Source organism: Paeniroseomonas aquatica (assembly GCF_030409335.1).
Lineage (GTDB): Bacteria > Pseudomonadota > Alphaproteobacteria > Acetobacterales > Acetobacteraceae > Belnapia > Belnapia aquatica.
In genome coordinates this window covers 1-56,731 of sequence record NZ_JAUFPN010000038.1, presented here as the reverse complement: position 1 = coordinate 56,731, position 56,731 = coordinate 1, and the positions used below count along the sequence as shown (strand labels likewise).

Annotated in this window: 51 protein-coding genes (1 of these 51 cut by a window edge); 25 read left to right on the top strand and 26 right to left on the bottom strand. The window is 72.7% G+C overall.

Annotated features, from left to right (window positions below; translation table 11 throughout):
• The 10 genes from QWZ14_RS04605 to aliA all read left to right on the top strand — a co-directional run.
• On the top strand, positions 1–772 hold the 3' portion of the coding sequence (locus QWZ14_RS04605) for a branched-chain amino acid ABC transporter permease (RefSeq protein WP_187830007.1). It extends 191 nt beyond the left edge of the window; the window shows 772 of its 963 coding nt (coding positions 192–963); the start codon falls outside the window, past its left edge; the stop codon is at positions 770–772.
• The gene (locus tag QWZ14_RS04600) at positions 769–1,479 is read left to right on the top strand and encodes an ABC transporter ATP-binding protein (RefSeq protein WP_290315394.1); all 711 of its coding nucleotides are present in this window, start codon (positions 769–771) and stop codon (positions 1,477–1,479) included. The genes QWZ14_RS04605 and QWZ14_RS04600 overlap by 4 nt, the downstream gene beginning before the upstream one ends.
• The gene (locus tag QWZ14_RS04595) at positions 1,476–2,174 is read left to right on the top strand and encodes an ABC transporter ATP-binding protein (protein WP_290315393.1); all 699 of its coding nucleotides are present in this window, start codon (positions 1,476–1,478) and stop codon (positions 2,172–2,174) included. Before QWZ14_RS04600 ends, QWZ14_RS04595 begins: the two co-directional genes overlap by 4 nt.
• 27 nt (positions 2,175–2,201) lie before the next feature.
• Positions 2,202–3,404 carry an ABC transporter substrate-binding protein gene (locus tag QWZ14_RS04590; protein ID WP_290315392.1) on the top strand — a complete coding sequence of 401 codons (1,203 nt, stop codon included), beginning with the start codon at positions 2,202–2,204 and terminating at the stop codon, positions 3,402–3,404.
• A 32-nt stretch (positions 3,405–3,436) separates the two neighbouring features.
• Positions 3,437–4,198, top strand: a complete 762-nt coding sequence (locus QWZ14_RS04585) for an enoyl-CoA hydratase/isomerase family protein (protein WP_290315471.1) — start codon at positions 3,437–3,439, stop codon at positions 4,196–4,198.
• Between the two features lie 9 nt (positions 4,199–4,207).
• A complete protein-coding gene (locus QWZ14_RS04580) occupies positions 4,208–4,951 on the top strand; it encodes an SDR family NAD(P)-dependent oxidoreductase (protein WP_211847640.1) in 744 nt (247 codons plus the stop codon).
• Between the two features lie 62 nt (positions 4,952–5,013).
• Entirely contained in the window at positions 5,014–5,799 is a 786-nt protein-coding gene (locus tag QWZ14_RS04575) for an enoyl-CoA hydratase-related protein (protein ID WP_290315391.1), read from the top strand.
• An 82-nt stretch (positions 5,800–5,881) separates the two neighbouring features.
• Positions 5,882–6,868, top strand: coding sequence for a tripartite tricarboxylate transporter substrate binding protein (locus tag QWZ14_RS04570; RefSeq protein ID WP_290315390.1), 987 nt, complete (start codon positions 5,882–5,884; stop codon positions 6,866–6,868).
• A 34-nt stretch (positions 6,869–6,902) separates the two neighbouring features.
• Positions 6,903–8,078, top strand: a complete 1,176-nt coding sequence (locus QWZ14_RS04565) for an acyl-CoA dehydrogenase family protein (RefSeq protein WP_290315389.1) — start codon at positions 6,903–6,905, stop codon at positions 8,076–8,078.
• Positions 8,079–8,112: 34 nt separating this feature from the next.
• A complete protein-coding gene (gene aliA / locus QWZ14_RS04560) occupies positions 8,113–9,765 on the top strand; it encodes a cyclohexanecarboxylate-CoA ligase (protein WP_290315388.1) in 1,653 nt (550 codons plus the stop codon).
• A 30-nt stretch (positions 9,766–9,795) separates the two neighbouring features.
• On the opposite strand, the gene aliB is transcribed toward aliA, so the two are convergent.
• Positions 9,796–10,962, bottom strand: coding sequence for a cyclohexanecarboxyl-CoA dehydrogenase (gene aliB, locus QWZ14_RS04555; protein ID WP_090571625.1), 1,167 nt, complete (start codon positions 10,960–10,962; stop codon positions 9,796–9,798).
• A 38-nt stretch (positions 10,963–11,000) separates the two neighbouring features.
• A complete protein-coding gene (locus tag QWZ14_RS04550; protein ID WP_290315386.1) occupies positions 11,001–11,981 on the bottom strand; it encodes a hydroxymethylglutaryl-CoA lyase in 981 nt (326 codons plus the stop codon).
• 284 nt (positions 11,982–12,265) lie between these two features.
• On the opposite strand from QWZ14_RS04550, the gene QWZ14_RS04545 reads away from it, so the two are divergent.
• From QWZ14_RS04545 to QWZ14_RS04510, 8 genes are all read left to right on the top strand, one after another.
• On the top strand, positions 12,266–14,380 hold the full coding sequence (locus QWZ14_RS04545) for an acetate--CoA ligase family protein (RefSeq protein WP_290315385.1): 2,115 nt from the start codon (positions 12,266–12,268) through the stop codon (positions 14,378–14,380).
• Between the two features lie 22 nt (positions 14,381–14,402).
• Positions 14,403–15,569 carry an acyl-CoA dehydrogenase family protein gene (locus tag QWZ14_RS04540; protein WP_290315384.1) on the top strand — a complete coding sequence of 389 codons (1,167 nt, stop codon included), beginning with the start codon at positions 14,403–14,405 and terminating at the stop codon, positions 15,567–15,569.
• 19 nt (positions 15,570–15,588) lie between these two features.
• A complete protein-coding gene (locus QWZ14_RS04535) occupies positions 15,589–17,208 on the top strand; it encodes an acyl-CoA carboxylase subunit beta (RefSeq protein ID WP_290315382.1) in 1,620 nt (539 codons plus the stop codon).
• Positions 17,209–17,225: 17 nt separating this feature from the next.
• A complete protein-coding gene (locus QWZ14_RS04530; protein WP_290315381.1) occupies positions 17,226–18,044 on the top strand; it encodes an enoyl-CoA hydratase-related protein in 819 nt (272 codons plus the stop codon).
• 10 nt (positions 18,045–18,054) lie between these two features.
• Complete coding sequence (locus QWZ14_RS04525) at positions 18,055–20,034, top strand: acetyl/propionyl/methylcrotonyl-CoA carboxylase subunit alpha (RefSeq protein WP_290315380.1); 1,980 nt, start codon at positions 18,055–18,057, stop codon at positions 20,032–20,034.
• A 120-nt stretch (positions 20,035–20,154) separates the two neighbouring features.
• The gene (locus QWZ14_RS04520) at positions 20,155–21,141 is read left to right on the top strand and encodes a Bug family tripartite tricarboxylate transporter substrate binding protein (RefSeq protein ID WP_290315379.1); all 987 of its coding nucleotides are present in this window, start codon (positions 20,155–20,157) and stop codon (positions 21,139–21,141) included.
• 55 nt (positions 21,142–21,196) lie between these two features.
• Positions 21,197–22,177 carry a Bug family tripartite tricarboxylate transporter substrate binding protein gene (locus QWZ14_RS04515; protein WP_290315378.1) on the top strand — a complete coding sequence of 327 codons (981 nt, stop codon included), beginning with the start codon at positions 21,197–21,199 and terminating at the stop codon, positions 22,175–22,177.
• A 61-nt stretch (positions 22,178–22,238) separates the two neighbouring features.
• Positions 22,239–23,225 (top strand): Bug family tripartite tricarboxylate transporter substrate binding protein, encoded by a 987-nt coding sequence (locus QWZ14_RS04510; protein ID WP_290315377.1) that lies wholly within the window; start codon positions 22,239–22,241, stop codon positions 23,223–23,225.
• Positions 23,226–23,274: 49 nt separating this feature from the next.
• On the opposite strand, the gene QWZ14_RS04505 is transcribed toward QWZ14_RS04510, so the two are convergent.
• The 12 genes from QWZ14_RS04505 to QWZ14_RS04450 all read right to left on the bottom strand — a co-directional run bounded on the left by QWZ14_RS04505 (position 23,275) and on the right by QWZ14_RS04450 (position 37,831).
• Positions 23,275–24,918 (bottom strand): flavin-containing monooxygenase, encoded by a 1,644-nt coding sequence (locus QWZ14_RS04505; protein WP_290315376.1) that lies wholly within the window; start codon positions 24,916–24,918, stop codon positions 23,275–23,277.
• Positions 24,919–25,040: 122 nt separating this feature from the next.
• Entirely contained in the window at positions 25,041–26,270 is a 1,230-nt protein-coding gene (locus QWZ14_RS04500; RefSeq protein WP_211847656.1) for an ABC transporter substrate-binding protein, read from the bottom strand.
• A gap of 90 nt (positions 26,271–26,360) precedes the next feature.
• Positions 26,361–27,998: an AMP-binding protein gene (locus tag QWZ14_RS04495; RefSeq protein WP_290315375.1), complete on the bottom strand. Its 1,638-nt coding sequence runs from the start codon at positions 27,996–27,998 to the stop codon at positions 26,361–26,363.
• Positions 27,995–30,178: an acetate--CoA ligase family protein gene (locus QWZ14_RS04490; RefSeq protein ID WP_290315374.1), complete on the bottom strand. Its 2,184-nt coding sequence runs from the start codon at positions 30,176–30,178 to the stop codon at positions 27,995–27,997. The genes QWZ14_RS04495 and QWZ14_RS04490 overlap by 4 nt, the downstream gene beginning before the upstream one ends.
• 6 nt (positions 30,179–30,184) lie before the next feature.
• The gene (locus tag QWZ14_RS04485; RefSeq protein WP_290315372.1) at positions 30,185–30,994 is read right to left on the bottom strand and encodes an enoyl-CoA hydratase/isomerase family protein; all 810 of its coding nucleotides are present in this window, start codon (positions 30,992–30,994) and stop codon (positions 30,185–30,187) included.
• Between the two features lie 37 nt (positions 30,995–31,031).
• Complete coding sequence (locus tag QWZ14_RS04480) at positions 31,032–32,015, bottom strand: tripartite tricarboxylate transporter substrate binding protein (protein WP_290315371.1); 984 nt, start codon at positions 32,013–32,015, stop codon at positions 31,032–31,034.
• A 63-nt stretch (positions 32,016–32,078) separates the two neighbouring features.
• Positions 32,079–33,206 (bottom strand): NAD(P)H-dependent flavin oxidoreductase, encoded by a 1,128-nt coding sequence (locus QWZ14_RS04475; protein WP_290315370.1) that lies wholly within the window; start codon positions 33,204–33,206, stop codon positions 32,079–32,081.
• Positions 33,203–34,381 carry a CaiB/BaiF CoA transferase family protein gene (locus QWZ14_RS04470; protein ID WP_290315369.1) on the bottom strand — a complete coding sequence of 393 codons (1,179 nt, stop codon included), beginning with the start codon at positions 34,379–34,381 and terminating at the stop codon, positions 33,203–33,205. The genes QWZ14_RS04475 and QWZ14_RS04470 overlap by 4 nt, the downstream gene beginning before the upstream one ends.
• Before the next feature lie 19 nt (positions 34,382–34,400).
• A complete protein-coding gene (locus QWZ14_RS04465) occupies positions 34,401–34,796 on the bottom strand; it encodes a PaaI family thioesterase (RefSeq protein ID WP_290315368.1) in 396 nt (131 codons plus the stop codon).
• Between the two features lie 5 nt (positions 34,797–34,801).
• On the bottom strand, positions 34,802–36,007 hold the full coding sequence (locus QWZ14_RS04460) for a CaiB/BaiF CoA transferase family protein (RefSeq protein ID WP_290315367.1): 1,206 nt from the start codon (positions 36,005–36,007) through the stop codon (positions 34,802–34,804).
• Positions 36,004–36,741, bottom strand: a complete 738-nt coding sequence (locus QWZ14_RS04455; protein ID WP_290315365.1) for a FadR/GntR family transcriptional regulator — start codon at positions 36,739–36,741, stop codon at positions 36,004–36,006. The genes QWZ14_RS04460 and QWZ14_RS04455 overlap by 4 nt, the downstream gene beginning before the upstream one ends.
• 106 nt (positions 36,742–36,847) lie before the next feature.
• Positions 36,848–37,831: a Bug family tripartite tricarboxylate transporter substrate binding protein gene (locus QWZ14_RS04450; RefSeq protein ID WP_149536402.1), complete on the bottom strand. Its 984-nt coding sequence runs from the start codon at positions 37,829–37,831 to the stop codon at positions 36,848–36,850.
• Between the two features lie 116 nt (positions 37,832–37,947).
• Between QWZ14_RS04450 and QWZ14_RS04445 the strand changes: the two genes are divergently transcribed.
• The gene (locus QWZ14_RS04445) at positions 37,948–39,171 is read left to right on the top strand and encodes a CaiB/BaiF CoA transferase family protein (protein ID WP_290315363.1); all 1,224 of its coding nucleotides are present in this window, start codon (positions 37,948–37,950) and stop codon (positions 39,169–39,171) included.
• Here the strand turns inward: QWZ14_RS04445 and QWZ14_RS04440 are convergent.
• Genes QWZ14_RS04440 through QWZ14_RS04390 form a run of 11 tightly spaced genes read right to left on the bottom strand, consistent with a single transcriptional unit; the run spans position 39,137 to position 49,607 of the window.
• Positions 39,137–39,934 carry an enoyl-CoA hydratase/isomerase family protein gene (locus tag QWZ14_RS04440; RefSeq protein ID WP_211847668.1) on the bottom strand — a complete coding sequence of 266 codons (798 nt, stop codon included), beginning with the start codon at positions 39,932–39,934 and terminating at the stop codon, positions 39,137–39,139. The genes QWZ14_RS04445 and QWZ14_RS04440 overlap by 35 nt on opposite strands.
• Before the next feature lie 4 nt (positions 39,935–39,938).
• Positions 39,939–40,832: an SDR family oxidoreductase gene (locus QWZ14_RS04435; protein ID WP_290315361.1), complete on the bottom strand. Its 894-nt coding sequence runs from the start codon at positions 40,830–40,832 to the stop codon at positions 39,939–39,941.
• A gap of 11 nt (positions 40,833–40,843) precedes the next feature.
• Positions 40,844–41,821, bottom strand: coding sequence for a Bug family tripartite tricarboxylate transporter substrate binding protein (locus tag QWZ14_RS04430; protein ID WP_290315360.1), 978 nt, complete (start codon positions 41,819–41,821; stop codon positions 40,844–40,846).
• The gene (locus QWZ14_RS04425; protein ID WP_290315359.1) at positions 41,818–42,675 is read right to left on the bottom strand and encodes an IclR family transcriptional regulator; all 858 of its coding nucleotides are present in this window, start codon (positions 42,673–42,675) and stop codon (positions 41,818–41,820) included. The genes QWZ14_RS04430 and QWZ14_RS04425 overlap by 4 nt, the downstream gene beginning before the upstream one ends.
• A gap of 5 nt (positions 42,676–42,680) precedes the next feature.
• Positions 42,681–43,664, bottom strand: coding sequence for a Bug family tripartite tricarboxylate transporter substrate binding protein (locus tag QWZ14_RS04420; RefSeq protein ID WP_290315358.1), 984 nt, complete (start codon positions 43,662–43,664; stop codon positions 42,681–42,683).
• Between the two features lie 32 nt (positions 43,665–43,696).
• A complete protein-coding gene (locus QWZ14_RS04415) occupies positions 43,697–44,704 on the bottom strand; it encodes a Bug family tripartite tricarboxylate transporter substrate binding protein (protein ID WP_211847673.1) in 1,008 nt (335 codons plus the stop codon).
• Positions 44,704–45,720, bottom strand: coding sequence for a Bug family tripartite tricarboxylate transporter substrate binding protein (locus tag QWZ14_RS04410; protein ID WP_290315357.1), 1,017 nt, complete (start codon positions 45,718–45,720; stop codon positions 44,704–44,706). Before QWZ14_RS04410 ends, QWZ14_RS04415 begins: the two co-directional genes overlap by 1 nt.
• Positions 45,720–46,697, bottom strand: a complete 978-nt coding sequence (locus QWZ14_RS04405) for a Bug family tripartite tricarboxylate transporter substrate binding protein (RefSeq protein ID WP_290315356.1) — start codon at positions 46,695–46,697, stop codon at positions 45,720–45,722. The genes QWZ14_RS04410 and QWZ14_RS04405 overlap by 1 nt, the downstream gene beginning before the upstream one ends.
• Before the next feature lie 50 nt (positions 46,698–46,747).
• Positions 46,748–47,956 (bottom strand): CaiB/BaiF CoA transferase family protein, encoded by a 1,209-nt coding sequence (locus QWZ14_RS04400; RefSeq protein WP_211847676.1) that lies wholly within the window; start codon positions 47,954–47,956, stop codon positions 46,748–46,750.
• Positions 47,953–48,450 (bottom strand): MaoC family dehydratase, encoded by a 498-nt coding sequence (locus QWZ14_RS04395; RefSeq protein ID WP_290315355.1) that lies wholly within the window; start codon positions 48,448–48,450, stop codon positions 47,953–47,955. Before QWZ14_RS04395 ends, QWZ14_RS04400 begins: the two co-directional genes overlap by 4 nt.
• Positions 48,451–48,455: 5 nt before the next feature.
• Positions 48,456–49,607: an acyl-CoA dehydrogenase family protein gene (locus tag QWZ14_RS04390; protein WP_290315354.1), complete on the bottom strand. Its 1,152-nt coding sequence runs from the start codon at positions 49,605–49,607 to the stop codon at positions 48,456–48,458.
• Positions 49,608–49,824: 217 nt separating this feature from the next.
• Here QWZ14_RS04390 and QWZ14_RS04385 point away from each other — a divergent pair, with 217 nt between their 5' ends.
• Together QWZ14_RS04385 and QWZ14_RS04380 are read left to right on the top strand one after the other, a co-directional pair.
• Positions 49,825–50,976: a CaiB/BaiF CoA transferase family protein gene (locus QWZ14_RS04385; RefSeq protein WP_290315353.1), complete on the top strand. Its 1,152-nt coding sequence runs from the start codon at positions 49,825–49,827 to the stop codon at positions 50,974–50,976.
• 97 nt (positions 50,977–51,073) lie between these two features.
• Positions 51,074–52,024 carry an alpha/beta hydrolase gene (locus tag QWZ14_RS04380; protein WP_290315352.1) on the top strand — a complete coding sequence of 317 codons (951 nt, stop codon included), beginning with the start codon at positions 51,074–51,076 and terminating at the stop codon, positions 52,022–52,024.
• A gap of 41 nt (positions 52,025–52,065) precedes the next feature.
• Here the strand turns inward: QWZ14_RS04380 and QWZ14_RS04375 are convergent, their stop codons facing one another.
• A complete protein-coding gene (locus tag QWZ14_RS04375) occupies positions 52,066–53,007 on the bottom strand; it encodes a LysR family transcriptional regulator (RefSeq protein ID WP_290315351.1) in 942 nt (313 codons plus the stop codon).
• Between the two features lie 249 nt (positions 53,008–53,256).
• Between QWZ14_RS04375 and QWZ14_RS04370 the strand changes: the two genes are divergently transcribed.
• The 4 genes from QWZ14_RS04370 to QWZ14_RS04355 all read left to right on the top strand — a co-directional run.
• A complete protein-coding gene (locus QWZ14_RS04370) occupies positions 53,257–54,429 on the top strand; it encodes an acyl-CoA dehydrogenase family protein (RefSeq protein WP_099096071.1) in 1,173 nt (390 codons plus the stop codon).
• Entirely contained in the window at positions 54,429–55,205 is a 777-nt protein-coding gene (locus QWZ14_RS04365) for an enoyl-CoA hydratase/isomerase family protein (protein ID WP_290315350.1), read from the top strand. The genes QWZ14_RS04370 and QWZ14_RS04365 overlap by 1 nt, the downstream gene beginning before the upstream one ends.
• Positions 55,206–56,393 (top strand): CaiB/BaiF CoA transferase family protein, encoded by a 1,188-nt coding sequence (locus tag QWZ14_RS04360; RefSeq protein ID WP_290315349.1) that lies wholly within the window; start codon positions 55,206–55,208, stop codon positions 56,391–56,393. It abuts the gene before it with no gap.
• Positions 56,390–56,731 (top strand): Bug family tripartite tricarboxylate transporter substrate binding protein (locus QWZ14_RS04355; RefSeq protein WP_290315348.1); only part of this gene is annotated, 342 nt, incomplete at its 3' end. The genes QWZ14_RS04360 and QWZ14_RS04355, both read left to right, overlap by 4 nt.

Here is a 56,731-nt window from a genome sequence, read left to right as displayed (position 1 = left end):
GTTCGGCGCCGGCGCCTATCTCGCCGGCATCGGCCTCGGCGCGCCCGGGCTGCTGCCGGCGGAAGCGGCGCTGCCGCTGGCCGTGCTGGCGGTGGCGGCGGTCTGCTTCGGCCTCGGGCTGATCGTCGTGCGGGTGCACGGCATCGCCTTCGCCATGCTGACGCTCGCCCTCGGCCAGGCCTGCTTCGAGGCGGCGAACAAGGCGCGCGGCGTGACCGGCGGCGCCGACGGGCTGACCGTGGCCCTGCCGCGCGAGATCTTCGGCCTGCCCGCCGCCACCTTCCAGCGGGCCGAGGGAATGTTCCTCATCGCCTGGCTGGCGATGGTGGCGCTGGCCGCGCTCGCCGCGCTGCTCGCGCGCAGCCGCTTCGGCCTGCTGACCGAGGCGATCCGGGAGAACGAGGAACGCGCCCGCTTCCTCGGCTATGGCACGGTGCTGCCGCGCGCGGCGGTGTTCGCGCTGTCGGGCGGCATCGCCGCGGCGGGCGGCGTGCTCTACGTGCTCTACAACGGCTTCGTCTCCCCTGAGACGGTGCATTGGAGCGTCTCGGGCTCGGCGCTGATCATGGCGCTGCTCGGCGGCACGCGCACGGTATGGGGGCCGCTCGCCGGCGCGGCGGTCTATTTCCTGCTGCGCGAGCAGCTGGTCGAGGTGACCGAGCGCTGGCTCGGCCTGCTTGGCATCCTGCTGGTGCTGGTCATGGTGTTCCTGCCGGACGGGCTGTCGGGCCTGCCGCGGCGGCTGCGCCGGCGGCACGGGGCCGAGGCATGAGCGCGCCGGCGCTCTTGGCGCGGGGTCTCGCGCGCCATTACGGCGGCGTCGCGGCGCTGCGCGGCGTCGATCTCGACCTCGTGCCCGGCGAGATCCGCGGCCTGATCGGCCCCAACGGGGCGGGCAAGTCCACGCTGGTGGACGTGCTGTCGGGCCGCGCGCCGGGCAGCGGCGGCAGCGTGCGGCTGTTCGGCCAGGACATCACCGGCCTGGGGCCGGCGGCGCGGCGCCATGCCGGGCTGGCGCGGTCCTTCCAGCGCACCAGCATCTTCCCCGCCCTGCCGGTGGGCGCGCAGCTCGACCTCGCGGCGCGGCGCGTCGGCGCGACCGACGCGCCGCGCCTGCTCGATGAGCTGGACCTCGCGCGGCTCGCCGCGGTGCCGGCCGAGCAGACCGCCTATGGCGACCAGCGGCGGCTCGATCTCGCCCTCGCGCTGGTCGGCCCGCCGCGCGTGCTGCTGCTCGATGAACCGGCGGCGGGGCTGACGGCCGAGGAATCCCTCGCGCTGGCGGACCGGCTGCGCGAGCTCGCCCGCGCGCGGGGCGTGACGGTGCTGCTGGTCGAGCACGACATGGAGGTGGTGTTCCGCATCTGCGAGCGCATCACCGTGCTCGAACTCGGGGCCATCCTCGCCGAGGGCACGCCGCAGGAGATCCGCCGCCACCCCGAGGTGGTGCGCGCCTATCTCGGGAGCGCGGCGGCATGATCCTCGAACTCGACGGCGTGCACGCCTTCTACGGCGAGGCGCATATCCTGCACGGCGTCAGCCTGGCGGTGGCCGAGGGGGAGCGCGTGGCGCTGGTCGGGCGCAACGGCGTGGGCAAGACCACCACGGTCAATGCCGTGCTCGGGCTGGCGCGGGTGCGGGCTGGCGCGGTGCGCTTCCACGGGGCGGCGCAGACGCTGCCGCTGCGGCCCTACCGGGCGGCGCGGGCGGGCATCGCGGTGGTGGTGCAGGGCCGGCGCATCCTGCCCAACCTGACGGTGCGCGAGAACCTCCTGCTCGGCGCCGCGGTGCGGCGGCCGGGGCCATGGACGCTCGCCTCGGTGTGCGCGATGTTCCCCATCCTCGCCGAGCGCGCGGCGACGCCGGGCACCGCGCTGTCGGGCGGGCAGCAGCAGATGCTCGCCATCGGGCGCGCGCTGATGGCCAACCCGGACCTGCTCATCCTCGACGAGCCTAGCGAGGGGCTCGCGCCGGTGGTGGTGGACGAGCTCGGCGAGGCGCTCGACCGCCTGGCGACGCGCGAAGGCACCGCGCTGCTGCTGATCGAGCAGCATCTCGGGCTGATCCGCCGCGCCGCGCGGCAGTTTCATGCGATGGCGAAGGGCAGGATCGTCGCCTCGGGGCCGGTTGCCGGCCTCGACGAGACGGTGCTGCACGAGCATCTCGGCGTCTAGCGTCAACCAGGGAAGAGAAGGAACGTCATGCGCACCAGGAGAGAAGCGATCATCGGCGCCGCCGCCTTCGGCGCATTCGCCGCCGGGCTCGCCGGGGCGGCGCGCGCCCAGGCGCGGCGCGAGCCGATCCGCGTCGGCGTGCCCACCTCGCAAACCGGCGCCTATGCCGTGCTGGGCGAGGAGGTGATCCGCGGCGTGCAGTTCGCGGTGGACGAGGCCAATGCCGCCGGCGGCATCGACGGGCGGCAGGTGGAGTTCCGCATCGGCGACGAGCAGAGCAACCCCGACGCCGCGCGCCGCGCCGCCGAGCGCCTGGCCCTCGGCGGCCACGGCCTGCTGATCGGCGCGATCTCCTCGGCGAGCGGCCTTGCCATCGCGGGCCAGCTCGAGCGGTGGAACGCGCTCTATGTCTCGACGGTCAACAAGGCCGACCGGCTGACGGGCGAGGCCTGCGGGCGGCGGCTGTTCCGCGCCAACCATTCCGATGCGATGGACCTGATGGTGGTGGGGCCGTGGCTGCGCGGCCGGCCGGAGCGCAAATGGGGCATCTGCGCGGCGGACTACGTCTGGGGCCGCGATTCGGCGGCCGGCTTCACCCGCGCGGCGCAGGACGCCGGCAAGGAGGTCGCGCTCAGCGTCTTCCCGCCGCTCGGCACGCGCGACTACGCGCCCTACATCTCGCAGCTCAAGGCGGCCGGGCTGCAGGGGGTGTGGGTGGTGCTCTCGGGCGGGGACGCGATCAACTTCGCCAAGCAGGCGCGGCAGTTCGGGCTGTCGGCGGAGCTGACGATCGTCGGGCACGCCTACATCGTGCCGACGACGCTGCGCGCGGCGGGCGAGGACGTGGTCGGCTCCTATGGCGTCATCAACTACGACGCCTCCCTCGACACGCCGCAGAACCGCCGCTTCGTCGAGGCCTGGCGCCGCCGCTTCAACCAGGACCCCGGCGAATACGAGGCCGAGACCTATACCGGCATGCGCCTGATCTTCGAGGGGGTCCGCAAGGCCGAGAGCACCGATCCGGACAAGGTGGCGCGGGCGATGAACGGCCTCGAATTCGAATCGCCCTTCGGCATGGTGCGCATGCGCGCCGAGGACCATCAGCTGGTGATGCCGAACCTGATGGGCCGCGTGGTGCGCGACGGCGGTCGCGTGCACCGGGCGATCGAGATGACGCTGCCGGCCGCCGAGGCGACGCCGCCGCCCTCGGCGGCCTGCCGGATGGGCTGAGGCGCCCGCAGGAAGGAAGGAAAGGGATCGTGATGTTCGAGGTCGAGCGGCGCGAGGGCGTCGTCGTGGTGACGATGAACCGGGCGCCCGCCAATGCCATCAGCGAGGAGTTCCTCGCCGGCTTCAACCGCTTGCTCGACGGGATCGAGCGCGAGGGCCTGCCGCGCGCGCTGCACATCCGCAGCGCGCTGCGGTTCTTCTCGGCCGGCGCCGATCTCAAGGAGATCGGCGGGCGGTTCGGCGCCGAGGACGGGGTGCGCGACATGCTGCGCCATGTCGCGGCCTTCCATCACCTCTATGACCGCATCGAGCGGCTGCCGCTCGTCACCATCGCCGAGATCAACGGCCCGGCGCTCGGCGGCGGGCTGGAACTGGCGCTGTCGTGCGACCTGCGGATCGCCGCGCAGGAGGCGCGGATCGGGCTGCCGGAAGCCGGCATCGGCCTGATCCCCGGCGCCGGCGGCACGCAGCGGCTGACCCGGCTGTGCGGGCCCGGCGTCGCGGCGCGCATCATCCTCGCCAACGACATGGTGGACGGCGCCACCGCCGAACGCCTGGGCATCGTCCAGTGGGCGGTGCCGGGCGCCGAATTGCCGGCGCGCGCGCGCGCGCTGGCCGACCAGGTGGCCGGCCTCGCGGGGCCGGCGCTGGCCGCCTGCAAGGCGTGCATCCGCGCCTCGACCGACCGCGCCCCGGACGGCTACGCGATGGAGCACGACGCGACGCGGCGGCTGATGACCACGGAGGAGGCGCGCAAGCGCGTCTCGGCCTTCCTTGAAAGCAGACGGAAGTAGGAGCGAGAGATGAAACTCAACGACAAGGTTGCCGTAGTGAGCGGCGGCGCCTCCGGCATCGGGCGCGCCACCTGCCTCGCCCTGGCCGAGGTCGGGGCGCGCGTCTTCATCGGCGACCTCAACCTCGAGGGCGCGCGCGAGACGGCCGCGCGCATCGCCGCCGCCGGCGGCCAGGCCGAGGCGCTGCCGCTCGATGTCACCAAGCCCGAGGCGGTCGCCGCCTTCGCCACCGGCGTGCACGCGAAGGTCAAGCGCGCCGATGCGGTGATCAGCACCGCCGGGTGGGACCGCATCGAGCCCTTCGTGAAGAATCCGCCCGAGTTCTGGGAACAGATCGTGCAGATCAACTACCTCGGCTGCGTGCGCTTCGTGCGCGCCTTCCTCGACCCGATGATGGAGGGCGGCGGCGGCAGGGTGGTGACGGTGGCGAGCGACGCCGGGCGCGTCGGCAGCATGGGCGAGACGGTCTATGCCGGCGCCAAGGGCGGCGTCATCGCCTTCACCAAGTCGCTGGCGCGCGAGATGGCGCGCCACGAGATCACCTGCAACGTGGTCTGCCCGGGGCCGACCGACACGCCGCTCTTTGCCGCCCAGCCCGAGCGGATGCGCGAGGCGCTGGCCCGCGTCATCCCGCTGAAGCGCGTGGCGAAGCCCGAGGAGATCGCCGATGCGATCGTGTTCTTCGCCTCCGACCGCTCGCGCTACATCACCGGCCAGACGCTCAGCGTCTCGGGCGGGCTGACCATGTCGTGACGGGTGCGGGGCCGCCGCGCCCCGCGCCTTCCCTTCTCGCCCATCTCCAGGAGAATACACCGATGGACTACACCGACATCCTCTATGCCGTGGAGGATTCCACGGCGATCATCACCATCAACCGGCCCGACCGCTACAATTCCTTCCGCGGCCGCACGGTGGAGGAGCTCATCAATGCCCTCCAGCGCGCCTGGGTGGACCAGAAGGTCGCCTGCGTGATCCTGACCGGCGCGGGCAGCAAGGCCTTCTGCACCGGCGGCGACCAGAAGGAATACGTCGAGACCGGCGGCTACGGCACCAGCGCCAACGGACTGTGGGAGGTCGAGACGCTGCAGAACACCATCCGCGACATCCCCAAGCCGGTGATCGCGGCGGTGAACGGCTTCGCCATCGGCGGCGGCCATGTGCTGCATGTGCTGTGCGACCTGACCATCGCATCCGACAATGCCCGCTTCGGCCAGGCCGGGCCGCGCGTCGGCTCCTTCGACGCCGGCTGGGGCACGGCGCTGCTGACGCGCATCGTCGGCGAGAAGAAGGCGCGCGAGATCTGGTTCCTCTGCCGCCAGTACACGGCGGAGGAAGCGAAGGAGATGGGCCTCGTCAACAAGATCGTGCCGCAGGCCCAGCTGATGACCGAGGCCAAGGGCTGGGCGGCGGAGATCGCGGCGCTGAGCCCGACCGCCATCAAGTTCCTGAAGTATTCCTTCAACGCCGATTCGGCCCATGCCTACGGCACCACCAAGATGGCGATGTCCGCGCTTGACGGCTTCGGCCATACCGAGGAAGCGATGGAAGGCAAGCGCGCCTTCGTCGAGAAGCGCAAGCCGGACTTCTCGCCCTTCCGCTGAGGCGCGACGGCGGGAAACCGGACCATCACGGGCGCGGGCGGACCACCGCCCGCGCCCGCCACAAGGCAGGGAGGAGGCGGCGATGAACAACAAGCACAATCCTGGCATCTCGCGCCGGTCGCTGATGGCCGGGATGGGCGGCGTGGCGCTGGCGGCGCCCGCATCGGCGGCGTTTCCCGACCGTCCGGTGCGTCTTGTCGTGCCCTATGCCGCGGGCGGGGGCACCGATGTCGTCTCCCGCCTCGTGGCGCAGGCGATCACCGCCCGGCTCGGCCAGCCCGTGGTGGTCGAGAACCGCACCGGCGGCGGGGTCGTCGGCGGCTCGGAATTCGTCGCGCGCGCGGCGCCCGACGGCTACACGCTGCTGGTGGCGACCACCAGCCACACGGTCAACCCGACGCTGCTGCCCTCCCTGCCCTACGACACCGAGCGCGACTTCGCCCCGGTGGCCATGTTCAGCGAGGTGCCGATGGCGCTGATCGTCCACCCGGCGGTGCCGGCGGCGGATGCGCGCGCCTTCCTGGCGCTGCTGCGCGCGCGGCCGGGCGCCTTCACCTATGGCTCGGCCGGGGTGGGCAGCACGCCGCACCTGGCGGGCGAGCTGCTGCGGCTGCTGGCCGGGGTGGACATCCTGCACGTCGCCTATCGCGGCAACGGCCCGGCGCTGCAGGATCTGGTGGCGGGACAGATCCAGTTCATGTTCGACCCGGTCTCCACCGCCTCGGCGCTGGTGCGTTCGGGCAGCGTGCGGGCCCTCGCGATCAGCACCCGCACCCCTTCGCCGGTCTTCCTCGGCGTGCCCACGCTCGAGGAAGCGGGCGTCGCGGGCTTCGACTGCCGCACCTGGAACGCGGCGCTCGCGCCCGCGCGCACGCCGCCCGAGGCGGTGGCGCGGCTGAACGAGGCCATCATCGCCGCGCTGGCCGAACCGGCGCTGCGCGCGCGCTTCGCCGAACTCGGCGCCAATCCGGGCGAGCCCATGTCGCCGCCGGAGATCGCAGCCTTCATCACCCGCGAGATCGAGCGCTGGGGCGATGTCGTCCGCCGTTCCGGCATGCGGCCGGCATGACCGGGCGGCGCCAGCGCAGGAAAGGCAGGAACCCATGAACCCCATCTTCGAACGCATCGAACGCCGCCGCGGCTGGACCGCGGAGGAGACGCTGCTGCTCGACCAGGTCCGTCGGCTCTGCGCCGAGCAGATCGCCCCGCGCGCGGCCCATCACGACCGCAGCGGCGAATTCCCCTGGGACAACATCCGCCGCATCAACGAGCTCGGCCTCAACCGCATCTTCCTGCCCGAGGCCCATGGCGGGGTGGGGCTGCGCTTCCGCGCCTATCTCGAGGTGGTCAAGCTCCTCGCCGAGGCCTGCGCCGCCACCGCCATCATCTATGCGACCAACTACCATGCGCTCGGCCCGCTGATGGATTTCGGCTCCGAGGCGCTGAAGGCGCGCGTGCTGCCGCGCATCGCCGAGGGCGCGCTCGGCGCGCTCGCCATCACCGAGGCGGTCGGCGGCTCGGACGCCACCGCCATGACCACGCGCTTCCGCCCCGAGGGCGACGAGATCGTGGTCGATGGCGGCAAGGTCTTCATCACCAGCGGCGACGTGGCCGATTTCCTGCTTCTTTTCGGCAAGTGGGAGGGCATCGCCGACCCCAAGGGCGCGATCAGCCTGCTGGTGATCGAGCGGCAGGCGGTGCAGGGCTACAAGGTGCTGCGGCTGGAGGAGAAGCTCGGCCACCGCGCATCCTCCACCGCCGCGCTCGCCTTCGAGGGCTGCCGCGTGCCGCGCGCCAACCTGATCGGCGCGCCGGGGGAGGGGCTGAAGCTGCTGTTCGCCGCGCTCAACCGCTCGCGCCCCTCGGTGGCGGCGCATGCGCTCGGCATCGCGCGGGCGGCCTTCCGCGACATGGTCTCCTATGCCAATGACCGCCGCTCCTCCGGCCGGCGGATCGTGGATTTCCAGGCCAACCAGTTCACCATCGCCGATGCCGCGACCGACCTCGCCATGGCCGAGGCGTGGCTCGACTACCTGTGCGGCGTGATGGAGGACGGCGAGGAGGGCTACGGCCTCGAATCCTCGATGGCGAAGATGCGCGCCTCCGACCTCGCCATGCGGATCGCCACCGACGCGATCCAGATGCATGGCGGCTACGGCTACATCCAGGACTACCGGGTCGAGCGCCTTTTCCGTGACGCCAAGATCACCCAGATATGGGAAGGTACGAACCAGGTGCACCGCCAGCTGATCGGCCGGAGTTTCGCCCGGCGCGACTGACAGGGCGGGCCCCCAATCAACGGAGGCAACGTCCATGCAGTTCGACCCGATCCTGCCCGAATCCCGCATCCGCGCCATGCGCGCGGCGGGGCTGTGGGGCGACCATCTGCTGACCGACAGCCTGGATGCGGCGGTCGCCGCGCAACCGGGCGCGACCGCCATCGTCGGCCGCAACAGCCTGACCGGCGAGCGCGCCTCGCTGACCTATGCCGAGCTCGCCGCGCGGGCGGAACGCATCGCGCTCGGCCTGTCGCGGATGGGGGTGGGGCGCGGCGACGTGGTCTCCTTCCAGCTGCCCAACTGGTGGCAGTTCACCGCCCTGCACCTGGCGTGCCTGAGGATCGGCGCGGTGACCAACCCGCTGATGCCGATCTTCCGCGAGCGCGAGCTCGGCTTCATGCTCGCCCTGGCCGAGAGCAAGGTGTTCATCGTGCCGCGGCTGTATCGCGGCTTCGATCACGCGGCGATGGCGCGGACGCTGCGCCCGCGCCTGCCGCGGCTCGCCCGGCTGCTGGTGGTCGGCGGCGAGGGCGAGGAGGATTTCGACCAGCTCCTGGCGCCGCAGCCCGGGGCCGATGCGCGCGCGATCTTCGCCGCCGGCCGGCCGGCGGCCGACGATGTGGTGCAGATCCTCTTCACCTCCGGCACCACCGGGGAACCGAAGGGGGTGATGCACACCTCCAACACGCTGTTCAGCAATGTCCGCGGCTATATCGGGCGCATCGGCCTCGGGGCGGCGGATGTGCTGATGATGTCCTCGCCCATGGCGCACCAGACCGGCTTCATGTACGGGCTGATGGCGCCGATCCTGCTCGGCGCCAAGGTGGTGCTGCAGGACATCTGGCAGCCGGAGGAGGCGGCCGACCTGATCGAGGCCGAGGGCGTCACCTTCACCATGGCCTCGACGCCCTTCCTGTCGGATCTCGCGGAGGTGGGCGCGCGCCGGCCCGCCTCGGTCCGCAGCCTGCGGATGTTCCTTTCGGCCGGGGCGCCGATCCCGCGCGTGCTGGCGCGGCGCGCCGCCGAGTCGCTCGGCGCCACCATCATCTCCGCCTGGGGCATGACCGAGAACGGCGCCGCCACCACCACCCGGCCGGACGACCCGCCCGAGAAGGCCTTCGAGACCGATGGCTGCCCGCTGCCCGGCGTCGAGCTGCGGGTGGTGGATGCGGAAGGCCAGCCGCTGTCGGCCGATCAGGAGGGCCGGCTGCAGATCCGCAGCGCCAGCAATTTCGTCGGCTATCTGCGCCGGCCGGAATGGTTCGCCACGGACGCCGAGGGCTGGTTCGAGACCGGCGACCTCGCGCGCTTGGATGCCGACGGCTATGTCCGCATCACCGGCCGCGCCAAGGACATCATCATCCGCGGCGGCGAGAACATTCCCGTCGTCGAGGTGGAGGGCCTGATCTACCGCCACCCCGCGGTGCAGGAGGCGGCGGTGGTTGCCATGCCGGATGCGCGGCTCGGCGAGCGGGCCTGCGCCTTCGTCGTGCCGCGGCCCGGCGCCGGCGCGCCGAGCCTGGCGGAACTCAACGCCTTCCTGCTGCGCGAGCAGATCGCCAAGCAGTATCTGCCCGAACGGCTCGAAGTGGTGGAGCAGATGCCCAAGACGCCCTCGGGCAAGATCCAGAAGTTCCAGCTGCGCGAGCAGGCCAAGAGCCTGACGCCCGAGCAGCGGCAGGGCTGAACGGAGGCCCCGCGCCGGCGCGGCGGGGCATCAGCCCTGCCGCGCGTATTGCACCGCGACGCGCCCGATCCTCTCGCGCGCGATCACCAGCTTCATGATCTGCGCCGTGCCGTCGCCGATCTCGAGGCCCATGACGTCGCGCAGCCGCTGCTGGTGCGGCAGGTCCTTCGAATAGCCGGCATGGCCGTGGGTCAGCAGGCATTGGTGGATCACCTCCACCGCCGTCTTGGGGGCGAGCCACTTGCACATCGCCGCTTCCGAGGTGTGCGGCAGGCCGTGGTCGCGCAGCGCCAGGGTCTGGTAGCAGAGCATCCGCGCCGCGGCGAGCATGGTCTCCCCCTCGGCGAGGGGGAAGGTCACGCCCTGGTATTGCGCCAGCGGCGCGCCGAAGGTCCGGCGTTCCTGGATGTAGGCCCAGCTCTCGTCGAGCGAGGCCTGCGCGGCGGCGATGCATTGCAGCCCGATCAGCGCGCGGCTGTAGTCGAAGCCCTGCATGACCTGCACGAAGCCGCGGTTCTCCTCGCCGAGCATGTGGTCGGCCGGCACCTTCACGCCGTCGAAGAAGACCGAGCCGCGGCCCACCGCGCAGGTGCCGAAATCGTCGAAGCGCGAGCGCGAGATGCCCGGCGCGTCGAGCGGCACGAGGAAGGCGCTGATGCCGCGCGCGCCGTCCTCGGGGCGGCCGCTGCGGGCGAAGACGACGATCCCCTCGGCCTGGTCGGCGCAGCTGATCGAGGTCTTCTCGCCCGACAGCACCCAGCCATTGCCGGCGCGCTCGGCGCGCAGCGCGAGGTTGGCCGCATCCGACCCGCCGCGCGGCTCGGTCAGGCCGATGGCGACGATCGCCTCCCCGCCGACGATGCGCCGCACCCAGTCCTGCGCCAGCGGCGGCGCCGCGTGGCGCAGGATGATGCTGCCCATCAGCGAGCCGAGCAGCTGGACGTAGCTGACATTGATGTCGGCATGGGCCACCGCCTCGACCACCAGCCCCGCGGTCACGCAGGACTGGCCGAGGCCGCCATGGCTCTCGGGCATCTCGGGCGCGATCAGGCCGAGGCCGCCCATCTCGCGCAGCAGCGCGCGATCGAGCGCGCCGGCCTGTTCGCGCGCGCGGTAGCCGGGCGCGAGCCGGCTGGCGGCGAAGCGGCGCGCGGCGTCGGAGATCGCCTGCTGCTCCTCGGTCGGTATGAAGCTCATTCGTGGTTCCCTCGCGGATGTCCCGCCCCTGGTTGCGATCAGCCGTGGCCGGCGGCGGCACCCGCCCGCGCGCGGTATGCCGCGAGCGAGCCGGCATGCATGACATGCCCGCCGAGCGGACGGCCGATGATGCGTTCGGCGAGGCGCGCCGCCTCGATCAGCTTCTCGAGGTCGAGGCCGGTCTCGATGCCCATCTCGTGGCAGAGGAACACCATGTCCTCGGTGCAGATGTTGCCCGCGCCCCTGCTGTCGCCATGCCCGGCGAAGGGGCAGCCGCCGAGCCCGGCGATCGAGCTGTCGAACAGATCGACGCCCATCTCGAGCGCCGCCAGCACGTTCGCCGCGCCGAGCCCGCGCGTGTCATGCAGGTGCAGGCCGATGCGCGTGGCGGGCAGCGCCTCGCGCAGCATGCCCACCAGCTGGCGGACCGATTGCGGATTGGCCCAGCCCATGGTGTCGGCGAGATAGACCTTCGGCAGCACGATGCCGCGCTCGGCGCAGATGCGGTGCGCCCAGACCAGCTCGTCCACCGCGCGGCGCGGCGGGATCTCGCCCTCGAAATTGCAGCCGAAGGCGGCCATGACCAGCGCGCGCTCGACCGTCAGCCCCGCCTCGGCATAGAGGTCGAGCCAGCGCAGCACGCGCCCGCGCATCTCCTCGGCCGAGCAGTTGTTGTTGCGCCGCGCGAAGGCGTCGGAGGCATAGAGGCTGATCTTGCCGGCGAGATCGACGCCGGGCGTGGCGCGCGCGCGCTCGAAGCCCTGCTCGTTTAGCCAGACCGCCTCGTAGCGCACGCCGGGGCGGCGGCGGATGGCGGCGAAGAGCGCCTCGGAATCCGCCATCTGCGGCACCGCCCTGGGCGAGACGAAGGAGGCGACCTGCACCGCCTTGAGGCCGGTCTCGGCCAGCGCCTCGACCAGCGCCGCGCGCTGTTCGAGCGGATAGATCCGCGGCTCGATCTGGAAGCCCTCGCGCGGGCCTTCCTCGTGGAACTCGACGCGCTTCGGCAGATCGGACATGCGTCCTGGCCTCCTCCCCATATGCGCCGGCGCGTTGCGCCCGCCGCGCCATCTTGCGGCATGAGGGCGCTGTCGCGCCAGCCGTCCCGGCGTCCTTGACAACCCTGTTCCGGCCCTCAATGATTGGACCACAAGAATGAGGCACGCGGCGCGACGCAGCCGCGGCCATGGGTGGGGAAGTTCAGGATGACGACTCGCTTGCGGGCCGCGGCGCGGCATGCCGGCGCGGGCTGCGGATCGCGGCGCGCGATGCGGAGCGGTTGCCGCTGCCGGGCGCGGCGTCCGTGACCGTCGGCTGCTGGCCCGCGACCGGCACGGTCGCGCCCTTCTTCGATGCGCGCTCGGTGGCGGTGATCGGCGCCTCGGCCGACCCGCTCAAGATCGGCGGCCGCCCCGTCGCCGGCCTGATCGAGGCCGGCTTCGAGGGCCGCATCCTGCCCGTCAACCCGAACTACCCGACGGTGCAGGGCCTGCCCGCCTATCGCTCCATCGTGGATGTGCCGGGCGAGGTCGATCTCGCCATCGTCTCGGTGCCGACGCGCGACGTGCATGGCGCCATCGAGGCCTGCGCGGCCAAGGGCGTGCGCGCCACGGTGGTGTTCAGCGCCGGCTTCGCCGAGGTGGACGAGGCGGGGCGGCAGGCGCAGGAGAGCCTCGTCGCGCTGGCGCGCCGGCACGGCATGCGCCTGATGGGGCCGAACTGCATGGGCACGATCAACGTGCGCCGGCGGCTCATCGCCTCCTTCACCTACATCGTCTCGGGCAACTGGCCGAAGCCGGGCGGGGTCAGCATCGTCAGCCAGTCCGGCGCCTTCGGCTCCTATTGCCTCGGCCTCGCGCGCGACCAGGGGATCGGGATCAACCTCTGGGCCACCACGGGCAACCAGGCGGATGTGGATTTCACCGACACCCTGACCTATGCGCTCGAGGATCCCGAGACGCGCGTCGTGCTCGCCTATATCGAGGGCTGCGGCCGGCCGCAGGCGCTGGTGGTCGCGCTGGAACGCGCCCGCGCGCTGGGCAAGCCGGTGGTGATGATGAAGGTCGGCGCCTCGGATGTCGGCGCCGCGGCGGCCGCCTCGCACACCGCCTCGCTGGCCGGCGCGGACGAGGTCTATGACGCGCTGTTCCGCCAGTACGACGTGCACCGCGCCCGCTCGCTCGAGGAGTTCCTCTCGATCGGCTACGCCTGCAACCTCGGGCGCTTCCCGACCACGCCGGCGCTCGGCGTGCTGACCATCTCGGGCGGGGCGGGCGTGCTCACCGCCGACACCGCGCGGCGCGAGGGGCTCGACGTGCCGGAGCTGCCGGCCCCGGCGCAGGAGGAGCTGCGCGCGCTGGTGCCGGCGGGCGGGCTGCGCAACCCGGTGGACCTGACCGGCGCGGCGCTGCACGACTTCTCGCTGTGGCCGAAGTCGCTGCGGATCCTGATGCAGCAGGGCGGCTGCCCGACGGCGGTGCTGTTCATGGCCCATCTCGGCCGCAACCCCGTTTTCGTCGAGCGGCTGCGCCCGATCTTCGAGGCGCTGTCGGCCGAGTTCGCGGACCGCGTCTTCGCGCTGGCCATGGATGCCGCGCCGGAGGTCCGGCGCAGCCTCGAGGAGCGCGGCATGCTGGTCTATCGCGACCCGGTCGAGGCGACGCGCGCCATCGCCGCGCTGGTGCGCTTCGGGCGCGCCTTCGCCGAACGCGGCGCGGCCGGGCCGCCGCCGGTCCTGCCGCCGCAGCCGGATCTGCCGGCGGGCCCGCTCGACGAGCGCGCGGCCAAGGCGATCCTCGCCGGCGCCGGAATCCCGATGGTCCCCGACCGCCTCGCCCGCTCGGCGGAGGAGGCGGCGGCGGCGGCCGAGACGCTGGGCTTCCCGGTGGCGATGAAGATTCTCTCCCCCGACATCGCCCACAAGACCGAGGTGGGCGGCGTGGCGCTCGGACTCGCCTCGGCCGCGGCGGTGCGCGACGCCTTCGCGCGCGTCAGCGCCTCGGCGCGGGAGAAGGCGCCCGGCGCGCGCATCGAGGGCGTTATCGTCTCCCCGATGGTCGGGCGGGGCACCGAGATGATCCTCGGCGTCCACCGCGACCCGGTCTTCGGCCCGGTGGTGATGGCCGGGCTCGGCGGCATCCATGTCGAAGCGCTCGGCGATGTCAGCTTCCGCGTCGCGCCTTTCGGCGAGGCCGAGGCGATGCGGATGCTGCGCGAGCTGCGCGCCTGGCCGCTGCTCGAAGGCGCGCGCGGGGCGCCGCCGGCCGATGTCGAGGCGCTGGCCGCCGCACTCGCGCGGCTGTCGGTCTTCGCCGACCGCCACCGCGACCGGCTGCTCGGCGTGGACGTCAACCCCTTCATCCTGCACCCGCGCGGGCGCGGCGGCGTCGCCGTGGACGCCCTGATCCAGACGCTCTGAGCGACACAACGAGGAGACGCGCATGCTGTTCACCGAGGAACACGAGGCCATCCGCCGCACGATCGCCCGGATCGTGAAGGAGGAGATCAATCCCCATGTCGATGAGTGGGAGAAGGCCGGCCGCTACCCCGCCCACCAGGTGATGAAGATCCTGGGCAAGGCCGGGCTGCTCGGCATCACCCGCCCGCCGTCCTTCGGCGGCCTCGGCCTCGACTATTCCTACGAGACGGTGATGGCCGAGGAGCTCGGCCATGTCGCGGCGCAGGGCGTGTCCACCTCGATCGGGGTGCAGACCAACATGTGCTGCCCGGCGCTCGCGAAGCACGGCTCGGACGAGCTGCGGCGGGAATTCCTCGCGCCGCTGATCGCCGGCGACATGGTCGGCGCGATCGGCGTCAGCGAGGAGGGCGCGGGCTCCGACGTGGCGAGCATCCGCACCCATGCGCGGCGCGACGGCGACGACTACGTCATCAACGGCGGCAAGATGTGGATCACCAACGGCGCCCAGGCCGACTGGATCTGCCTGCTGTGCAACACCGGCGAGGAGGGCGCGCCGCACCGCAACAAGTCGCTCATCGTCGTGCCGATGAAGACCAAGGGCGTGACCGTGGCGCGCGTGCTGGACAAGCTCGGCCTGCGCTGCTCGGACACCGCGCAGATCTTCTTCGACGAGGTGCGCGTGCCGGTCCGCAACCGCATCGGGGAGGAAGGCAAGGGCTTCATCTACCAGATGGAGCAGTTCCAGGAGGAACGCCTCTACGGGGCCACGCGCAGCATCACGCAGCTCGAGGACGCGGTGGCGATGACGGCCGAATACACCGGCCAGCGCCAGGCCTTCGGGCGCGCCCTGCTCGACAACCAGTGGATCCAGTTCAAGCTCGCCGAATGGCAGACCGAGATCGAGGCGCTGCGCGCGCTGATCTACCGCGCGGTCGAGATCTACGTGAATGGCGGCAACGTCACGCGGCTGGCCTCGATGGCGAAGCTCAAGGCGGGCCAGCTGCTGCAGGTGATCCCGAGCGGCTGCCTGCAGTTCTGGGGCGGCCAGGGCTTCATGTGGGAGAACCCTGTCTCGCGCATCTACCGCGATTCGCGCATCAGCTCGATCGGCGGCGGGGCCAATGAGGTGATGATGCAGATCATCGCCAAGGACATGGGCCTGTCGCACCGGCAGCGGCAGCGGCATTGAGGCGGCGGGAGGTCCGGCGATGCCGGTGATCGAATCGCGGCTCGACACCGCAGCGCCCGCCTTCCACGACAACCGTGAGCGGATGCTGGCGGAGATCGCCCGCTTCCGCGCGCTCGAGGACAAGGTGCGGCAGCGTTCGGAGCGCGAGCGCGAACGCTTCCGCCGCCGCGGCCAGCTGCTCCCGCGCGAGAGGGTCGAGCTGCTGCTCGACCCCGGCGCGCCCTTTCTCGCCCTCTCCTCCCTTGCCGGGCTCGGCATGCATGACGATGACGGGGTGGAGGAGGTGCTCGGCGGCGGGCTGATCGTGGGCATCGGCCAGGTCGCGGGCACGCGCGTGATGGTCATCGCCAATGACAGCGCCATCAAGGGCGGCACCACGGTGCCGATGGGCACCGAGAAGGCGCTGCGCGCGCAGGACATCGCCCTGCGCGAGAAGCTGCCGCTGATCCAGCTGGTCGAGAGCGGCGGCGGCAACCTGTTCCGCCAGGAGGAGACCTTCGTCCGCGGCGGCCGCAAGTTCTTCAACCAGGCGCGGCTGTCGGCCGCCGGCATTCCGCAGGTGACGGTGGTGCATGGCAGCTCGACCGCCGGCGGCGCCTATGTGCCCGGCATGTCGGACCATGTCATCATGGTGCGGCGGCGCGCCCGCGTCTTCCTCGCCGGCCCGCCGCTGCTGCGCGCCGCCACCGGCGAGATCGCCGACGACGAGGAGCTCGGCGGCGCCGACATGCACGCGACCGGGCCGGGCACCACCGAATACCTCGCGGAGGACGACGCCGACGCGATCGCCCTGGCGCGCGAGGTGGTGGAGAAGCTGTACTGGAACGACCGCCGGCCGGCGCTCGCGGTGCCGCCGGCCCGCCCGCCGCGCCACGCGGCCGAGGAGCTGCTCGGCCTGGTGCCGCCCCACCACCAGACGCCCTACGACATGCGCGAGATCCTCGCGCGCATCCTCGACGATTCCGACTACCTGGAGTTCAAGGCCGCCTTCGATCCCTACACCATCTGCGGCCGCGGCCGGATCGAGGGCCACCCTTGCGGGCTGATCGGCAACAACGGCCCGATCACGCAGCGCGGCGCGGTCAAGGCGGCGCAGTTCATCCAGCTGTGCTGCCAGTCGGGCATCCCGATCATCTACCTGCAGAACACCACCGGCTACATGGTGGGGCGGGAGGCCGAGACCGAGGGCATCGTCAAGCACGGCTCGAAGATGATCCAGGCGGTCACCAACGCCACCGTGCCGCAGATCACCGTCATCGTCGGCGGCAGTTTCGGCGCCGGCAACTACGGCATGTGCGGGCGCAGCTTCGACCCGCGCTTCCTGTTCTCCTGGCCCAATTCGCGCATCGCGGTGATGGGCGGCGAGCAGGCGGCCGGCGTGCTGTGCACCGTGACCGAGGCGAAGCTGCAGCGCGCCGGCAAGCCGGTGGAGGAGGAGCGGATCGCCACCCTGCGCCGCGAGATAATCGAGAAATACGACCGCGTCTCCACCGCGCTCTACGCCACGGCGCGGCTGTGGGACGACGGCATCATCGATCCGCGCGACACGCGCCGGGTGCTCGGGCTCTGCCTGTCGATCTGCCGCGAGGGCGCGCTGCGGCCGCTGAGCCCGATCACCTTCGGCGCGGCGCGCATGTGACGGCGGGGAGCAGGAAGATGGAAATCACCATCGGCCAGCATGAGGCGCTGGCGCTTGCCCGCCGCGGCATGCGGCTCGACGTGCTGTTCACCCGGCCGGAACGCCGCAACGCCATGAGCGCCGCGTTGAACCGGGAGATGCGCGCGCTGTTCGCGGCGCTGGTCGATGACCGCTCGGTCCGGCTGGTGGTGCTGCGCGGCGCCGGCGGCTGGTTCTGTTCGGGCGGCGACATGCGCGAGCGCGACCAGAGCCTGCACGACCCGAACGCGGATCCACGCGTCGCGGCGCGCGAGCGCAACCGCCTGGGCGGGGAGCTGTTCCGCGCCGTCAACCACGCGCCGCAGGTGGTCGTCGCGGTGGTCGAGGGGGCGGCGATGGGCGGGGGCTTCGGCCTCGCCTGTGCGGCCGACATCACCCTCACCCGGCCCGACGCGCGATTCGCCATGCCGGAGGCGAGCATCGGCGTCGCCCCGGCGCAGATCGCCCCCTATGTGGTGCGGCGGCTTGGCCTGTCGCAGGCGCGCCGGCTTGCGCTGACCGCCGCGCGGATCGACGGGCGGGAGGCGGCGGCACTCGGCCTCGCGCATCACCTGTGCGAGGACGATGCGGCGATCGAGGCGCGCCTCGCCGAGATCGAGCGCGCCGTGCGGCGCTGCGGGCCGGGCGCGCTGGCGGGCACCAAGCGGGTGCTCAACGCCGCATCGCTGCTCGACGACGCGGCGATGATCGAATTCGCCGCCGAGGTCTTCGCCGATTGCGTCACCACCGAGGAAGGCATCGAGGGCACAAGGTCCTTCCTGGAAAAACGCCGCCCGGCCTGGGCCGGCGAGGCATAGGGGGGCGCCGGTGGCGGGTTTCTCCAAGATCCTGGTGGCCAATCGCGGCGAGATCGCCGCGCGCATCATCCGCAGCGCGCGCGCGCTGGGCTATCGCACGGTGGCGGTGCACAGCGCCGCCGATGCCGGCGCGCCGCATGTCGCCCTGGCCGACGAGGCGGTGGAGATCGGCCCGGCCCCGGTGGGCGAATCCTACCTCTCGGTGCCGCGGCTGCTCGACGCGGCGGCGCTGACCGGCGCCGACGCGCTGCATCCGGGCTACGGCTTCCTGGCCGAGAACGCGGAATTCGCCGCCGCCTGCATCGCCGCGGGGCTGACCTTCATCGGCCCGCCGCCGGCCGCGATCCAGGCCATGGGCAACAAGCGCGAGGCCAAGGAACGGGCGGCGGCGGCGGGCGTGCCCTGCCTGCCCGGGCTCGAATGCCGCGGCCTCGACCAGGCAGGCATCCTCGCGGTCGCGCGCGGCCTCGGCCTGCCGCTGATGGTCAAGGCGGCGGCGGGCGGCGGCGGGCGCGGGCTGCGCTTCGTCGAGCGCGAGGCCGACCTCGCCCCCGCCCTCACCCTCGCCGCGGCCGAGGCGCAATCCGCCTTCGGCGACGGCGAGCTGATCCTCGAGCGCGCCGTGCTCTCGGGCCGCCATGTCGAGGTGCAGGTCTTCGCCGACACCCACGGCAACTGCCTGCATCTGGGCGAGCGCGACTGCTCGGTGCAGCGGCGCCACCAGAAGATCATCGAGGAGGCGCCCTCCCCGGCGGTGGACCCGGCGCTGCGCGCGGCGATGGGCGAGGCGGCGGTGCGCCTCGCCCGCGCGGTGGGCTATGTCGGGGCCGGCACGGTGGAGTTCCTGCTCGACGCCGAGGGCGCCTTCTGGTTCCTCGAGATGAACACGCGGCTGCAGGTCGAGCACCCGGTCACCGAATGCGTCACCGGCCTCGACCTCGTGGCGCTGCAGATCGAGGTCGCCGCCGGCGCGCCGCTACCGCTCGGGCAGCAGGAGGTGGCGCTGCGCGGCCACGCCATCGAGGCGCGGCTCTATGCCGAGGATCCGCGCCAGGGCTTCCTGCCGCAGACCGGCCGGGTGCTGGTCTTCGACCCGCCCGCGGGGCCGGGGCTGCGCGTGGATGCCGGTATCCTGCCCGGGCAGGAGGTGACAGCCTTCTACGACCCGATGCTCGCCAAGATCATCGCCCATGGCCGCGACCGGGAGGAGGCGCGGCGGCGGCTGGTGCGCGCGCTCGAGGAACTGGCGCTACTGGGGCCGATCACCAACCGCGACTTCCTGCTCAGCATCCTGCGCGACCCGGTCTTCGCCGGGGGGGCGACCACCGACTGGGTGGACCATCGCCTCGCGATGCCGCCGGCGGCTGCCCCGGACGACGCGGCCTGGGCGCTGGCGGCGGTGCTGCTGGAAGGGCGCGAGGGCGCCGGACAGGGCTGGTGGAGCGCCGGGCGGATGCGCCGCCCGCTGCGGCTGCGGCATGGCGAGACGCTGCGCCATGCCCGCATCGCGCGCGCCGAGGGCCATCTCGCGGTCAGCCTGGGCGATGGTGCCACCCCGCCGGCCGATGACGCGCCGGCACTGGCGGTGGCGCTGCTGGCGCGCGAGGGCGACCGGCTGCGCTTCCGCCTCGGCCCCCTGCAGGCGACGGCCCGCCATGCCTTCGACGGCGAGGCGCTGCTGCTCGACCTCGGCGGCCGGGTGCTGCGCTTCGAGCCGGCGCCGCTCTCCGATGCGCGCCTACAGGACGGGGCGGCGGGCGGCGAGGTGCTCGCGCCGATGAGCGGGCGCGTCGTCGCCGTGAAGGTCACAGCGGGCGAGCAGGTGGACAAGGGCGCGCCGCTGCTGGTGCTTGAGGCGATGAAGATGCATCTCGCGATAACCGCCGCGGCGGCCGGCAAGGTCGTGGAGTTGCGCGTTGCGGAGGGCGAGCAGGTGCGGCCGCGGCAGTTGCTCGCGCGGCTGGAGCTCGCGGCCCCGGCCGGCGCCTAGCTTGCTGCGCGCTGGCCGTCGACCGCCGGGCGCGCGATGTTGGTACGCGGGGCCGGCCGATGGCGGCACGGCCGGACCCGCGCCGAAGAAACGAAGAACTAAGGGATGGGGAGAAGGCAAATGGATTCATTTTCCCTTACGCGCCGACGGCTTGCCACCGGCATGGGCGGCCTGGCAGCGAGCCCGGGCCTGTGCCGCCCGGCGCTGGCCCAGCAGGGCGGCGCGCCGCGGCCGGTCACCATCGTCGTGCCCTTCGCCGCCGGCGGCAGCACCGATGTCGTCACGAGGCTGCTGGCCGAGCGCATGGGCCAGTTGCTCGGCCAGACCGTGCTGGTCGAGAACCGTCCAGGCGGCAATACCGTGATCGGCGCCGAATCGGTCGCCCGCGCCAGGCCGGACGGCCAGATGCTGCTGATGGCCGCCGGCACCACGCTGACCATCAATCCCGCGATCGTGCCGAACCTGCCCTATGCGGTGGCGGATTTCGCGCCGATCTCGCTCATCTCGACCTTCCCCTTCGCGATCATCGCCCAGCATGACGGGCCGGCCGACATCGCCGCCATGGTGGCGGCGGCGCGGGCGCGGCCGGGGCAGATCACCTACGGCACCAACGGCCCGACCACGCTGACCAACATGGCGATGCTGATGGTGCTCGAACGGCTCGGCCTGCAGATGCAGGACGTGACCTATCGCGGCGATGCCGGGCAGCTCAACGACTTCCTTGCGCGCAACCTCGACCTGATGGTGGTCGCCGGCAGCACCGCGCTGCCGGTCTATCGCAACCGGCAGGGGCGGCTGCTCGGCTGGACCAGCGAGCGGCGCGTGCCCACGACGCCGGAGATCCCGACCTTCGGCGAGGTGACGCCGGGCCTGGTGGCGCAGAGCTGGTTCGGCCTGGTGGCGCCGGCGCGCACGCCGCAGCCGGTGATCGACCGCCTGCACGGCGCCACGGTGGAGGCGCTGCGCGACCAGAGGATCGAGCGGCGCCTGACCGACGAGGCGCAATTCCTCGCCGGCAGCACGCCGGCTGAATTCAGCGCGTTCATGCAGGTCGAGGCGGAACGCTGGCGGCCGATCCTCGCCCGCATCGCCGCCCGCCAGGGCTGAGGCCGGCGTCAAGGGGTTCGGCGCTCTCGCGCCGCAAGCAAGGGAGGAAGCGTAAATGGCTTATGGGACCATCACCCGCCGCCGCGCGGTTCTCGCCGCCGGCGCAAGCCTCGCCGCCCCGTCGGTGCGCGCGCAGGCGCCCTATCCAGCCGGCCAGTCCGTCGCCCTGGTGGTGGCGCTGGCGCCGGGCGGCGCCTCGGACGTGATCGGGCGGATCGTCACCCAGGGGCTGCAGGCGCGGCTCGGCGGCACCTTCTTCCTTGAGCACCGGACCGGCGGCTCGACCTCGATCGCGGCGCGCCATGTCGCGCGCGCCCGGCCGGACGGCACCACGCTGTTCCTCGGCAGCATCTCGACCTTCACCCTGACGCCGCTGACCATGCAGAACCCGGGCTATGACCCGATCAACGACTTCACCCACATCACCCAGGCCTGCGAGAGCCTGTTCCTGCTCGCGGCCAATCCGCGCTGGCCGAGCCTCGAGGCGCTGCTCGACGCGGCGCGGGCGCGGCCGGAATCGATCTCCTACGCGACCTGGGGGATCGGCACCACGTCGCATCTGTGGATGGAGGATCTGTGCCGGCGGGCGGGCGTGCGGATGCTGCACGTCCCCTATGCCGGCTCGCCGCCGGCGATGACCGACACCATCGCCGGGCGCACCGACTGCCTGCCGGCGCTGCTGGCCGCCTGCAAGGGGCATATGGAGGCCGGGCGGCTGCGCGGCCTTGCCGTGCCCACCGCGACGCGGCCGCCCCAACTGCCGGACGTGCCGACCTTCATCGAGAAGGGCTTTCCGGATTTCGTCTCGACGGTCTGGTATTCGGTGCAGGGGCCGCCGGGCATGCCGGCGCCGATCGCGGCGCGGATCCGCGACGCGCTCGCCGAGCACTTCGCCGATCCCGCGGTGCAGGCCTTCATGGCGACCCAGGGGATGCTGCCGCCCGAGATCGGCGAGGGGCCGCTGCTCGCCCGCATCCGGCGCGAACTGGCCCTGCACCGGGAGCTGATGGCCCGCTCGGGTGTCGAGCCATCATGAGCCGCGGGCACCGCTGAGCGGGCCGCCGGGGCCCCGAGCGACCGCCTGAGGAAGGGAGAGGATGACCATGCGACAGATGAACATCACGCGCCGCGGCGCGCTGGGGGCAGCCGCGGCAAGCCTTGCCGCCCCGGCTGCCCGGGCGCAGGCGCCCTATCCAGCGGGGCAGTCGGTCGCGCTGGTGGTGCCCTATGCGGCGGGCGGCGCCTCCGACGTGATCGGCCGCATCGTGACCGACGGGCTGCAATCGCGCCTGGGCGGCAGTTTCATCATGGACCACAAGCCCGGCGCCTCGACCTCGATCGGGGCGCGCCATGTCGCCCGGGCGCGGCCGGACGGGCTGACGCTGCTGCTCGGCACCATCTCGACCTTCACGCTGACGCCGCTGGCGCTGCGCAACCCGGGCTACGACCCGATCACCGACTTCACGCACATCACCCAGGTCTGCGACAGCCTCTATCTGCTGGTTGCCAATCCGCGCTGGAACAGCCTTGAGGAATTGCTGGCGGCGGCGCGCGCGCGGCCCGAGGCGATCTCCTATGCCACCTGGGGCGTCGGCACCACGGCGCACATGGCGATGCTCGACCTCAACAACCGCGCCGGCATCGAGATGCTGCACGTTCCCTATGCGGGCTCGCCGCCGGCGATGACCGACACCATCGCCGGGCGCACCGACTGCATGTTCGCCCTGCTCAGCGCCTGCAAGGGGCATCTCGAGGCCGGGCGGCTGCGCCCCCTGGCGGTGCCCACAGCGTCGCGGGCCACGCAACTGCCCGATGTGCCGACCTTCATCGAGAAGGGCTTCCCCGGCTTCATCTCGACCACCTGGTATTCGGTGGAGGCCCCGGCGCGCACCCCGGCGCCGATCATCGAGCGCATCCGCGGCGCCCTGACGGAGCATTTCGCCGATCCGGCGGTGCGGGCCTTCATGGCCACCCAGGGCATGGCGCCGCCCGAGATCGGCGAGGCGCCGCTGATCGAGCGAATCCGCCGCGAACTGGCGGTGAACCGGGAACTGATGGCCAAGGCCGGGATGGAGCCGACCTGACGCGCGGGCGCGGGCGGCGGGCAGCACGCGCCCGCCGCCCGGCCGGCCATCAAGCGGAGACGGCGAAGCCCTCGTAGTCCTTGCGCGCGACCTCGTCGCAGATCGCGCGGTAATGCGCCATGCCGCCCGCATAGGGCATGAAGACGCGCGGCTTGCCCGGCACGTTGGCGCCGAGATACCAGGAACTGCCGGCCTCGGGGAGCAGCGTCGATTCGGCCGCGGCGTTCACGTCGCGCACCCATCTCTCCGCCGCCTCGGGCCGCGCCTCGATCCGCTTCAGCCCCTTCGCGCGCATCCGCGTGATGCAATCCGCGATCCAGTTGGCGTGCTGCTCGATCGCCACCGGCATGTTGCACAGCACCGAGGGGCTGCCCGGCCCGGTCATGGTGAACATGTTGGGGAAGCCCGGCACCTGCAGGCCAAGGTAGTTGACCGGCCCGGCCTCCCACGCCTCGCGCAGGGACCGGCCGTCGCGGCCGCGGATGTCGATCCGCAGCAGCGGCCCGGTCAGCGCGTCGAAGCCGGTGGCGAAGACGATGATGTCGAGCGGATATTCGGCATCCTTCGTCTTGATGCCGCGCGGCGTGATGCGTTCGATCGGCGCGGCGCGCAGATCGACCAGGGTGACGTTGTCGCGGTTGAAGGCCTCGAAGTAGCCGCTGTCGATCGGCGGGCGCTTGGTCGCATAGGGGTGGTCGATGTTCGACAGAATGGTCGCCGTCCTCGGGTCCTTCACGATCGAGCGGATCTTGGCGCGCAGGAACTCCGAGGCGGTGTCGTTCGCCGTCTTGTCCGTCAGCAGGTCGCGGAAGGTGGCGCGGAACTGCAGCCCGCCCTTGGCCCACGCCTGCTCATAGAGGCGCTGGCGCTCCTCCTCGCTCACCTCGAGCGCCGAGCGGTCCTCGATGTTGAAGGGATGACCGTTGGTGTTGCTGGTCATCACGCGATGGATCTCGTCGCGGTGCTCGCGGATCCAGCGCTTGGTCTCGGGCGACAGCGGGGCGTTGTGGGCGGGCACGCTGTAGTTGGCGGTGCGCTGGAACACCCACAGATGCCCCGCCGTCTCGGCGATCACGGGCACCGCCTGGATGCCGGTGGAGCCGGTGCCGATCTGGCCCACGCGCTTGCCGGTGAAGTCCACGCCTTCCTGCGGCCATTCGCCGGTGTGGTACCATTGGCCGGCGAAATCCTCGAGGCCCGGGATCTTCGGCACATTGGCGGCGGACAGGCAGCCGACGGCGGTGACGAGGAAGGGCGCGCTGAGCGTCCGGCCCTCGGCGGTCGTCACCTGCCACAGGTTCGCCGCCTCGTCGAAGCGGGCCGAGCCGACGCGGGTGTTGAGCGCGATGTCGCGCCGCAGGTCGAAACGGTCGGCGACGTGGTTGAGGTAGCGCAGGATCTCGGGCTGGGTGGGATAGCGTTCCGACCACTCCCATTCCTCGAGCAGATCCTTCGAGAAGTAGTAGCAGTAGGAATGGCTCTCGGAATCGCAGCGCGCGCCGGGGTAGCGGTTCCAGTGCCAGGTGCCGCCGACGCCGTCCGCGGCCTCCAGCACGCGCACCGACAGCCCGAGCTGGTCGCGCAGGCGGTGCAGCAGATACATCCCCGAGAAGCCGGCGCCGACGACGATGGCGTCGAAATCGCCGCCATGGGCCGGCGTTCCGGCGCCTGAACCGGGCGCAATGTGATTCATGGCAGTCAGTCCTTCTTGTTTCCGCTCTCAGTGCCTGCCCCGGGGGCGTGCCCGTCCCGGGGGCTTGCGGCGCGGCGGCCGGGGCTGTCGGCCGCCGCGCCGCGATTCTCCCGGCCGGCGGGCTAGGCCAGCGTGCAGCCGCCCTCGGCCAGCGGCCGGAACGCCTGGTCCGCCGCGGTGGTCTGCAGCAGCTTGTAGTAGTCCCAGGCGCCGCGGCTCTCCTCCGGCTTCTTCACCTCGAACAGATAGGCCGGGTGCAGCTTCCGCCCGTCGGCGCGGATCGAGCCCGGGCCGAAGCAGTCGTCGTCGGTCGGCATCGCCTTCATCCGCGCCACCGCCGCCGCGCCGCTCGCCTTGGCCGCCGCCACGCCCATGTCGGACACCGCCTTGAGGTAGTGGGTCGCGGCGGAATAGCAGCCCGCATGACCCATGCCGGGGAGGTTGGCGGGGGTGATCGCGCGCACCTTCTCGGCGAAGCGGCGCGTGCGGTCGTTGAGATCCCAGTAGTAGGTCTCGGTCAGCACCAGGCCCTGCGCCGCCTGCAGGCCGAGCGCATGGACATCGGAGATGAACATCAGCAGCGAGGCGAGCTTGGTGCCGCGGCGGGTGATGCCGAACTCGGCCGCCTGCTTGATGCAGTTGATCGTGTCCGCGCCGGCGTTCGCCAGCCCGATCACCTTGGCGCGCGAGGCCTGCGCCTGCACCAGGAAGGAGGAGAAATCCGTGGTGCCGGGGAAGGGCGTGCGGACCGAACCGACGACGCGTCCGCCGGCGCCGCGCACGAACCCGCCGGTCTGCTGCTCCAGCGTATGGCCAAAGGTGTAGTCGGCGGTGATGAAGAACCAGCTGTCGCCGCCCGCGCGCACCATGGCCCCGCCGGTGGAATTGGCGAGCATCCAGGTATCGTAGGTCCAGTGCACGGTGTTGGGCGAGCAGCGCGCCCCGGTGAGGTCGGTGGTCGCCGCCGAGCTGTTGAGATGGACCTTGTTGCGCTCGCGGCAGACCTCGTTGACCGCCAGCGCCACCGAGGAGGTGCCGACATCGATCAGCGCGTCCACGCCGTCGCGGTCCAGCCACTGCCGCGCCATGGCCACGCCGACATCGGGCTTGTTCTGGTGGTCGCCGAAGACCAGCTCGACATTGATGCCGCGGCCGGCGAATTCCTGGATGGCGAGCCGCGTGGCGGCGACCGAGGTCGGCCCGGTGATGTCGCGATAAGTGCCCGACATGTCGATGATGAGGCCGAGCTTGATGGTGTTCGCCGCCTGCGCCTTGGCGCTGCGCCACGGCAGGGCGCCCGCGGTGCTGGCCGCCGCCGCGGTCTTGAGAAGGCTGCGCCGGTCAATGGTCATGGGTGGTTCCTGTCCGTTCCTCTGGTTGCGGTCTTTCCGCGCCGGTCCCGCGCCTCCGCCTCGCGCCTGTTGCGCGGCGCCCAGCGGGGATCACCCCGATCCGCCCGCCTGCCCATGCTCGCGCGTGAAACTCTCGCGCAGCACGAACTTCTGCACCTTGCCGCTCGGCGTCATCGGCAGTTCCGGAACCAGCCTCATATACTCGGGCAGCTTGTATCTTGCCACCCCGCGCGCCTCCAGGTGGCGTACCAGCTCCGCGAGGTCGGGCGCGGCATCGCCGCGCGGCACCACGAAGGCGCAGCCCTTCTCCCCGAGCCGGGCATCGGGCACGCCGACCACCGCCACCTCGCGCACCGCAGGGTGCAGCAGCAGCAGTTCCTCCACCTCGCTGGCGCTGACCTTCAGCCCGCCGCGGTTGATGATGTCCTTGCGCCGCCCGGCGATGCGGATGCAGCCCGCCGCGTCGAGCGTCGCGAGGTCGCCGGTGAACAGCCAGCCGCCGGGGGTGAAGGTCTGGCGCGTCCGCTCGGGGTCGTTGAGGTAGCCGAGCGCGACATGCGGGCCGCGGGTCGCCAGTTCCCCCACCTCGCCCGGCGGCAGGATGCGCTGGCGGTCCTCGTCGAAGATGGCGACCTCGGTGCCTGGCATCGCCCGCCCATCGGTGCCCCACAGCCGCTCATCCGGGTCATCGGGGGGGGAGGCGGTGCCGACGAAGCATTCGGTCATGCCCCACATGCCGATCAGCGTGCAGCCGATGCGCTCTCGCGCCAGCGGCCCGAGGTGGCGCGGGATCGGCGCCCCGGCGGTGGCGAAGATGCGGAAGCAGGCAAGGTCGCGGCTGGCCGCCGAGGGCTGCTCGACCAGCATCGCCGCGAAGGGCGTGGCGCAGAGGGTGAAGGTGCCGCGATGCGTCTCGATCAGGCGCAGCGCCTCCTCCGGGTCCCAGGCGTCCTGCAGCACCAGCGTGCCGCCGATGGTCAGCGCCTGGCGCATGCCCCACAGGAAGCCGTTGCCATGCGCGATCGGCGAGGGCATCCAGACCACGTCATCGGCGCCGAGCCCGACCACCCGCGCCATGGTGCGGGTGGCGTACATCGTCGTGTCGTGGCTGTGCATCACGCCCTTGGGCGTGGATTCGGTGCCAGAGGTGAAGATCAGCGCGGTGATCTCGCCGCTGTCCACCCGCGCCGGGGGCGGGGCCGCCGCCGCCCCGGCGCGCAGATCGGCGAAGCCGACCATGCCCGGCGCCTCGCCGCCCATCACCACGACCGCGCGCAGCCCCGGCAGGCCGGCCGCCAGCGCGGCATACATCGGCGGATAGTCGAAGCCGCGGTGCCGTGCCGGGATCACCGCCACCTTCGCCCCGCCATGGCGCAGGATGTAGTCCAGCTCCTTCGCCCGGTAGTTCGGCAGCAGCGGGTTGGTCACCGCGCCCAGCCGGCTGATGGCGAGGTGCAGGCAGACGAACTCGGCGCAATTGGGCAGCTGCAGCGCCACCACGTCGCCCGGCCCCACCCCCAGCGCCGCCAGCCCCGCCGCGAGGCGCCCCGCCTCGGCGTCGAGCTCGGCATAGGTCATGCTTACCCCGCCGGGGGCGACCACGGCGGTCTTGCCCGGCGTCCGGCGCACCGCCTCGGCCAGCGCGTCGAGGATGGTGACCCCCGCCCACCAGCCGGCCTCGCGCCAGCCCCGCGCGGTGGCCTCGTCGGGCAGCGCGGCGCCGATCATGGCGCGCCCGCCGCGGCGCGGCGCACCACCAGCGCGTCCACCGCCAGCGCCCCGCCGGGGCCGAGGATGACAGGGTTCACGTCGATCTCCTCGATCTCGTCCGCGAGGTCGCAAGCGAGCCGCGACAGCCGCCCGACGATCTCCGCCAGCGCCCCGGTATCGGCGGTGGGCAGGTTGCGGTAGCCGGTCAGCAGCCGGTGGCCGCGCAGCGAGGCGATCATCGCCCCCGCCTCGCGCGCGCCGACCGGGGCGAGGGCGGTGGCGACGTCGCGCGTCACCTCCACCGCCACGCCGCCGAAGCCGCAGGTGATCAGCGGGCCGAACTGCGCGTCGAGCCGCGCGCCGACCATCATCTCCGCCCCCGGCCGCGCCATCTGCTGCACCAGCACGCCATCGACCCGCGCCCCGGGCACGCGCGCCGCCGCCGCCAGGATCGCCGCATGGGCGGCCCTCAGCGCGGCCTCGTCGGCGATGCCCAGGCGGATCACGCCGGCCTCGGTCTTGTGCGGGATGTCGGGCGAATCGGCCTTGAGCGCGACCGGGAAGCCGATCCCGCGCGCCGCGGCGACCGCCGCCTCGACATCGCGCGCCAGCACCTCGCGCGTCACCGGGATGCCGTAGGCCGCGAGCACCTCCTTCGACAGGCGCTCGCCCAGGGTCCGCCCCGGCGGAGCGGCGGCCAGCACGGCGCGGGCCGCCGCCGCGGCGCCGGGCGGGGCGGCGGCCGGCGCGTCCTCGCGCAGCAATTCCGCCCGCCCGGCATGATAGGCATTCCAGCGCGCCAGCGCCGTGATGCAGCGGGCCATGGTCCGGAAGGTCGGCAGGTTCTCGCAGCCATCGTAGATCTCGCTGCCCGGCCCCTGCAGCCACTCGTTCAGCCACACCACGCACAGCGGCACCGGCAGTTCCGGCGCCAGCTTCGCCATGTAGTGCGCGCGCTCCACCGCGCCGGGCAGGTGCACCGACATCATCGGCACCACCACCGCGCCATAGCCGGGATCCTCGGCGAAGGCGCGGATGCAGGTGCCGTACATCGTCACGTCCTTGACCGATTCGGCGGTGATGTCGCTCGGGTTGGCGCTCGATCCGAATTCCGGGATCACCGCCTCGAGCTTCGCCGAGGTCTGCGGCTGCGGCGGCGGCAGCGACAGGCCGACGCGCTCGGCCTCGTCGGCCGCCATCACCGCCGCCCCGCCCGAAGGCGCCATGACGCCCACGCCCGGGCAGCGCGGGGCGCCGGCGCGGGCGAACAGGGTGGCGGTCTCCAGCACCTCCTCCCAATGGTCCACGATCACCGCCCCGGCGCGGCGCAGCGCGGCGCGATAGGCCTCGTCGGCGCCGACCAGCGTGCCGGTGTGCGACATCGCGGTCTGCCGGCTGATCTCGCTGCCGCCGAGCTTGTAGACCACCAGCGGCTTGCCCGCCCGCAGCGCCGCCTGCGCCGCGCCGAGCAGCCGCGCCCCGTCGCGCACGCCTTCGAGCATGCAGGCGATGACCCGCGTCTGCTCCTCCTCGACCAGGTAGTTCACCAGGTCGCAGACATCGACGTCACAGGAATTGCCGGCGGTGAGGTAGTGCGAGAAGCCGATGCCGCGCTCCATCGCCTGCAGCACGACATAGCCGAGCGCGCCGCTCTGCGAGACCAGCCCGACCGGGCCGCAGACCCGCCGCATCTCGAAGAATTTCGGCATGAAGGTCAGGCCGGCCGGCAGCGTCAGGTTGGCGATGCCGGCGCAATTGGGACCGAGGATCCGCAGGCCGGTGCGCGCGGCGATCTCGGCCAGGCGGCGCTGCGCGGCGACGCGCTCCGGCCGCCCGACCTCGGCATAGCCCGAGCTGTAGAGCATCACGCCGCCGGCGCCGATCGCCGCGGCGCGCTCGACCAGCGGCTCGACATGCTCGCGCGGGACGGTGAGGATGACGCAGTCCGGCGGCTCGGGCAGGTCCTCGAGCGAGGCGTAGCAGGGCCGGCCGAACATCTCTCGGTAGCGCGGGTTGACCGGCAGGATGCGGCCGGGGAAGCCGATGTCGAGATTCTCGATGGTGCGCCGCCCGAACGACCCCGGGGTCTCCGAGGCGCCGACCACGGCGACCGAGCGCGGGTGCATCATGCGGCGCAGCTCGGCCTGGCCGAACAGCGCGCGGGGGCCGGGCACGTAGCCCACCTCGGTGTCGTCCATGCTGGCTCAGCCCCCCTGCGCCGCGCCGGGGAAATCGGGCTTGCGCTTGTCGATCATCGCGCCGATGCCCTCGCGGAACTCGGGATGCGTCATGGCGAGGATCTGGCCGAGCCCCTCATAGCCGAACATGTCCACCATGCTGGTCTCGAAGCTGCGGGCCATGAATTGCTTGCCGAGGCCCATCGCCGCAGTCGGCCCGGCGGCCAGGCGCTTGGCGCGGGCGAAAGCCTCCTCCTGCAATTGCGCGTCGGGCACGACATGGGCGACGAGGCCGATCTCATGCGCCTCGCGCGCCGTCATGGTGGCGTTCTCGAACAGGAAGCGCTTGGCGCGCGCCATGCCGATCAGCCGCGGCAGGTGGTACATCACCCCGATGTCGGGAATGACGCCGAGGCGGAAGAAGCCGGCCATGAACACCGCGCTCTCGCCGGCCACCAGCAGGTCGGCGGTCAGCGCGAGGCCGAGGCCGCCGCCCACGGCCTGGCCCTGCACCGCCATCACCACCGGGCGGTCGAGCCAGATCAGCGGGAACAGCCATTGGGTGAAGCGGCGGAAGCGCTGGTGCACATTCCATGGCGCGCTGTCGTCGCGGATGGATTCGAGGTTGCCGCCAGCGCAGAAGGTCGGGCCGGTGGCGTTGACCAGCACCGCGCGCACCGAGCGGTCCGCCTCGGCCTCGGCCACCGCCGCGCCGAGCTGCGCGCGCAGCGGGTTGGTCAGCGAATTGCGCGTCGGCGGATCGTCGAGGGTGATGATCATCACCCCGCCGCGCCGCTCGGTCCGCACCAGGGTTGGGGTGGCTTCGGCTGCGTTCATCTCGTTGTTTCCTCCTGTGGCGGGGCGGGGGCGGGTCTCAGCCGGCACGGATGCCGGCGCGCGTCACCACCTCCCGCCAGCGGGCGGTCTCCTCGGCGATGAAGCGGCCGAAGGCGGCGGGCGATTCCGATCCCCGCGGCTCGACGCCGAGGGCGAGCAGCCGCTCGCGGCTCTGCGGTTCGGCGAGGACGGCGAGGAATTCGCCGTGCAGCCGCTCCACCACGGCCGGGGGCGTGCCCGCGGGCGCCAGCATGCCGAACCAGCCGGTGACGGAGAAATCCGCGAGGCCGGTCTCGGCCAGGGTCGGGATGTCCGGCGCCAGCGCCGAGCGCCGGCGCGAGGCGATGCCGATCGCGCGCACCTGCCCGCCGCGCACCGCCGGCATGCCGACGGCGAAGGTCGCGAGCAGGGCCGAGACGCGCCCGGCGATCACCTCCTGCAGCGGCGGCGCCTCGCCGTTGAAGGGCACATGGGTAAGATCGACATTGGCCCGCGCCTTCAGCAGTTCCATCCCGAGATGGGAGATGGTGCCGATGCCGGCCGACCCGAAGGTCAGCGCGCCGGGCTGCGCCCGCGCCATCGCCAGGAAGGCGTTGATGTCGGCGGCCGGGAAGTCCGGCTTGACCACCAGCATCACCGGGAACTCGACCACCTGGGTGATCGGCGCGAAGTCGCGCAGCGTGTCGTAGGGCAGGCGGGCGAAGAGCGAGGCATTCACCGCCATCGCGCCCTGGCTGGCGATGATGATGGTGTAGCCGTCCGGCGCCGAGCGCGCGACATGCTCCATGCCGATGATCAGACCGGCGCCGGGCCTGTTCTCGACCACCACCGGCACGCCCATGCGCTCGGTCAGCCGCAGCGCGAACAGCCGTGCGAGGATGTCGGTCACCCCGCCCGGCAGGATCGGCGCGATCAGGCGCACCGGGCGCGCCGGATAGGCCTGGGCAAGGGCCGCCGGCGCCAATGCCGGGGCGATCGCCGCGCCAGCGCCCGCGATCAGGGCGCGCCTGTTGATGGTCATCTTCCTTCCTCCCGTTTGGCCCGATGTCCGGGGGCCGGCGCGCCATGCGCCGGCCTGCCGTCGTCAGGCTGATTCCGTCTGCCGCCCCATGCGCTCCAAGGTCTCGAGATACTCGTTCTGCATCCGCAGCATCACCTCGCGCACCGTGGTCTCCTCCCGCACCATGCCGATCACCTGGCCGACCGGGTAGGAATAGAGGTCGTCGCGCTGGGCGCGGTCGATGCGACTGCGGGCGTATTCGTAGAGCACCTTCTGCATCGGCGGCGCCAGCGTCGCCGGAGCGCCGGCGGCCGACCAGGCGTCGGTGTAGCGGCTTCGGTTCATCCGCACCGGCTTGCCGGTCATGCTGCGGCTCTGGATGGTGTCCTGGCTGCGGTAGTTCAGCAGCACCGCCTTCTGGTTGGGCAGCAGGTCGCTCTCCCGCGTCACCAGCCAGACCGAGCCGCACCACACCCCATCCGCGCCGAGCGCCATCGCCGCCGCCATCTGGCTGCCGCGGGCGATGCCGCCGGCGGCGAGCACCGCGGCGCGGCCCTTCGCCACATCCACCACCTGCGGCACCAGCACCATGGTCGAGATCGTGCCGGTATGCCCGCCCGCCTCGCTGCCCTGCGCGACCAGCACGTCCACGCCCGCCGCGCATTGCCGCTCGGCGTGCTCGGGCGCGCCGCAGACGCCGCCCACCAGCATGCCCCGCTCATGCGTCTTGGCGATGATGTCCGCCGGCGGCACGCCGAGCGCGCTGACCAGCAGCTTCACCTTGGGATGGCGCCAGACCACATCGACCAGGGCGCGCACGCCCTCGCGGGTGATGTAGCGCTCGCGGGCGGCCATGGAGGCGCGGCGCTCGCGCTCGATCTCCTCGGGCAGCGGGGGCACGCCCTCGCGCGCCAGGACCTCATCGACGAAGCGCAGCTGCGCCTCGGGCAGCGAATCGGCGAGCGGCCCGGCCACCTTCTGCGTCGATTCGTCGTAGTTGGAGGTCATCAGGATATCGACGCCATAGCTGCGGTCGCCGACATGCCGGTCGATCCAGTTCAGCTCCTGGTCGAGCTCCTCGGGCGAGAACAGGCTGCTGCCCAGCACCCCGAAGCCGCCGGCGCGGGTACATTCCACGACCACATCGCGGCAATGGTTGAAGGCGAAGATCGGCGCGTCGTAGCCGAGCTGTTCCTTGAGTTTCGCCGTCATCGAATGACCTCTTGGTGCTGCGTTGGGCCGTCGGACAGATGGCCGAGCCCCGCCTCGGCCAGTATCTCGCGCGTATGCTCGCCGAGCGCGGGGGCGCGGCGGGCCGTGAACTCCGCCTGCGGAAGGCCCGGGCAGCGCACGGATGGCAGGGGCCATTGCCCCTCATAGGCGACATCTTCCACAAGGTTCACCGCGCGCACATGCGGGTCCTCGCGGAAGCGGCCATAGGTCAGCAACTCCTGGCAGGGCAGCCCGGCCGCGCCCATCGCCGCCACCCAATGGGCGGTGGGCCTGCGGCGGATCGCCTCGGCGATCAGGCCGCGCAGCGCCGCCTGGTTGGCCAGCCGCGCCCCGGGCTCGGCGAAGCGCGGATCGCTCCGCAGGTCGGCGCGGCCGACGACGTCGAGCACGATGCCGAAATGCCGCTCCTGCACGCCGGCCACCACCAGGTGGCCATCGGCGGTGGCATAGGTGCCGATGCCCGCGACCAGCTCGCGCGGCTCGCTGCCCGCGGGTCCGGCCGCCTCGGCCAGCTTGTAGGCCTGCAGCGCGGCGGAGACATGGGCGAGGTTGATGTCGAGCAACCCGCCCTGCCCGGTGCGGGCGCGCAGCAGCAGCGCCGCCAGCACCGCCTGGCTGGCATAGACGCCGGCGCCGACATCGACGATGCCGAAGCGGATCCGCAGCGGCTCGCCGGTGGTGCTGGCGCCGTGCGGCAGCCCGGTGAAGGCCTGCACGATGGAATCGGTCGCCGGCCGCTCGGCATAGGGGCCGTCCTGGCCGAAGCCGCTCACCGCCACGTAGATCAACTCCGGCCGCCCGGCCGACAGCGTGGCATGGTCGAGGCCGAGCCGCCGCGCCACGCCGGGGCGGTTGCTCTCGATCACCACCTCGGCGCGCGCGGCGAGGGCGCGCGCCGCCTCGCGCCCGCTCTCCTGCCGCAGGTCGAGCATGACGCTGCGCTTGCCGCGGTTGAAGCTGTGGAAGGTGGGCCCGACCTCCCCCGGCGCGGCGCCGAGGCGCCGGCCCCAGTCGCCCTCCGGCGGCTCGATCTTCACCACATCGGCGCCGAGGTCGCCGAGCAGGCAGCCGCAATGCGGCCCCGCGATGCCCTGGCTGAGATCGAGTACCCGGATGCCCGCCAGCGTGCCGGCAAGTCCCATCATCGTCGTCATGCGTCCTTCCGTCCGCCGTTCATGGCGGGAAATAGCCGCCGCGACCGCTGGCCAGCGGCTCCGGCCCCTCGCCATAGACCATCGCCTCGGCCACCGAGATGCGGCGCCCGAGCTTGAGCGCGCGCGCGCGCACCCGCACCGTGCCGCTGACCACCGGGCGGTGGTAGTCCACATGCATGTAGGCCGTGCCGATGGCGCTGCCGCCCGCCGCGAGCACGGCATAGAGGCCGGCGGTGTCGATCAGCGCCGCCACCACCCCGCCATGCATGATGGGCGGATCGGCGCGGCTGACGATCTCCCCGCGCCAGGGCATGACGAGTTCGACGCCGGTCGCGTCCGCCTTCTCGACCTCGAGGCCGAGCCAGCGGTGGAAGGGCGCCCTGACGATGCGTTCGGCGAGCGTGTCGCGGTCCATGTCCCTCAAGTCTTCTCGGTGGGTTTGGAAAGCCGGGCGATCGCCTCGGCGTCGAGCCCGGCCTCGCGCAGCACTTCCTCGGTATGCTCGCCGAGCTGCGGCGCGTGGCGGCGGATGGAGGGCGGCGAATCCGACCATTCCGACGGCACCGCGAGGCCGAGGATGGCGCCCTCGCTCGGATGCTCCATCTCACGGAAATAGCCGATCGCGCGCAGGTGCTCGTCCTCGAGCAGGTCGGGGATGGCGGCCATGCGCGCCACCGGCACGTCGGCCTCGGCCAGCAGCGCCAGCCATTCCTCGGTCGAGCGCGCGGCCAGCGTCTCGGCGAGAAAGCCATAGACCACGTCCACATGCCGCATCCGCTCGGCATAGGTGGCGAAGCGCGCATCCTCCATCAGTTCGGACCGGCCGATGCAGCCGAGGAAGCGGCGCCACTGCGCGTCGTTGTAGAGCAGCAGGCAGACATGGCCGTCGGCGGTGCGGAAGGGCCGCCGCTCCCGCGACAGGCTGCGGGCATGGCCGAAGGGCCCCTCCGCCGGGCGGAAGGCAAGGCCGGCGAGATGCTCCCCCAGCACGAGTTCGAGCAGCCCCTCGAACATCGGCACGTCCACCCGCTGGCCGCGCCCGGTCCGCGCCCGGTGCAGCAGCGCGCCGAGCACCGCATTGGCCAGTTGCAGCGCCACCACCCGGTCGGCCAGCACCAGCGGCGCGTAGCGCGGCTCCCCCGCCGCGATCGCCGACAGCGAGGCGATGCCCGCCATGCCCTGGATCAGGTCGTCATAGGCCGGCCGGTCGGCATAGGGGCCGCGCTGGCTGAAGCCGAAGGCGCCCGCATAGACGATGCCGGGATTGACCGCGGCCACCGCGTCGTGCCCGAGCCCGAGCCTGTCCATCGCCGCCGGCCGAAGGTTGTAGATCAGCGCATCCGCCCCGCGCGCGAGCGCGAGCACCGCCTGCCGCCCTTCCTCCCGCTTGAGGTCGAGCACCACCGAGCGCTTGTTACGGTTGGCATGGAGGAACATGTGCCCCATCCCCGCCCCGCGCCCCGGCCCGGAGTTTCGCATGATGTCGCCGTCCGGCGCCTCGACCTTGATGATGTCGGCGCCGTAGTCGCCGAGGATCTGCGTCGCATAGGGCCCGACGATCAGCGTGCTGAGGTCGAGGATCCGCATCCCCGCCAGCGGGCCGGACGCGGCGGCGGGCGCGCTCATCGCCCCGGCATCCCCGGCGCGGCGGCCCCGCGCCCCTTCAGCGCGCCGAGGTAGTGACGGTGCACCGCGCGCAGGCAGCGGACCAGCTCGGCCACGGCGCTGTCCTGCCGCCCGGCGCGCAGGTGGTGCAGCAGCCGCCGGCGGGAGGCGATGACGTCCATCTGCGTCACCGGCCCGACGCGCTGGGCGAATTCGCGCAGGATGTCGAGCAGCGCCTTCATCATCACCACCAGCACCGTGTTGCCGGTCAGGGTGGCGAGCAATTCGTGGAAGCGGATGTTCAGCGTCACCTTGGCGGCGTTGTCGCCCGCCTCGGTGGCGCGCTCGGCGGCGGCGACGTTGTCCTCGAGCAGCGCGAGCCCGGCCTCGTCGAGTCTGCCGCAGACGAGCCGCAGCACTGCCGTCTCGATCTCGAGCCGCGCCTCGGTCAGTTCCGCCAGCGAGATGCCGCCGACATAGAACATGCCGCGCATCGCCTCGGCCACCGCCTCGGGCCGCCCGCCCGAGACGAAGGCGCCCCCGGTCGCCCCCTTGCGGAGATGCAGCAGCCCGACCGATTCCATCGAGCGCAGCGCCTCGCGCACCGCATGGCGGCTGACCGCGAAGGCGTCGGCGAGTTCGCGCTCATTGGGCAGGCGGTCGCCCGCGCGCAGTTCACCGCGGCGGATCCGTTCGGTGATCTGGCTCGATATCGCCTCGAAGGCGCGCTGCGTCTTGACTTCGGTCAGCCGCATCGACGTCCACCCATCACGCCGCGGCGCCGCCATGGGCGCCGCGGTCAATCATTGGAGCAATCAGGATCGCATGCGCCCCGGCACGCGGCAAGGGGCGCGGCGGCGGCTATTCCGGGCGGATGTCGGCGCGGCGGATCAGCTCCGCCCAGCGCTCGCGCTCGCGCTGCATGTAGGCGCCGGCCTGCTCCGGGCTCAGCTCCGTGCGCGGCTCGGCGCCGAGGGAGAGGTAGTAGCGGCCCGCCTCCTCGGTCCGCGCCACCCGCGCGGTCTCGGCGTGCAGCCTGGCGACGATCTCGCCGGGCATGCCGGCGGGGCCGACCAGCGCGATCCAGGAGAACACCTCATAGCCGGGCACGCCGGCCTCGGCGATGGTCGGCACCTCGGGCAGCACCGCGCTGCGCGCGGTGCCGGTGACGCCGAGGGCGCGCAGCCGCCCGGCACGGATCGCCTCCACCGCCGGCGGCAGGTTGCTGAACATCATCTCGACATGGCCGCCTATCACGTCCGACAGCGCCGGACCGGTGCCGCGATAGGGCACATGAGTCATCTGCACCCCGGCGGTCACGTTGAACATCTCGCCCGAGAGATGCTGCGACTGCCCGATCCCCGCCGAGGCGAAGCGCAGCGCGCCGGGCCGCGCCTTGGCCAGCGCCACCAGCTCGGCGACGTTGCGCGCCGGCACCGCGGGGTTGACCACCAGCACGTTCGGATAGACGGCGACCAGCGAGACCGGCGCGAGGTCGCGCGCGGCGTCGTAGGGCAGGCGCGGATAGAGGCCGGGATTGATGCCCAGCGGGCCGATATTGCCCATCAGCAGCGTGTGTCCGTCCGGCGCCGCGCGCGCCACATGCTCGGTGCCGACGATGCCGCCCGCGCCCGGCCTGTGGTCCATCACGAAGGGCTGCCCCCAGGCCTGCTGCATCGCGTCGCCGACCAGCCGCACGAAGCCGTCGGTCAGCCCCCCGGGCGCCGAGGGAATGACCACGCGCACCGCGCGCGCGGGATAGGCGGCGGCCGTCTGCGCGAGGCCGGCGCGCGCCGCGGCAAGGCCGGGCATGGACAGCAGGATCGCGCGTCGCGACGGGTGCATGGCAGGTTTCCTCTCCGCATTGGCTGGCGCGTCGCGCGCCGCGCCTGCACACTACGGAAGCCGGCGCGCGTGCGTCCAGCGTCGCCGCCGGCCTGCATCAGGGGAAGGAAGACTCCATGGCCGTTGCGGCGCTCGACGGTATTCGCGTGCTCGATCTCTCCTCGGTCCTGATGGGGCCTGTCGCCGCGCAGATCCTCGGCGACATGGGCGCCGACGTGATCAAGGTCGAGCCGCCCGAAGGCGATTCCGTGCGCGGCATCGGGCCGATGCGGAATCCCGGCATGGGGCCGCTCTTCCTCAACGCCAACCGCAACAAGCGCAGCCTCGTGCTCGACCTCAAGCGCGCGGAAGGCCGGGCCGCGCTGCTGCGTCTCGCCGGGCGCGCCGACGTGCTGATCACCAACATCCGCCCCGCGGCGATGGCGCGGCTCGGCCTCGGCGCCGAGGCGGTGCGCGCGGCCAATCCGCGCCTCATCTACGTCGCCGCCGTCGGCTTCGGCCAGGACGGCCCCTATGCCGCGCGCCCGGCCTTCGACGACCTGATCCAGGGCATCGCCTCGGTCCCCTCGCTGATCGCCCTGGCGGGGGACGGCGTGCCGCGCTACATCCCGCTCGCCATCATGGACCGCCATGTCGGCGCCACCGTCGCCAATGCAGCGCTCGGCGCCCTGGTGCATCGCGGCCGCACCGGCGAAGGCCAGGCGATCGAGGTGCCGATGTTCGAAACCGTCACCCAGCTCGTGCTCGGCGACCACATGGGCGGTCTCGCCTATGACCCGCCGGTCGGCCACCCGGGCTATCCGCGTTCCCTCGCGCCCGAGCGCCACCCCTACGCGACGACCGACGGCTATGTCTGCGCCATGGTCTATACCGACCGCCACTGGCGCAGCTTCTTCGAACTGGTCGGCCGGCCCGAGGTGATGGAGCGCGACCCGCGCTTCGCCAGCCTGACCAGCCGCACCATCCATGCGCGCGAGATCCACGCCATGCTCGAGGAGGAGCTGCGCCACCGCAGCACCGCCGACTGGCTGGCCGCCTTCGAGCGCGCCGACATCCCGGCGACGCCGCTCAACACGCTCGAGACGCTGCTCGATGATCCGCACCTCGCGCAGGTCGGCATGTTCCGCTGGACCGACCACCCGAGCGAGGGGCGCGTCCGCGCCATGCGCCCGCCCGCCGCCAACTGGAGCGCGACGCCGCCGGCGATCCGCCGCCACGCGCCGCGGCTCGGCGAGCACAGCGCGGAGCTGCTCGCCGAGCTCGGCTACGCCGAGGAGGAGATCGCCGCCCTCGCCGAGGCCGGCGTCACCCGCCTCGCGGCGCCTGCCGGCGCGCCTTGAAGGCGCGCACCCGCTCGGCGAAGTCGGGCATGTCCTCGAGCACCGCCATGTGCGAGGACACCATGTCGAGATGCGCGCGCAGGTCCATCCGCATCCCCTGCTGCACCGCGCGCTTGGTGAAGCGGATGGCGGCGGCGGGCTGGCGGGCGATGCGCGCGGCGAGCGCGCGCGCCTCTGCCAGCGCCTGCCCGTCGGCCACGGCGCGGTTGACGAGGCCGATGCGCTCCGCCTCCTCGGCGGCGATGGCATCGCCGGTCCACAGCAGTTCCAGCGCCTTCGGCACGCCGACCAGGCGCGGCAGGAACCAGCTGCCGCCATCGCCCGGCATCAGCCCCATGGCGATGTAGCTCTCGGCCAGCAGCACGCCGCGGTCGGCGATCCTGATGTCGCACATCAGCGCCATGTCGAGCCCGGCGCCGCGCGCCGTGCCGTTGAGCGCGGCGATCACCGGGCGGTCGATGCGCTCGAGGGTCAGCGCGATCGGGTGGACGCTGTCCCACAGGAAGCCCTTGCGATCCTCGGAGGAGGCATCGAGGAAGGATTCCAGCTCGTCCATCTCGCCGCCGGCGCAGAAGGCGCGGCCGGCCCCGGTCACCACCAGGGCGCGGATGGCGCCGTCGCGCTCGACGCGGTCGAGGCATTCGCGCCAGCGCAGCAGCATCGGCCGGTTGAAGGCGTTGAAGCGGTCCGGGCGGTTGAGGGTGAGCGTCGCCACCCCGCTCTCCGCATCCAGATCGAACAGTATCGGGTCCTTGTCGTCCACGCTCTCACTCCTTCGGCGCCGGGGCGGCGCCCTGCGGGATCCTGAAATAGTCGGGCCGGCCGATCGGCCAGGGGTCGCCCCAGAGCTGCTGCCCGCCATCCACCGTGACCACCTCGCCGGTGACGAACTTGCCCGATGGCGCGGCGAGGTAGCAGCACGCCTCGGCGATGTCCTGCGCGTCGCCGGCGCGCAGCATCGGGTTGGATTCGTAGAAGCTCGCCGCCCCTTCCGGCGGATAGAGGTTGAAGGCGGAGGTCTCGACGCAGCCCGGCGCGACGCAGTTCACCCGGATGCGGTGCGGCGCCCATTCCACCGCGACGCTCTTCGAGACATAGACCACGCCCGCGCGCGCCGCGCAGGTATGGGCGATGCCGGGCATGCCGCGCCAGATGTCGGCGACGATGTTGACGATGGCGCCGGGCCGCCTGGCGGCCACCCAGGCGCGCGCGGCCGCCTGCATCATGTACCAGGTGCCGTTGAGGTTGGTGTCGATGACCGCGTTCCAGCCCTTGACCGTGTAGTCGAGCGCGGCCTGCGGGAACTGCCCGCCGGCGTTGTTCACCAGCAGGTCGAGCCCGCCCGCCTCGGCCCAGACGCGTTCGATCAGCGCCTGCACCTGCGCGGGGTCGCGGATGCTCATCGGCACCGCGATCACCTCGGCGCCGAGGCCGCGCAGCAGTCCCGCCGCCGCCTCCAGCCGCTCCGGATTGCGCCCGCAGATCGCCAGCCGCGCACCGAGCCGCGCGAACAGCGTCGCGACCGCCTTGCCGAGCCCGCTGCCGGCGCCGGAGACCAGCACCGTCTGCCCGGCGAACAGCCCCGGCCGAAAGACCGTCGGCTGCGCCAGCAGCTCCGCGTCGTCGAAACCATAACGCTTCGGTGTGGCGGAACTCTCCATGCCCATGCTCCTCATTCGACCCTGGCGCCCGAGATGCGGACCATCTCCTGCCAGCGCGGCAATTCGCTCTGGATGAAGGCGCGCGTTTCCTCCGGCGTGCTGGCGCGCCAGCGCGCCCCCACCTCGATCGCCCGGCGCGCCATCTCGGGGCCCGCCGTCAGCTCGCGCACCAGCTCGGCCAGGCGCGCGACGATGCGCGGCGGCGTGCCGGCCGGGAAGCTCCAAGTGCTCCAGGGCATGACCACGAAATCCGCGACGCCGGCCTCGGCCATGGTCGGCACCTCGGGCAGGGTGGGCCAGCGCTGGTCGGCGGTGATGGCGAGCGCGCGCACCTTGCCCTCCTGGATCACCGGCATGTAGGAGGCGAGCCCGTCGATGGCGAAGTGGATGTCGCCCGAGAGCGTCGCCGGGATGGTCTGGGCGGCGCCGCGGAAGGGCACATGGGTGGCCTCGATCCCGTTGCGCGCGGCGAACAGCGCCCCCGACAGGTGGATCGTCGTGCCGACCCCCGAGGAGCCGTAGGAAATGCCGCCGGGCCGCGCCTTCGCCCAGGCGACGAAGGAGGCGATGTCGCGCGCCGACACATGCTGCGCCGGCACCACGGCGACGTTGGGGAAATCCCACACCAGGCTCGCCGGGATCAGGTCGCGGTCCGGGTCGAAAGGCAGCCGGGCATAGAGGAAGCGGTTGATGGCGTAGATGCTGATCGGCAGCATCGCGATGGTGTGCCCGTCCGGCGCCGAGCGCGCGAGCGCCTCGGCGCTGATGTTGCCGCCCCCCCCGGGCCGGTTCTCCACCACCCAGATCTGCCCGGTGCGCGCCTGCATCCGTTCGGCGAGGATGCGCGTGAGCACGTCCACCGAGCCGCCCGGCGGGAAGCCGACGATGACGCGCACGGTGCGCGATGGCCATTCCCTGCCCTGGGCACGCAGGCCGGGCGCGGCGAGGCTGCCCGCGGCGACGAGCAGCACGCTGCGGCGATGGGTCATGACGCTCCTACTCCCTTGGCTTGGTTTGCCGGCTTGCGCCGGTGAGGCATGAGGGTGGCGGGCGGGCCGGCGCCGCGCTCCGAGGCGCGCGCCGCCGCCTCGCGCAGCAGCGCGGTCAGCCGCGGCATCTCGTGCTCGAAGCGGTCGGCCGGGGCGCCGACCAGCAGCGCGCGCGAGACCCCGCCATCGGCGTCGAAGACGGGCGCGGCGCAGCCGGCCGCCCCGCGCACGGTCTCGCCCACGGTCACGCTGATGCCGTCCCGCCGCGTCTGCGCGAGAATGCGCCGCAGCGCCGCCCGGTCGGTCACGGTCAGCGGCGTCAGCGCGCGCAGCGGCGTCGTTTCGAGGTATTGCTCGCGGAACGCCTCGTCCTGGAAGGCGAGCAGCAGGCGGCCCGCCGCCGAGCAGTACAGCGGCCGCGTCGAGCCGGGCGGCACCACGTAGCGGACCGGCTGGCGGCTGTCGATGCATTCGGCATACACGACGAGCCCGGCCTCGCGGTCGATAGTGGTAAGGATCACCGTCTCGCCGCTGCGCTCGGCAAGCCATTCCATCGCGGCGCGGAGCTGCTCGGGGAGCCGCCTCGCCGCCAGCATCGCCGCGGCGAGGCGGAAGGCCTCCGGCCCCAGCCGGTAGCGCCCCGCGCCATGAAGCAGGAAGCCGTCCTCGGCGAGGGGGCGCAGCAGCGCGAGCAGGCTGCTTTTCGGGCTGCCGAGCGCGGCGCTGAGTTCCGCCAGCGGCAGCCCTTCCGGCGCCGCCGCGACGGCGGCGAAGATGCCGAGCGTGCGGCCGAGCGCGCGCGGCGGCCCCGCCTCCTCGGCGGCTTCGCGACCGTGGCGGGGCGCGGCGGGCACCTTGCCTATTCGATCCGCAGCCCGGTGGCGCGGATGATGGGTTCCCACTTGGCGCGCTCGCTGCGGATGAACTCGGCCGTGCGCGCCGGCGTGCTGTCCAGCACCGGCTCGACCGAGACGCTGCGGAGGAAGGCCTGGAACTCGGGCTCCGCCGCCACCTTGGCGGTGGCCTCGGCGAGCTTGGCGATCACCGGCGCGGGCATGCCCGCGGGCGCGAGCAGGGCATTGTAGGTGTTGGCGAGCATGTTGGGCACGCCCTGCTCGATCGCGGTCGGCACGTCCGGCACGGCGGCCGAGCGCTGCCCGGCGAAGGCGGCGAGGATTCGCAGCCGTCCGGCGCGGTGGTGCTCGAGCGTGGTGGCGAAGGTCTCGACCACCAGCGGCACATGCCCGGCGATGGCGTCCTGCACCGCCGGGCCGCCGCCGCGGTAATGCACCAGGTTGGCGCGCAGCCCGCCCGCCTGGTGCAGCAGCAGCTCGGCGGCGAAATGCGCGATGCCGCCATTGCCGGAGGTGGCAAGCGCGATCTCCCCCCGCGACGCGCGGATCTTGTCCAGCGCCTCGGGCAGGTTGGCCGCGAAGGCAGGATGGGCGGCGATCACCATCGGCACCACGCCGACCAGCGCCACCGCCGCGTAGTCGGCCACCGGGTCGAAGCCCGGCCGCACCGCGAGGCTGGCATAGATCGCGTGGCTCGAGGATGTGGCGAGCATCAGCGTGTAGCCGTCCGGCCGCGCGCGCGCCGCCTCGACCGAGGCGATCGCGCCGCTGGCGCCGGAGCGGTTCTCCACCACCACCGGCTGGCCGAGCACCGCGCCGAGCCGGTCGGCGAAGCGCCGGCCGACGATGTCGGTCGGCCCGCCGGCGGCGAAGCCGATCAGCAGGCGGATGGGCCGGTCGGGATAGACGCCCTGCGCCCGGGCCGGGGCGGGCAATCCGCCCGCGGCGCCGATGGCAAGGGGCAATCCCAGCACGTTGCGGCGGTTCATCACGTTGCTCCCTGGTCCTTTGTTGCGCCGCGTCACTCGATCCGCAGGCCGAGCGCACGAATGACCGGCGTCCACTTGTCGTATTCGGCGCGGATGAACTCCATGGTCGCGGCCGGCGCCGGATCCGGCACGGGCTCCGCCGAAAGGCCGCGCAGAAAGGCGCGGAATTCGTCGGTTTGCGTCACCGCGCGCATCGCGCCGTTGAGCCGCGCCAGCACATCCGCCGGCGTGCCGGCGGGGGCGAGGAAGGCGGCATAGGTGTTGGCGACCGCGCCCGGCACGCCGGCCTCGATGGCGGTCGGCACCTCCGGCGCCATCGCCGAGCGCCGTTCGGACATCACGCACAGGATCCGCAGCCGCCCGTCGCGATGATGGGCGAGCATGGGGGCGAAGGTGTCCACCACCACCGGCACATGGCCGGCGATGCAGTCCTGCACCGCCGGACCGGCGCCGCGATAGGGGATGTGCTCCATCCGCAGCCCGCCCGCCTCGCGCAGCAGGAGTTCCATGCCGAGTTGCATGACGCTGCCCGCCCCGCCGGTGCCATAGGCGTAGCGGCCCGGCGCGGCGCGCACCATCCCCAGCAGCGCGGCCAGGCTGTCCGCCGGCACGGAAGGGTGCACGGCGATCACGGTGGGGGAGACGGTGATGACGCCAATGCCGGCGAAATCCGCCACCGGGTCATAGGGCGGCCGCGCCACCAGCTGCGGATAGACCGCATGGGCCGAGGAGGCGGTGACCAGCAGCGTGTAGCCGTCGGGCCGCGCCCGCGCCACATCGGCCCCGGCGACGGTGCCGCTGGCGCCGGGGCGGTTCTCTACCACCACCGGCTGGCCGAGCGCGGCGCCGAGCCCCTCGGCGAGCCGCCGCGCATAGAGGTCGGTCGGCCCGCCGGCGGCATAGCCCACCACCACGCGGATCGGCCGCTCGGGGAAGGCGGCGGCCCGCGCGCCCCCGAAGGGCACGGCGCCGGCCGCCAGCGCCGCGAGGCGCAGCACGCCGCGCCGCCCCGCCCCGGCGCCCGACGCCGTGCCCGCCATCATTCGATCCTCAGCCCGGTGGCGCGGATCACCGGGGTCCAGCGGCGGAAATCATTGTGCAGGTAGGTCGTCACCTCGGCCGCCGTCATCGGCCCGCCCGCCGCCGCGCCGTAATTGGCCAGGAAGGCGCGATAGGAACCCGAGGCGGTGACGCGGCGGATCGCGGCGTTCAAGGTCTCGATCGCCGGGGCGGGCGTGGCCGCCGGGGCGACGACGGCGTTGTAGACATCGGCGATGGCGTCGGGCACGCCGCTCTCGATCGCCGTCGGCACATCGGGCGCCGCGGCGGCACGTTCCTGCGCCAGCACGCACAGCATCCGCACGGTGCCGCTGCGATGCTGCTCGACCATGGTGGCGAAGGCATCCACCATGAGCGGGATGCGCCCCGCGAGGAGGTCCTGCGCCACCAGCGCCGCGCCGCGATAGGGCACATGCACCAGCTGCAGCCCGCCCGCCTTCTGCAGGAACAGCTCCATGCCGAGCTGCGTCACCGTCCCCGCGCCCGCTGAGCCGTAGGTCAGGCCGCCCGGATTGGCCCGCGCCTGCGCGATCAGCTCGCGCACGTCGCCGCCGGTGAAGCCCGGGCCGGCGACGACCGTCACCGGCGTGTTGGCGACCATGGCGACGGGCGCCAGGTCCTTGAGCGGATCGTAGCTCGGCCGCGCCGCCACCTGCGGGTGGATGGCGAAGCCCGAGGGGTTGATGAACATCAGCGTGTGGCCGTCGGGCCGCGCCCGCGCCACCTCGCTCACCGCCACCGAGCTGCCGGCGCCGGGCCGGTTCTCGATCACCACCGGCTGGCCGAGCTCGGCGCCCAGGCGCTCGGCCAGGCCGCGGGCGAAGATGTCGGTCTGCCCACCGGGCGTGAAGCCCACCAGCAGGCGGACCGGCCGCTCGGGGAAGCCCGCGGCCCGCCCTTCGGCCAGCGGCAGCGCGGCGGCGGCAAGCGCCGTGGCGCCGCCGCCAAGCAGCCGGCGCCGGGCGAGCGGAACGCGCGGTCTCGTCGTGTCGGTCATCATTCGATCCTCAACCCAGACGCCTGCACGATCGGGGTCCATTTGGCGTATTCGCTGCGGATGTAGGTGGCGGTGCGTTCCGGCGTCATCCCGCTCACCGGCTCGGCGGAGATGGCGCGCAGGAAGGCGCGGAACTCGTCGTTCTCGGTCGCCTGCCGGGTGGCGAGGCTGAGCGCGGCGACGGTCGCCTCCATCATGCCCGCCGGGCCGAGCAGCGCGTTGTAGGTGTTGGCCACTGCGCCGGGGACGCCGTGCTCGGCCGGGGCCGGCACGTCGGGCGCGACGGTGGAGCGCTGCTCGGCGAGCACGGCGAGAATGCGCAGCCGCCCCGCCCGGTGGTGCTCGATCATCGGCGCGAAGGTGTCCACCACCAGGGGGATGTGGCCCGCGACGCAATCCTGCACCGCCGGCCCGGCGCCGCGATAGGGCACATGCACCAGTTGCAGCCCGCCGGCCTGGCGCATGAAGAGTTCCATGCCGAAATGCGTGATGGTGCCAGCCCCGCCCGAGCCGAAGCTGAAGGCGCCGGGCCGGGCACGCACCAGGTCCATCATCTCCGGCAGGCTGCGGGCCGGGAAGGAGGGATGCGCGGCGAACACCACCGGCGCGATGGTGACGAGGCCGATGGGGCTGAAGTCCCCGAGCGCGTCATAGCCCGGCCGCACCGCGATCTGCGGGAAGATCGCATGCGCGGAGGGCGTGGTGAGCAGCAGCGTGTAGCCATCGGGCCGCGACCGCGCGACCTCGATCGCGCCGACCGATCCGCTGGCGCCGGAGCGGTTCTCGACCACCACGGGCTGGCCAAGCACCGCGCCGAGCTTCTCGGCGAAGCGCCGGCCGACGATATCCGTTGGCCCGCCGGGCGCGAAGCCCACCACCAGCCGCAGCGGGCGGTCCGGGAAGCGTTCCTGCGCGCGCGCCCCACTCGCCGCTCCGGCAAGTGCGAGCACGTTGGCCATCAAACCGCGTCGCCGCATGTGTCCCTCCTCCCTGTTGGCGTGCCCGTTCCGCCGTGGCGGCGGGCGCTTCATTGGCCGGCGGCGGCTATCCCTCCGGCGAGTTCGATGATCTCGGCCTCCGCCAGGTCGGCCTCGCGCAGAACCTCCTCGGTGTGCTCGCCGAGACGCGGCGGCAGGCGCCGCACCGCGCCCGGGGCCTCGGAGAACTCGACCGGCACCGCGGTGACCAGCATCCGCCCTTCCGAGGGATGCTCGACGCGCCGGAAGAAGCCGGTCTCGGCCAGGTAGTCGTCCTCCAGCATGTCGGCGAGGCCGAGCACCGGCCCGTTCGGCACGTCCGCGGCATCGAGCCGCGCCTGCCATTCGGCGGTGCTGCGCGTGCGCATCACCTCCTCGACGATGGCATAGAGCGCGCCGATGTTGACCGCGCGCTGCGCGAGGCGGGCGAAGCGCGGATCCCCGGCCAGGTCGGGCCGGCCGAGCGCGCCCAGCAGCCGCTGCCACTGGTCGTCGGAATTGGCCATCAGGCACAGATGCCCGTCGCTGGTCGGGAACGGACGGCGATAGGGCGTGAACATGCGCCCGTAGCCGAGGCCGAGCGAGGGATCATCGAGCACCCCGCCCCAGAGATGCTCGGCCAGGTTGAAGGAGAGCATGGTCTCGAGCATCGGCACATGCACCTCCTGGCCGCGCCCGGTGCGCTCGCGCCGGTACAGCGCCATGGCGACGGCGGAGGCGAGGACATGGCCGCAGAACTTGTCGGCGATGGCGCTCGGCACGTAGCGCGGCTCGCCGCCGTCGCGCATGGCGTTCAGTGCGGCGAGGCCGCTCATGCCCTGGATCACGTCGTCGAAGGCCGGGCGGTCGCGATAGCGCCCGTCCTTGCGGAAGCCGGTGGCGCTGGCATGGATCAGGCGCGGGTTGCGCGGCGCCAGCGCGGCATACGACAAGCCGAGCCGCTCCGCGGCGCCGAGGCGCATGTTGTGCACCAGCACGTCCGCGCCCTCGATCAGCCGCAGCAGCGCGCGGCGCGACGCCTCGCGCTTGAGGTCAAGCACAACGCTGCGCTTGTTGCGGTTGATGTTGAGGAACATCACCGCCATGTCGGGCCCGCGTGTCGGGCCGACCTGGCGCATGGTGTCGCCCTGCGGCGGCTCCACCTTGATCACGTCGGCGCCCATGTCGCCGAGGATCTGCGTCGCCACCGGGCCGAGCACCGCGGTCGTCAGGTCGATCACCCTGACGCCGGCGAGCGGCCCGCCAGCCGCCTCGCTCACGCCTCGGGCCCGCCGGCGCTGCGGCACTTGACCATGCGCAGCGGCGTATAGGTCAGCACCACCGTGCCGTCCTGCTTGACGACGCGGTTGCGCGTGCGGACCAGGCCGCGGCCGGGCCGGCTCTGCGACAGCCGCGCCTCGATCACCTCGACCTCGACATGGATGGTGTCGCCGGCGAAGAGCGGGTTCTCGATCTTCAGATCCATGCCGAGGAAGGCGAAGCCGGTGTGCTGCATGGTCGCCTGCACCAGCAGCCCCTCGGCGAAGGTGTAGCCGAGCGCGCCCGGGGCGACGCGGCCCTTGATGTCGCTCTCCTTCTCGAGGAAGTCGAGGTTCATGAACAGCACCTCGGCCATGCCGGTGCAGTTGATGAAGTTGACGATGTCCGCCTCGGTCACCGTGCGGCCGATGGTGCGGAAGCGCCGCCCCATGGCCAGGTCCTCGTAGTAGAGGCCGAGACCCACATAGGGCAGCCCGCCCGTTTCCTTCGCCATGCCGGTCACTCCGCCTTGCCGATCAGGTTGCGCGCCACGATGTTGCGCTGGATCTGGTTGGTTCCCTCGATGATCTGCACCACCTTCGCGTCGCGGAAGTAGCGGTTGATCGGGAACTCGCTCGAGATGCCGGAGGCGCCGAAGATCTGCACCGCGTCGGTCGCCACCTTCATCGCCATGTCGCTGGCGAAGCACTTGGCAGAGGCGGCGAGGCTCGCCATCTCGGCGCCGGCCTTGCCGGCATCCACCGCCGCCGCGGCGGCGTAGGTCAGTTGCCGCGCCGCCTCGATCTGGATCGCCATGTCGGCGATCATCCAGCGGATGCCCTGGTAGTTCGCTACCGTCTCGCCGAAGGCGCGGCGGCCGCGGGCGAACTCGATCGCGTGGTCCATCGCCCCCTGCGCCAGGCCGACCGCCCGCGCGGCGACGATCGGGCGCGACTTGTTCAGCGCCTCCATCACCGAGCGGAAGCCGCCCGCCCCGCCGCCGAGCAGGTTCTCCTTCGGCAGCCGCACGTCGTCGAAGAACAGCGCCGAGGAGGGCACGCCGCGGGCGCCCATCTTCTCCTCCTTGCGGCCGATCCGGAAGCCGGGGCGGTCGCGCTCGACGATGAAGAAGTTCACCTCGCCCGGGCCGTCGCCGCGTTCGAGCCGCGCGCCGACCAGCACGAAATCCGACACCGCGGCGTTGGTGCACCAGATCTTGCCGCCATTGAGCACGAAGCCGTCGCCATCGGGCCGCGCGCGGGTGCGGATGCCGGCGACGTCGGAGCCCGATTGCGGCTCGGTCAGCGAGAAGGCGGCGCGCAGCTGGCCCGAGGCGAGGCCGGGCAGCAGCCGCGCCTTCTGCTCGGGCGTGCCGCCGGCGAGGATGGTGCCGAGCGGCACCCACTGCACCACCAGCAGGTAACCGGTATTGTAGCAGACCCGGCCCAGCTCCTCGACCGCGAGGCAGCCGGACAGGGTGCTGCCCGAGCCGCCATATTCGGCCGGGAAGGGCAGGGTGAACAGGCCGAGTTCGCGCAGCAGATCGAACATGTCCTGCGGGTATTCGCCGCTGGCGTCGATCTCGGCGGCGCGCGGCGCCACCTTCTCGCGCGCCACCCGGCGCACCAGGTCACGGACCTGGATCTGCTCCTCGGTCAGGGCAAAGGACACGCCCGTTTCCTCCTCGGTTGTTCCCGGCTGCGGAATTGCCCCGCGCGGGTGCGCCTTGGTCCGGCGCTTTGTTCTGCATGCTGAACGCCGTTCGGGCAGGCTGTCAACACGGCGGCTTGACGGCGCGCCCGCCGCCGTGTCGGCTGTTCCCGAACGGCGTTCGGAAAAATCCGGCTCCCGGCCGGCGGACGCCGCGGCAAGCGCGAGGAGGAAACAGATGGGGCCGTTGGCCGGTTTGAAGGTGGTGGAACTCGCGGGCATCGGCCCCGGACCGATGGCGGCGATGCTGCTCGCCGACATGGGCGCGACGGTGCTTCGCATCGACCGGCCGGACCCGCCCGAGCTCGGCATGAGCCGGCCGCTGAAATACAATCTCACCCTGCGCGGGCGCCGCACCCTCGCCCTCGACCTCAAGCAGCCCGCCGCGCGCGAACTGGCGCTGCGGCTGGTGGCCGGGGCGGATGCGCTGATCGAGGGCTTCCGCCCCGGCGTCGCCGAACGCCTCGGCCTCGGCCCCGATGACTGCCTTGCGCGCAATCCGCGCCTCGCCTATGGGCGCATGACCGGCTGGGGGCAGGACGGGCCGCTCGCCCCGGCCGCCGGGCACGATCTCAACTACATCGCGCTGACCGGGGCGCTGCACCATATCGGCCGCCAGGGCCAGCCGCCGACGCCGCCGCTCAACCTCGTCGGCGATTATGGCGGCGGCGCGCTCTACCTCGCCTTCGGCATCGTCTGCGCGGTGCTCGAGGCGCGCGGCTCGGGCTGCGGCCAGGTGGTGGATGCGGCGATCGTGGACGGCGTGGCGCATCTGATGACCGGCATGTTCGGCCTGTTCGGCGCCGGGCTGCTGCCCGAGGGCCGCGGCGAGGGCGTGATCGACGGCGGCGCCCCCTATTACGACTGCTACGAATGCGCCGATGGGCGCTATGTCTCGGTGGCGCCGATCGAAGGCCGCTTCTTCCAGGAATTGCTGCGCCGGATCGGCATCGACCCGGCCGATTTCCCCAAGCAGTCCGACCGCGCCCGCTGGCCCGAGGCGAAGCGCCGCCTGGCCGAGCTGTTCCGCCAGCGCCCGCGCGATGCCTGGTGCGAGTTGCTGGAAGGCACCGATTCCTGCTTCGCCCCGGTGCTGACCCCGGCCGAGGCGCTGCGCCACAAGCACATGGCCGCGCGGCGCACCTTCGTCGAGTTCGACGGCGTGGCGCAGCCCGCCCCGGCGCCGCGCTTCAGCCGCACCGTGCCGGAGCTGAGCCTGCCGCCGCAGCCCGCCGACCCCGCCGGGGCCGAGGCGGCGCTGGCCGGCTGGCTGCCGGAGGCCGAGATCGCCGCGCTGCGCGCCGCCGGCACGCTGGGGCAGGCCGGCTGAATCCAGGCGGCGGGGCCGGCGCGCCGGTGCCCGCCGCCGCCGCCAGGGCAGCGGTCCCGGCGGCGGCATCGCATCAATCCACCGAGGGAGCGCCCGCATGACCAGCCTGCATCCCAGCGCCCGCCGGGTGCTCGACCTGATCCGCGACTCCGGCCGGCCGCCCTTCGAGGCGATGACGCCCGCCGAGGCGCGCGTGGCCTATGCCGCCGCGCGGCAGGTGCTGCAGCCCGAGCCGCCGGCGGTCGCCGAATGGCGCGACCTGTCCTGCCCCGGCCCCGGCCCCGGCGGGGCGGTGCGGCTGCGGCTTTATCGGGGCCTTGGCGCCGGCGCCGGGCCGCAGCCTTGCCTGCTGTTCCTGCATGGCGGCGGCTGGGTGGTCGGCGACCTCGACAGCCATGACCAGCTCTGCCGCGAACTGGCGAACCGGCTGGCCGCGGTGGTGGTCGCGGTGGATTACCGCCTCGCCCCCGAACATCCCTTCCCGGCGGCGGCCGAGGACGCCGCCGCTGCGCTGCGCTTCGTCGCCGGGCAGGCCGGGGCGCTTGGCATCGACGCGGCGCGCATCGCGGTGGGCGGCGACAGCGCCGGCGGCAACATCGCCGCCGCGCTGTGCCTGATGGCGCGCGACGGCCAGGCGCCGATGCCGATGTTCCAGATGCTGTTCTACCCGGTCACCGACCTCGCGGCGGAATCGCCGGCCTATGGCCGCTTCATCGAGGGCTATGTGCTGAACGCCGCCTCGATGCGCTGGTTCATCGGCCATTATGTGCCGGACCCGGCGGCGCGGGCCGATTGGCGCGCCTCGCCCGCGCGGGCGGGCAGCCTCTCTGGCCTGCCGCCGGCCTTCGTGATGACCGCCGGCCACGACCCGCTGAGCGACGAAGGCATCGCCTATGCCCGGCGGCTCGAGGCCGAGGGCGTGCCGGTCAGCCACCTGCACGTCTCCGACCAGATCCACGGCTTCCTCACCCTGGGCAAGGCGATCCCGGCTTCCGCCGTGACGCTCGGCCAGGCGGCGGCGGCGTTGCGCCTGGCCTGGGAGGGGTGACGGCGCGGCGCGCGCGGGGCCATCCCCGGCACCGCCCGGCGTCAGGGACCGGCTGAGGCCGCCGGCGCCCGCGCGCCCAGCCACAGCCCGCTGGCCAGCATCTCGCGCGCGCAGTCGCGCAGCAGGCCGGCGGCCGCGACCGCCGCCGGCGACGGTTCCCGCCCGCGCGGCATGACCAGCAGCCGGGTGATGGCGAGCGCGCCGAGCGGCACCGCGCGCAGCCGCCCCTCCAGGATCTCGGCGCGCACCATCGAGGCGACATCGACCATCGGCCCGAGCCCGGCGAGCACGAGCCGCTTGGCGATGGCGACGGTATCCGCCTCGGCCGCCACCTCGATGCCGAGCGCCTCCTGGCCCAGCGCGTCGCGCAGCGCGCGGCGCACCCAGCTGTCGGGCCGGCCGGCCAGCACCAGCGGCACGCCCGCCAGCGCGCGCAGCGGCACCGCCGCCCCCTCGAAGCGGCGGTCCGCGGCGGCGCAGATCAGGCACAGCGGCTCGGCGAGCAGCGGCTCCGCCGCCAGCCGCGCCGAGGCGCCGGGCCCGTTCAGCATGGCGGCGTCGATCGCCCCTTCCTCGAGCTGCTTCTCAAGATCGTGCACGAAGCCGATGGCGAGCCGCAGCCGGATCTCGGGGAACTGCCGCGCGGCGCGGGTGGCGAAGGCGGCGCCGATGATGTCCGACACGCCGGGCGAAAGGCCGATCGTCACCGCCCCGCGCGGCCGGTCGGCCTGGCCGCGCGCGTCGCGGCGCATCGCATCCGCCTCCCCCAGCAGCCGCTCGGCGCGGTCGAGCAGCGCGAGCCCTTCGGCGGTCAGCACCGCCCCGCGCGGCCGGCGGTCGAACAGCCGCACGCCGAGTTCCGCCTCGAGCTGCTGGATCTGCCGGCTGACCGCGGGCTGGGCGATCCGCAGCGCGCGCGCGGCCTGGCCGAAATGCCGTTCCCGCGCGACGGCGGCGAAATAGCGGAGCTGGCGCAGTTCCACGCGCTTCCACCCTCCCTGGCCGTCTCGATGCCGCTGCGGCATCGGCGCCTTGCCGCTAAAGTGTTAGACGCGCCCCCGCCCCGGCACAACACTTCCTCCCGTTGAACAAGAAGGCCCGGCCGGCGCGGCCGAGGAGACGGAGGAAGCGTCAGGCGCACCCGGCAAAGACGGGGGCGCCATCGCATCGCGGCATGGCCGCCTCCGCATCCACGCACCGCGTCCGGTCCGGCATCCGGAGGTGATGAGGACGTGAGCAACGGCGCCTGGGCCCTGCCCGAGGAATTGAAGATGCTGCGCGATACCGCGCGGCGCTTCATGCAGAACGACGTCAAGCCGGCCGAGGACCGCGCGCCGCACGACGCCTGCGAACTGCCCGTGGCGGATCTGGCCCCGCTGCAGAAGAAGGCCCGCGACCTTGGCCTGTGGTGCTACCGCACGCCGACCGAGTATGGCGGCGCCGGGCTCGACCTGCTCGGCCAGGCGGTGATCGCCGAGGAGGCGTCGAAGTGCCGCATGGGCGCCTATATCCCGGCCTGCGGCGCCTTCGGGGCCGATCCGCCCAATGCCATCTGGCTCGGCAACCGCGACCAGATCGAGCGCTTCGGCATCCCCGCCGTCGAGCGCGGCCAGAAGGTCTTCGTCGCCATCAGCGAGCCCTCGGGCGGCGCCGACCCGGCGCGCGGCATCCGCACCCGCGCCGAGCGGCGCGGCGACCGCTACGTGCTCAACGGCAGCAAGATGTGGATCTCGGGCGCGGGCAGCGCCGACTGGGGCCTGCTCTTCGCCCGCACCGGCGCGCAGGGGGAGCGCGGCGGCATCACCTGCTTCATCATCGACGGCAACCCCAAGGGCCTGACCAAGCGGCGGATCGGCGTGATCCGCGCCTGGTCGCCCTATGAGCTGCACCTCGAGGATGTCGAGGTGCCGGTCGAGAACCGCCTCGGCGAGGAAGGCCAGGGCTTCCAGCTGTGCGAGAAATGGCTGGTCGAGGGCCGCGTGCCCTATGCCGCCGCCTGCGTCGGCATCGCCCAGGCGGCGCTCGAGCTCGCCATGGACTGGGCCCGGCAGCGCGAGGCCTTCGGCTCGAAGCTGGCCGACAAGCAGGCGATCCAGTGGATGATCGCCGACAGCGAGATGGAGCTGCGCGCCGCCCGCCTGCTGGTCTGGCAGGCGGCCTGGACCGCGGCGCTCGGCGGCGACCTCAAGACCGACGCCTCGGTCGCCAAGGTGGTGGCGACCGAGACGGCGGGGCGGGTGGTGGACCGCTGCGTGCAGATCTTCGGCGGCCTCGGCGTCGCGCAGGAGATGCCGCTCGAACGCTGGTACCGCGAGATGCGGATCAAGCGCATCGGCGAGGGTCCCTCGGAGGTGCACCGCATGGTGCTCGCCCGCACCCTGCTCGGCGGGAAGGGGCGCCGCTGATGTCCATCGACCTCGACATCGATGCCGAGGGCATCGCCACCATCACCATCAACCGGCCGGAGCGGCGCAACGCGCTCGATGCGGCGCATTACGCCGGGCTGACCGATGCCTGGATCCGCGTGCGCGACGACCCCGCGGTGCGCTGCGCGATCGTCACCGGCGCGGGGGACAAGTCCTTCTCGGCCGGCGCCGACATCAAGGACTTCATCGGCCGCCGGCAGGAGCTGTCGGACCACTGGCTGACGCAGAAGGGGCAGCTGCTCAATCGCGGCCTCGAGGTGTGGAAGCCGGTGATCGCCGCGGTCAACGGCTTCTGCGTGGGCGGCGGCATGACCCTGCTGCTGGCCACCGACATCCGCATCGCCGTCCCGCACGCCACCTTCGGCCTGAGCGAGGTCAAGCGCGGCGTCATCGCCGGCAATGGCGGCACCCAGCGGGTGATGCGGCAGCTGCCCCATGCGATCGCGATGGAGATGCTGCTGACCGGCGACGCCATCGACGCGGCGCGGGCGGAACGCTGGGGCCTGGTCAATGCCGTGGTCCCGCCCGAGGAGCTGATGCCCGCCGCGCGCGCCTTCGCCCGCCGCATCGCCGCGAATGCCCCGCTCGCGGTGCAGGCGGCAAAGGAGCTGGGGCTGCGCTCGCGCGACATGCCGCTCGCCGACGGGCTGCGGCTGGAGCAGATGGTCAGCCGCATCCTGCAGGGCAGCGAGGACGTGAAGGAAGGCCGCGCCGCCTTCGCCGAGAAGCGGCCGCCGCGCTTCGAGGGACGCTGAATGTCGGCAGGACCGCTCACCGGCATCACCGTTCTCGATCTGACGCAGATCTACAACGGCCCCTATGCCACCTTCCTGATGGCGATGGCCGGGGCCGAAGTGATCAAGATCGAGCCCCCCGGCGGCGAGCAGCTGCGCCGCCGGCACGGCGATGGCGGGGCCACGCTGCCCTTCGCCATGCTCAATTCGGGCAAGCGCTGCGTCGTGCTCGACCTCAAGGCCGGGGAGGACCGCGCGGCGCTGCTGGGGATGGCCGCCGAGGCCGACGTGCTGGTGGAGAACTACCGCCCCGGGGTGATGGACCGGCTCGGCCTGTCGCGCGAGGTGCTGCGCGGGGTCAATCCGCGGCTGATCTGCGCCAGCGGCTCGGGCTATGGCGGCAGCGGCCCCTATCGCGACTACCCGGCGATGGACCTGGTGGTGCAGGCGATGAGCGGGGTGATGAGCATCACCGGCGAGGCCGGCGGCCCGCCGCTCAAGGCCGGGCCGGCGCTGTGCGACTTCTTCGCCGGCATCCACCTCTACGGCGCCATCGTCACCGCGCTTTTCGAGCGCGAGCGCGGCGGGCCGGCCCGCGCGGTGGAGGTGGCGATGCTGGAGGCGGTCTATCCCTCGCTGACCTCCAACCTCGCCCTGCTGGCGGAGAAGGGCAGCAGCTTCCCCGGCCGCACCGGCAACCGCCATGGCGGGCTGTCGGTCTGTCCCTACAACGTCTATCCGGCGGCGGACGGCCATGTCGCCATCATCTGCAACCATGACGGCCATTGGCGCGCCGCCGCGCGCTATTTCGGCCATGCCGAGCTGATCGACGACCCGCGCTTCCTGCGGATGGCCGACCGGGTGGCGAACATGGACCTGCTCGACGGCATGGTCGCCTCCTGGACGGCCGCGATGCCGAAGGAGGAGATCTTCCAGGGCCTCGCGGCGGCCGGCGTGCCCTGCGCGCCGGTGCGCGAACTGGCCGAGGTGGTGGCCGATGGCCACCTGCATGAACGCCGCGCGCTGCTCGACATCGAGCATCCGCAGTTCGGCCCGATGACCGTGCCGACCAGCGCGCTATGCTTCGAGGGCATCGAGCGCGGCCTGCGCTGGCCGAGCCGCCCGCTCGGCGCCGACCAGCAGCTTGTGCCGCGGGCCGTCGGCCCGGCGGCGACCGCGGTGCCCGCCGAGGGAGGAGGAAGCCGATGATCCGATTGGCGCGACGGTCCCTGCCCGCCCTGGCCGCCGGCCTGGCGGCCCCGGCACGGGCGCAGGCGGCCTTCCCGAGCCGGCCGGTGGTGATGATCGCCCCGGCCGCGCCGGGCGGGCCGACCGATGTCGCCGGCCGGGTGCTGGTGCAATACATGCCCGCGCTGATCGGCCAGCCCGTGGTGCTCGAGAACCGCAGCGGCGCCGCCGGGCAGATCGGCATGCGCCATGTCGCGACCGCGCCGCCGGACGGGCACACGCTTGTGATCGGCAACACCGGCTCGGTCGGCATCAACCCGTCCTACTACCGCGATCCCGGCTATGACATCGCGCGCGAC

Coding starts and splice junctions, on each gene's coding strand:
- QWZ14_RS04435 (WP_290315361.1), bottom strand. CDS start 40,832: ATGGAGAGTTCCGCCACACCGAAGCGTTATGGTTTCGACGACGCGGAG.
- QWZ14_RS04520 (WP_290315379.1), top strand. CDS start 20,155: ATGGATTCATTTTCCCTTACGCGCCGACGGCTTGCCACCGGCATGGGC.
- QWZ14_RS04385 (WP_290315353.1), top strand. CDS start 49,825: ATGGGGCCGTTGGCCGGTTTGAAGGTGGTGGAACTCGCGGGCATCGGC.
- QWZ14_RS04445 (WP_290315363.1), top strand. CDS start 37,948: ATGGCCGTTGCGGCGCTCGACGGTATTCGCGTGCTCGATCTCTCCTCG.
- QWZ14_RS04535 (WP_290315382.1), top strand. CDS start 15,589: ATGCCGGTGATCGAATCGCGGCTCGACACCGCAGCGCCCGCCTTCCAC.
- QWZ14_RS04460 (WP_290315367.1), bottom strand. CDS start 36,007: ATGAGCGCGCCCGCCGCCGCGTCCGGCCCGCTGGCGGGGATGCGGATC.
- QWZ14_RS04510 (WP_290315377.1), top strand. CDS start 22,239: ATGACCATGCGACAGATGAACATCACGCGCCGCGGCGCGCTGGGGGCA.
- QWZ14_RS04465 (WP_290315368.1), bottom strand. CDS start 34,796: ATGGACCGCGACACGCTCGCCGAACGCATCGTCAGGGCGCCCTTCCAC.
- QWZ14_RS04420 (WP_290315358.1), bottom strand. CDS start 43,664: ATGAACCGCCGCAACGTGCTGGGATTGCCCCTTGCCATCGGCGCCGCG.
- QWZ14_RS04570 (WP_290315390.1), top strand. CDS start 5,882: ATGAACAACAAGCACAATCCTGGCATCTCGCGCCGGTCGCTGATGGCC.
- QWZ14_RS04410 (WP_290315357.1), bottom strand. CDS start 45,720: ATGACCGACACGACGAGACCGCGCGTTCCGCTCGCCCGGCGCCGGCTG.
- QWZ14_RS04495 (WP_290315375.1), bottom strand. CDS start 27,998: ATGATCGGCGCCGCGCTGCCCGACGAGGCCACCGCGCGGGGCTGGCGC.
- QWZ14_RS04565 (WP_290315389.1), top strand. CDS start 6,903: ATGAACCCCATCTTCGAACGCATCGAACGCCGCCGCGGCTGGACCGCG.
- QWZ14_RS04405 (WP_290315356.1), bottom strand. CDS start 46,697: ATGCGGCGACGCGGTTTGATGGCCAACGTGCTCGCACTTGCCGGAGCG.
- QWZ14_RS04360 (WP_290315349.1), top strand. CDS start 55,206: ATGTCGGCAGGACCGCTCACCGGCATCACCGTTCTCGATCTGACGCAG.
- QWZ14_RS04595 (WP_290315393.1), top strand. CDS start 1,476: ATGATCCTCGAACTCGACGGCGTGCACGCCTTCTACGGCGAGGCGCAT.
- QWZ14_RS04395 (WP_290315355.1), bottom strand. CDS start 48,450: ATGGCGAAGGAAACGGGCGGGCTGCCCTATGTGGGTCTCGGCCTCTAC.
- QWZ14_RS04455 (WP_290315365.1), bottom strand. CDS start 36,741: ATGCGGCTGACCGAAGTCAAGACGCAGCGCGCCTTCGAGGCGATATCG.
- QWZ14_RS04380 (WP_290315352.1), top strand. CDS start 51,074: ATGACCAGCCTGCATCCCAGCGCCCGCCGGGTGCTCGACCTGATCCGC.
- QWZ14_RS04575 (WP_290315391.1), top strand. CDS start 5,014: ATGGACTACACCGACATCCTCTATGCCGTGGAGGATTCCACGGCGATC.
- QWZ14_RS04530 (WP_290315381.1), top strand. CDS start 17,226: ATGGAAATCACCATCGGCCAGCATGAGGCGCTGGCGCTTGCCCGCCGC.
- QWZ14_RS04475 (WP_290315370.1), bottom strand. CDS start 33,206: ATGACGGCGAAACTCAAGGAACAGCTCGGCTACGACGCGCCGATCTTC.
- QWZ14_RS04470 (WP_290315369.1), bottom strand. CDS start 34,381: ATGACGACGATGATGGGACTTGCCGGCACGCTGGCGGGCATCCGGGTA.
- QWZ14_RS04485 (WP_290315372.1), bottom strand. CDS start 30,994: ATGAACGCAGCCGAAGCCACCCCAACCCTGGTGCGGACCGAGCGGCGC.
- QWZ14_RS04480 (WP_290315371.1), bottom strand. CDS start 32,015: ATGACCATCAACAGGCGCGCCCTGATCGCGGGCGCTGGCGCGGCGATC.
- QWZ14_RS04550 (WP_290315386.1), bottom strand. CDS start 11,981: ATGTCCGATCTGCCGAAGCGCGTCGAGTTCCACGAGGAAGGCCCGCGC.
- QWZ14_RS04540 (WP_290315384.1), top strand. CDS start 14,403: ATGCTGTTCACCGAGGAACACGAGGCCATCCGCCGCACGATCGCCCGG.
- QWZ14_RS04490 (WP_290315374.1), bottom strand. CDS start 30,178: ATGGACGACACCGAGGTGGGCTACGTGCCCGGCCCCCGCGCGCTGTTC.
- QWZ14_RS04600 (WP_290315394.1), top strand. CDS start 769: ATGAGCGCGCCGGCGCTCTTGGCGCGGGGTCTCGCGCGCCATTACGGC.
- QWZ14_RS04585 (WP_290315471.1), top strand. CDS start 3,437: ATGTTCGAGGTCGAGCGGCGCGAGGGCGTCGTCGTGGTGACGATGAAC.
- QWZ14_RS04430 (WP_290315360.1), bottom strand. CDS start 41,821: ATGACCCATCGCCGCAGCGTGCTGCTCGTCGCCGCGGGCAGCCTCGCC.
- QWZ14_RS04580 (WP_211847640.1), top strand. CDS start 4,208: ATGAAACTCAACGACAAGGTTGCCGTAGTGAGCGGCGGCGCCTCCGGC.
- QWZ14_RS04590 (WP_290315392.1), top strand. CDS start 2,202: ATGCGCACCAGGAGAGAAGCGATCATCGGCGCCGCCGCCTTCGGCGCA.
- aliB (WP_090571625.1), bottom strand. CDS start 10,962: ATGAGCTTCATACCGACCGAGGAGCAGCAGGCGATCTCCGACGCCGCG.
- QWZ14_RS04505 (WP_290315376.1), bottom strand. CDS start 24,918: ATGAATCACATTGCGCCCGGTTCAGGCGCCGGAACGCCGGCCCATGGC.
- aliA (WP_290315388.1), top strand. CDS start 8,113: ATGCAGTTCGACCCGATCCTGCCCGAATCCCGCATCCGCGCCATGCGC.
- QWZ14_RS04500 (WP_211847656.1), bottom strand. CDS start 26,270: ATGACCATTGACCGGCGCAGCCTTCTCAAGACCGCGGCGGCGGCCAGC.
- QWZ14_RS04450 (WP_149536402.1), bottom strand. CDS start 37,831: ATGCACCCGTCGCGACGCGCGATCCTGCTGTCCATGCCCGGCCTTGCC.
- QWZ14_RS04415 (WP_211847673.1), bottom strand. CDS start 44,704: ATGGCGGGCACGGCGTCGGGCGCCGGGGCGGGGCGGCGCGGCGTGCTG.
- QWZ14_RS04365 (WP_290315350.1), top strand. CDS start 54,429: ATGTCCATCGACCTCGACATCGATGCCGAGGGCATCGCCACCATCACC.
- QWZ14_RS04515 (WP_290315378.1), top strand. CDS start 21,197: ATGGCTTATGGGACCATCACCCGCCGCCGCGCGGTTCTCGCCGCCGGC.